General features: G+C 68.2%; 52 protein-coding genes and 2 tRNA genes (1 of these 54 cut by a window edge). 34 read left to right on the top strand and 20 right to left on the bottom strand.

Annotated elements, in window-relative coordinates; genetic code table 11:
• The 5 genes from ACSVDM_RS20695 to ACSVDM_RS20675 all read left to right on the top strand — a co-directional run.
• Positions 1-101, top strand: the 3' end of a protein-coding gene (locus ACSVDM_RS20695) for a S9 family peptidase (RefSeq protein ID WP_439267116.1). Its footprint begins 2,050 nt before the window's first position; the window shows 101 of its 2,151 coding nt (coding positions 2,051-2,151); its start codon lies beyond the left edge, outside the window; it ends in the stop codon at positions 99-101.
• A 63-nt stretch (positions 102-164) separates the two neighbouring features.
• Positions 165-866, top strand: a complete 702-nt coding sequence (locus ACSVDM_RS20690; RefSeq protein WP_067640755.1) for a DUF2334 domain-containing protein — start codon at positions 165-167, stop codon at positions 864-866.
• 197 nt (positions 867-1,063) lie between these two features.
• Entirely contained in the window at positions 1,064-2,485 is a 1,422-nt protein-coding gene (locus tag ACSVDM_RS20685) for an APC family permease (RefSeq protein WP_439267113.1), read from the top strand.
• Positions 2,485-2,922, top strand: a complete 438-nt coding sequence (locus tag ACSVDM_RS20680) for a hypothetical protein (RefSeq protein ID WP_439267112.1) — start codon at positions 2,485-2,487, stop codon at positions 2,920-2,922. The genes ACSVDM_RS20685 and ACSVDM_RS20680 overlap by 1 nt, the downstream gene beginning before the upstream one ends.
• Before the next feature lie 8 nt (positions 2,923-2,930).
• The gene (locus ACSVDM_RS20675; protein WP_439267110.1) at positions 2,931-4,283 is read left to right on the top strand and encodes a dipeptidase; all 1,353 of its coding nucleotides are present in this window, start codon (positions 2,931-2,933) and stop codon (positions 4,281-4,283) included.
• Here ACSVDM_RS20675 and ACSVDM_RS20670 read toward each other — a convergent pair.
• Entirely contained in the window at positions 4,280-4,924 is a 645-nt protein-coding gene (locus tag ACSVDM_RS20670) for an MBL fold metallo-hydrolase (RefSeq protein ID WP_067492318.1), read from the bottom strand. The genes ACSVDM_RS20675 and ACSVDM_RS20670 overlap by 4 nt on opposite strands.
• 174 nt (positions 4,925-5,098) lie before the next feature.
• Here ACSVDM_RS20670 and purS point away from each other — a divergent pair, with 174 nt between their 5' ends.
• Together purS and purQ are read left to right on the top strand one after the other, a co-directional pair.
• On the top strand, positions 5,099-5,335 hold the full coding sequence (purS, locus tag ACSVDM_RS20665; RefSeq protein WP_056818769.1) for a phosphoribosylformylglycinamidine synthase subunit PurS: 237 nt from the start codon (positions 5,099-5,101) through the stop codon (positions 5,333-5,335).
• 76 nt (positions 5,336-5,411) lie between these two features.
• On the top strand, positions 5,412-6,089 hold the full coding sequence (gene purQ / locus ACSVDM_RS20660) for a phosphoribosylformylglycinamidine synthase subunit PurQ (protein ID WP_439267107.1): 678 nt from the start codon (positions 5,412-5,414) through the stop codon (positions 6,087-6,089).
• A 1-nt stretch (position 6,090) separates the two neighbouring features.
• On the opposite strand, the gene ACSVDM_RS20655 is transcribed toward purQ, so the two are convergent.
• On the bottom strand, positions 6,091-7,155 hold the full coding sequence (locus ACSVDM_RS20655; RefSeq protein ID WP_439267105.1) for a substrate-binding domain-containing protein: 1,065 nt from the start codon (positions 7,153-7,155) through the stop codon (positions 6,091-6,093).
• A gap of 60 nt (positions 7,156-7,215) precedes the next feature.
• On the opposite strand from ACSVDM_RS20655, the gene ACSVDM_RS20650 reads away from it, so the two are divergent.
• Positions 7,216-7,647 (top strand): MarR family winged helix-turn-helix transcriptional regulator, encoded by a 432-nt coding sequence (locus ACSVDM_RS20650; protein WP_439267104.1) that lies wholly within the window; start codon positions 7,216-7,218, stop codon positions 7,645-7,647.
• A 61-nt stretch (positions 7,648-7,708) separates the two neighbouring features.
• Positions 7,709-9,001 (top strand): M18 family aminopeptidase, encoded by a 1,293-nt coding sequence (locus ACSVDM_RS20645; protein WP_439267102.1) that lies wholly within the window; start codon positions 7,709-7,711, stop codon positions 8,999-9,001.
• Here the strand turns inward: ACSVDM_RS20645 and ACSVDM_RS20640 are convergent.
• Positions 8,953-10,248 carry a glycosyltransferase 87 family protein gene (locus tag ACSVDM_RS20640; RefSeq protein ID WP_439267100.1) on the bottom strand — a complete coding sequence of 432 codons (1,296 nt, stop codon included), beginning with the start codon at positions 10,246-10,248 and terminating at the stop codon, positions 8,953-8,955. The two genes, ACSVDM_RS20645 and ACSVDM_RS20640, sit on opposite strands and share 49 nt — an antisense overlap.
• 160 nt (positions 10,249-10,408) lie before the next feature.
• Between ACSVDM_RS20640 and purL the strand changes: the two genes are divergently transcribed.
• A complete protein-coding gene (gene purL, locus ACSVDM_RS20635; protein WP_357148926.1) occupies positions 10,409-12,700 on the top strand; it encodes a phosphoribosylformylglycinamidine synthase subunit PurL in 2,292 nt (763 codons plus the stop codon).
• 17 nt (positions 12,701-12,717) lie between these two features.
• A complete protein-coding gene (locus ACSVDM_RS20630; protein WP_439267098.1) occupies positions 12,718-14,493 on the top strand; it encodes an alpha/beta hydrolase in 1,776 nt (591 codons plus the stop codon).
• A 27-nt stretch (positions 14,494-14,520) separates the two neighbouring features.
• On the opposite strand, the gene ACSVDM_RS20625 is transcribed toward ACSVDM_RS20630, so the two are convergent.
• Positions 14,521-14,811, bottom strand: coding sequence for a YiaA/YiaB family inner membrane protein (locus ACSVDM_RS20625; RefSeq protein ID WP_067640771.1), 291 nt, complete (start codon positions 14,809-14,811; stop codon positions 14,521-14,523).
• A gap of 134 nt (positions 14,812-14,945) precedes the next feature.
• On the opposite strand from ACSVDM_RS20625, the gene ACSVDM_RS20620 reads away from it, so the two are divergent.
• The 3 genes from ACSVDM_RS20620 to ACSVDM_RS20610 all read left to right on the top strand — a co-directional run bounded on the left by ACSVDM_RS20620 (position 14,946) and on the right by ACSVDM_RS20610 (position 17,921).
• On the top strand, positions 14,946-16,673 hold the full coding sequence (locus ACSVDM_RS20620) for an alpha/beta hydrolase (RefSeq protein ID WP_439267096.1): 1,728 nt from the start codon (positions 14,946-14,948) through the stop codon (positions 16,671-16,673).
• 50 nt (positions 16,674-16,723) lie between these two features.
• Positions 16,724-17,398 carry a CPBP family glutamic-type intramembrane protease gene (locus tag ACSVDM_RS20615; protein ID WP_439267094.1) on the top strand — a complete coding sequence of 225 codons (675 nt, stop codon included), beginning with the start codon at positions 16,724-16,726 and terminating at the stop codon, positions 17,396-17,398.
• A 124-nt stretch (positions 17,399-17,522) separates the two neighbouring features.
• The gene (locus ACSVDM_RS20610; RefSeq protein ID WP_067640775.1) at positions 17,523-17,921 is read left to right on the top strand and encodes a sterol carrier family protein; all 399 of its coding nucleotides are present in this window, start codon (positions 17,523-17,525) and stop codon (positions 17,919-17,921) included.
• Positions 17,922-17,994: 73 nt separating this feature from the next.
• On the opposite strand, the gene ACSVDM_RS20605 is transcribed toward ACSVDM_RS20610, so the two are convergent.
• Positions 17,995-19,302, bottom strand: a complete 1,308-nt coding sequence (locus ACSVDM_RS20605) for a YhgE/Pip domain-containing protein (RefSeq protein WP_439267092.1) — start codon at positions 19,300-19,302, stop codon at positions 17,995-17,997.
• 252 nt (positions 19,303-19,554) lie between these two features.
• On the opposite strand from ACSVDM_RS20605, the gene purF reads away from it, so the two are divergent.
• From purF to purM, 6 genes are all read left to right on the top strand, one after another.
• Positions 19,555-21,138 carry an amidophosphoribosyltransferase gene (gene purF, locus ACSVDM_RS20600; protein WP_067492328.1) on the top strand — a complete coding sequence of 528 codons (1,584 nt, stop codon included), beginning with the start codon at positions 19,555-19,557 and terminating at the stop codon, positions 21,136-21,138.
• Positions 21,139-21,386: 248 nt separating this feature from the next.
• On the top strand, positions 21,387-23,003 hold the full coding sequence (locus ACSVDM_RS20595; RefSeq protein WP_439267090.1) for an ABC transporter substrate-binding protein: 1,617 nt from the start codon (positions 21,387-21,389) through the stop codon (positions 23,001-23,003).
• Between the two features lie 53 nt (positions 23,004-23,056).
• A complete protein-coding gene (locus tag ACSVDM_RS20590; protein ID WP_067492329.1) occupies positions 23,057-24,097 on the top strand; it encodes an ABC transporter permease in 1,041 nt (346 codons plus the stop codon).
• Entirely contained in the window at positions 24,097-25,035 is a 939-nt protein-coding gene (locus ACSVDM_RS20585; RefSeq protein ID WP_067640779.1) for an ABC transporter permease, read from the top strand. Before ACSVDM_RS20590 ends, ACSVDM_RS20585 begins: the two co-directional genes overlap by 1 nt.
• Entirely contained in the window at positions 25,028-26,668 is a 1,641-nt protein-coding gene (locus ACSVDM_RS20580) for an ABC transporter ATP-binding protein (RefSeq protein ID WP_439267088.1), read from the top strand. The genes ACSVDM_RS20585 and ACSVDM_RS20580 overlap by 8 nt, the downstream gene beginning before the upstream one ends.
• Before the next feature lie 162 nt (positions 26,669-26,830).
• Positions 26,831-27,910 (top strand): phosphoribosylformylglycinamidine cyclo-ligase, encoded by a 1,080-nt coding sequence (gene purM / locus ACSVDM_RS20575; RefSeq protein ID WP_067640787.1) that lies wholly within the window; start codon positions 26,831-26,833, stop codon positions 27,908-27,910.
• A gap of 282 nt (positions 27,911-28,192) precedes the next feature.
• Here the strand turns inward: purM and ACSVDM_RS20570 are convergent, their stop codons facing one another.
• The 4 genes from ACSVDM_RS20570 to ygfZ all read right to left on the bottom strand — a co-directional run bounded on the left by ACSVDM_RS20570 (position 28,193) and on the right by ygfZ (position 31,351).
• The gene (locus ACSVDM_RS20570) at positions 28,193-28,414 is read right to left on the bottom strand and encodes a DUF3073 domain-containing protein (RefSeq protein WP_084457250.1); all 222 of its coding nucleotides are present in this window, start codon (positions 28,412-28,414) and stop codon (positions 28,193-28,195) included.
• A gap of 141 nt (positions 28,415-28,555) precedes the next feature.
• Entirely contained in the window at positions 28,556-29,506 is a 951-nt protein-coding gene (locus ACSVDM_RS20565; protein ID WP_439267086.1) for an asparaginase, read from the bottom strand.
• Positions 29,507-29,576: 70 nt separating this feature from the next.
• The gene (locus ACSVDM_RS20560) at positions 29,577-30,251 is read right to left on the bottom strand and encodes an MOSC domain-containing protein (protein ID WP_439267084.1); all 675 of its coding nucleotides are present in this window, start codon (positions 30,249-30,251) and stop codon (positions 29,577-29,579) included.
• On the bottom strand, positions 30,248-31,351 hold the full coding sequence (gene ygfZ / locus ACSVDM_RS20555; protein WP_439267082.1) for a CAF17-like 4Fe-4S cluster assembly/insertion protein YgfZ: 1,104 nt from the start codon (positions 31,349-31,351) through the stop codon (positions 30,248-30,250). Before ygfZ ends, ACSVDM_RS20560 begins: the two co-directional genes overlap by 4 nt.
• Positions 31,352-31,461: 110 nt before the next feature.
• Between ygfZ and ACSVDM_RS20550 the strand changes: the two genes are divergently transcribed.
• From ACSVDM_RS20550 to cydC, 5 genes are all read left to right on the top strand, one after another.
• Positions 31,462-32,367 carry an aminodeoxychorismate lyase gene (locus ACSVDM_RS20550; protein ID WP_067640795.1) on the top strand — a complete coding sequence of 302 codons (906 nt, stop codon included), beginning with the start codon at positions 31,462-31,464 and terminating at the stop codon, positions 32,365-32,367.
• A 121-nt stretch (positions 32,368-32,488) separates the two neighbouring features.
• Complete coding sequence (locus ACSVDM_RS20545; RefSeq protein ID WP_439267080.1) at positions 32,489-33,946, top strand: cytochrome ubiquinol oxidase subunit I; 1,458 nt, start codon at positions 32,489-32,491, stop codon at positions 33,944-33,946.
• A 10-nt stretch (positions 33,947-33,956) separates the two neighbouring features.
• Entirely contained in the window at positions 33,957-34,985 is a 1,029-nt protein-coding gene (gene cydB, locus ACSVDM_RS20540; protein ID WP_439267078.1) for a cytochrome d ubiquinol oxidase subunit II, read from the top strand.
• Positions 34,986-34,989: 4 nt separating this feature from the next.
• Entirely contained in the window at positions 34,990-36,747 is a 1,758-nt protein-coding gene (gene cydD / locus ACSVDM_RS20535; protein ID WP_439267076.1) for a thiol reductant ABC exporter subunit CydD, read from the top strand.
• Positions 36,748-36,764: 17 nt separating this feature from the next.
• On the top strand, positions 36,765-38,462 hold the full coding sequence (cydC, locus tag ACSVDM_RS20530) for a thiol reductant ABC exporter subunit CydC (RefSeq protein WP_439267212.1): 1,698 nt from the start codon (positions 36,765-36,767) through the stop codon (positions 38,460-38,462).
• Positions 38,463-38,818: 356 nt separating this feature from the next.
• Here cydC and ACSVDM_RS20525 read toward each other — a convergent pair whose 3' ends face one another.
• The 6 genes from ACSVDM_RS20525 to ACSVDM_RS20500 form a co-directional block, all read right to left on the bottom strand.
• Entirely contained in the window at positions 38,819-39,511 is a 693-nt protein-coding gene (locus ACSVDM_RS20525) for an FABP family protein (RefSeq protein ID WP_067492340.1), read from the bottom strand.
• A 181-nt stretch (positions 39,512-39,692) separates the two neighbouring features.
• The gene (locus tag ACSVDM_RS20520; protein ID WP_181701355.1) at positions 39,693-39,998 is read right to left on the bottom strand and encodes a DUF1416 domain-containing protein; all 306 of its coding nucleotides are present in this window, start codon (positions 39,996-39,998) and stop codon (positions 39,693-39,695) included.
• Positions 39,999-40,003: 5 nt separating this feature from the next.
• Entirely contained in the window at positions 40,004-40,837 is an 834-nt protein-coding gene (locus tag ACSVDM_RS20515) for a sulfurtransferase (protein ID WP_439267073.1), read from the bottom strand.
• 31 nt (positions 40,838-40,868) lie between these two features.
• Positions 40,869-41,339: a DUF4395 domain-containing protein gene (locus ACSVDM_RS20510; protein ID WP_439267071.1), complete on the bottom strand. Its 471-nt coding sequence runs from the start codon at positions 41,337-41,339 to the stop codon at positions 40,869-40,871.
• Between the two features lie 271 nt (positions 41,340-41,610).
• Positions 41,611-42,045, bottom strand: a complete 435-nt coding sequence (locus tag ACSVDM_RS20505) for a thioredoxin family protein (RefSeq protein WP_439267069.1) — start codon at positions 42,043-42,045, stop codon at positions 41,611-41,613.
• On the bottom strand, positions 42,042-42,887 hold the full coding sequence (locus ACSVDM_RS20500) for an LmeA family phospholipid-binding protein (RefSeq protein ID WP_067492559.1): 846 nt from the start codon (positions 42,885-42,887) through the stop codon (positions 42,042-42,044). The genes ACSVDM_RS20505 and ACSVDM_RS20500 overlap by 4 nt, the downstream gene beginning before the upstream one ends.
• Positions 42,888-43,075: 188 nt before the next feature.
• Here ACSVDM_RS20500 and ACSVDM_RS20495 point away from each other — a divergent pair, with 188 nt between their 5' ends.
• From ACSVDM_RS20495 to pstB, 6 genes are all read left to right on the top strand, one after another.
• Entirely contained in the window at positions 43,076-43,834 is a 759-nt protein-coding gene (locus ACSVDM_RS20495; RefSeq protein ID WP_067492345.1) for a winged helix-turn-helix transcriptional regulator, read from the top strand.
• Positions 43,835-43,880: 46 nt separating this feature from the next.
• Positions 43,881-44,789 carry a mycothiol synthase gene (gene mshD, locus ACSVDM_RS20490; protein ID WP_439267067.1) on the top strand — a complete coding sequence of 303 codons (909 nt, stop codon included), beginning with the start codon at positions 43,881-43,883 and terminating at the stop codon, positions 44,787-44,789.
• Between the two features lie 285 nt (positions 44,790-45,074).
• The gene (gene pstS / locus ACSVDM_RS20485) at positions 45,075-46,187 is read left to right on the top strand and encodes a phosphate ABC transporter substrate-binding protein PstS (protein ID WP_439267066.1); all 1,113 of its coding nucleotides are present in this window, start codon (positions 45,075-45,077) and stop codon (positions 46,185-46,187) included.
• Between the two features lie 92 nt (positions 46,188-46,279).
• A complete protein-coding gene (pstC, locus tag ACSVDM_RS20480) occupies positions 46,280-47,251 on the top strand; it encodes a phosphate ABC transporter permease subunit PstC (RefSeq protein ID WP_067640877.1) in 972 nt (323 codons plus the stop codon).
• The gene (gene pstA, locus ACSVDM_RS20475) at positions 47,251-48,156 is read left to right on the top strand and encodes a phosphate ABC transporter permease PstA (RefSeq protein ID WP_067640879.1); all 906 of its coding nucleotides are present in this window, start codon (positions 47,251-47,253) and stop codon (positions 48,154-48,156) included. The genes pstC and pstA overlap by 1 nt, the downstream gene beginning before the upstream one ends.
• 18 nt (positions 48,157-48,174) lie before the next feature.
• The gene (gene pstB / locus ACSVDM_RS20470) at positions 48,175-48,951 is read left to right on the top strand and encodes a phosphate ABC transporter ATP-binding protein PstB (RefSeq protein WP_067640881.1); all 777 of its coding nucleotides are present in this window, start codon (positions 48,175-48,177) and stop codon (positions 48,949-48,951) included.
• A 63-nt stretch (positions 48,952-49,014) separates the two neighbouring features.
• Here pstB and phoU read toward each other — a convergent pair whose 3' ends face one another.
• The 3 genes from phoU to dusB form a co-directional block, all read right to left on the bottom strand.
• Positions 49,015-49,674 (bottom strand): phosphate signaling complex protein PhoU, encoded by a 660-nt coding sequence (gene phoU / locus ACSVDM_RS20465; protein ID WP_067492349.1) that lies wholly within the window; start codon positions 49,672-49,674, stop codon positions 49,015-49,017.
• Positions 49,675-49,777: 103 nt separating this feature from the next.
• The gene (locus ACSVDM_RS20460; RefSeq protein ID WP_439267063.1) at positions 49,778-51,880 is read right to left on the bottom strand and encodes an LCP family glycopolymer transferase; all 2,103 of its coding nucleotides are present in this window, start codon (positions 51,878-51,880) and stop codon (positions 49,778-49,780) included.
• Between the two features lie 170 nt (positions 51,881-52,050).
• A complete protein-coding gene (dusB, locus tag ACSVDM_RS20455) occupies positions 52,051-53,214 on the bottom strand; it encodes a tRNA dihydrouridine synthase DusB (RefSeq protein WP_067640887.1) in 1,164 nt (387 codons plus the stop codon).
• Positions 53,215-53,399: 185 nt separating this feature from the next.
• Between dusB and ACSVDM_RS20450 the strand changes: the two genes are divergently transcribed.
• Positions 53,400-53,966 (top strand): hypothetical protein, encoded by a 567-nt coding sequence (locus ACSVDM_RS20450; protein ID WP_067492352.1) that lies wholly within the window; start codon positions 53,400-53,402, stop codon positions 53,964-53,966.
• 60 nt (positions 53,967-54,026) lie between these two features.
• Here the strand turns inward: ACSVDM_RS20450 and ACSVDM_RS20445 are convergent, their stop codons facing one another.
• Together ACSVDM_RS20445 and ACSVDM_RS20440 are read right to left on the bottom strand one after the other, a co-directional pair.
• Entirely contained in the window at positions 54,027-54,983 is a 957-nt protein-coding gene (locus ACSVDM_RS20445) for an acyl-ACP desaturase (protein WP_067492353.1), read from the bottom strand.
• 349 nt (positions 54,984-55,332) lie between these two features.
• A tRNA-Lys gene (locus tag ACSVDM_RS20440) sits at positions 55,333-55,408 on the bottom strand.
• A 744-nt stretch (positions 55,409-56,152) separates the two neighbouring features.
• Between ACSVDM_RS20440 and ACSVDM_RS20435 the strand changes: the two genes are divergently transcribed.
• Positions 56,153-56,824 (top strand): TetR/AcrR family transcriptional regulator, encoded by a 672-nt coding sequence (locus tag ACSVDM_RS20435; protein ID WP_067640889.1) that lies wholly within the window; start codon positions 56,153-56,155, stop codon positions 56,822-56,824.
• A gap of 91 nt (positions 56,825-56,915) precedes the next feature.
• Positions 56,916-56,988 (top strand) — tRNA-Glu (locus ACSVDM_RS20430).
• Positions 56,989-57,091 lie beyond the last annotated feature (103 nt).

The following is a 57,091-nucleotide window of genomic DNA, read 5'->3' as shown; positions in this document are numbered from 1 at the left end:
GCGCGGGCCACGGCGGGGTGAGCGGCCGCTACGAGAAGTGGAAGGAAGTCGCGTTCGAGTACGCCTGGGTGCTGGACACCGTGGGCCTCGCCGACAAATAGACGGACGCTAGGAGTTCATCGCGCAACCACGTGGGCGTCACCTCCGGCTGCCATCGTTGACACATGAACGGCGAGCTGATCGTTTCGGTGTCGGGAATCCGGGATACCACGCGCGATGCCGCGATCGAGTTCGCGGAGCTGATGGATCAGCGCGGGGTGCGGCTGTCGTTGCTGGTCGCGCCCCGGCTGAAGGGCAAATACCGGCTGGTCGACGACCCGGCGACGCAATCGTGGTTGCGCGGGCGACGGCTGGCCGGTGACGCCATCGTGCTGCACGGCTACGACCAGGCGGCCACCAAGTCGCGGCGGGCCGAATTCGCCACGCTGCCCCGGCACGAGGCGACGCTGCGGCTCAAAGCGGCCGACCGGGTGATGGAGCAGGTGCAGTTGCGCACCCGGCTGTTCGCGGCCCCGCGCTGGGACGCCTCGGCCGGTGCGCTCGCAGCCCTCCCCGACGTGGGTTTCCGCCTCGCTCTCGGCCTGACCACCATGCTCGACCTGGAAAACAATGTGGCGCAGCGCTCGCGGGTGTACGGCATCGGTGAGGGCTTCCGGGCCGAACCCTGGTGGTGCCGGGCGCTGGTGATGGGCGCGGCCCGCACGGCCCGGCGCGGCGGCGTCCTTCGCCTGGCGATCTCGGGGGCGCAGTTGCAGCGCTCCGGCCCGCGTCAGGCCGTGCTCGACGCGGTCGACCTCGCGCTCTACCACGGTGCCCGCAGCACCGTTTACCGCTGGGAGCCGGTCCCGGCCAGCAAGGCCGCCTGACCGGCCCCGCCGCGCGCGAATCGGCGATCACCCGCGCGCGGCGGTGGCCTATCGGCTGCCCTGCCTTCGCTGTCCGAATATTCGCGCTGCAATCGTGCCCGTTTCGAAGCCGCCGGTCGGCTGCCGCACGGTTACGATCCTCGAGCGTAATTCGAGGGTTTCCGCTAGTTGTGTGAACACAGCAGGAGGCAGCGCTGATGACGGGCACCGCGACGAAAGCCGCGACAACCACGAAATACCTGTCCTGGGTGACATTGGCGCTGATGACCACGAGTTCGGTGGCCAGTCTGCGTTCGGCACCGACAATGGCCGTCTACGGACTGGCCTGTGTTTTCCTCTACATTGTTCCCGCCGTTCTCTTCCTCATGCCTACCTCGCTGGTGGCGGCGGAATTGGCCTCGGGCTGGGACGGCGGTGTCTACAAATGGGTGGGCGACGGCCTGAGTAAACCGCTGGGTTTTCTCGCGGTGTGGTGTCAGTTCGCCATGACGATTTTCTACTACCCGAGCTTGCTGGCTTATGTGGCAAGCACTTTCGCCTACATCATTCATCCGTCGCTCGCCTCGAACGGTCCGTATGTGGCGATCGTGATCATCACCGTCTACTGGGCGGGGGTGTATGTGTCCTCGCGCGGCACCAAGACGGTCGCCGGGCTGTCCAGCATGGGGCTGATCATCGGCACGCTGATTCCCGGGACGCTGCTCGTCGTCCTCGGGCTGGTGTTCCTCAGCCAGGGCAATCCTTCGGCGGCACCGATGGACTCGGCGCATCTGCTACCGGCCTGGACCGGCCTGGCGAGCCTGGTCCTGATCGTGAACAACTTCCTGTCCTACGCGGGAATGGAGATGAACGCGGTCCACGTGTCGTCGTTGCGCAATCCCGGCAAGGAATTCCCCAAGGCCATGGCATTGGCGGCAGGGTTGGTGCTGGTCATCTTCATCCTGCCCGCCCTGGCGATCAGCTGGGTGGTGCCCTCGGCCAGCCTGAGTCTGACGGCCGGCGTGATGCAGGCGTTCGACGGATTCTTCAGTCATTTTCACATCGGATTCCTCACCCCGATCGTCGGCATCGCCCTGGTGGCCGCCGCGCTGGGCGGGATGCTCACCTGGCTGGCCGGACCCTCCAAGGGGTTGCTGCTGATCGGGCGGAGCGAGGGTTATCTGCCGCCGGTTCTCACCCGGCTCAACAAGCACGGTGTGCAGCAGAACATGCTGGTCGCCCAGGGCGTTTTCACCACGGCCATCGCCCTGCTCTACGCATTGATTCCCAATGTGTCGAGCGCGTATTGGATCCTGTCGGTGATCACCACGCAGGTGTATCTGATCATGTATGTGCTGATGTTCGCAGCGGCCGCGAAATTGCGCCGCGACGACCCGGATCATCCCCGTGGTTACCGGGCGCCCGCGTTGTACGCGCTGTGTCTGCTCGGGTCGGTGTCCTCGGTGGCGGCGTTCGCCATCGGTTTCGTTCCGCCCTCGCAATTCGGTAGCGGTAATCCGCTGATGTATTTCGCGATCGTCGGCGGTGGGATGGGCATCGTCGGGTTGCTCATTCCCTATCTGTTCTATCGGAATCGCCGGGAAAGCTGGAAGATCGCCGTTCCGCAGGAGGCTCAGTGATGAGTACCGCAGATGCCCCCGATCGCGCCAGGATCTGGATATACCTCACGGCCGCCGTGCTGCTCGTCGTCTTCGCCTTGATCGGGCTGCTCACCTTCGACGAAATCCACCGGAACAACGAGGCGACCGCGAAAGCCCAACAGCTGCACAGCAATTTGCTCGCGGCGGGCCTGCCCGCGCCCGAGCCGGATGTCATCGCCTCGGCGCTCGGTGACGACGGTGGTTCGGTGTGCCAGGACCCGGACGCCGCCCACATCAAGGCGAAATACCAAGCCGCGCTGAGCAATGGCGCATCAGGGCCCGGACAGCGCCCGGTGATCGGCTCGAAGGAGGCCGCCGAGGCGGTCGGCCAGGCGATCGCCGTCTACTGCCCGCAACACCTGGCCGACTACCGTGCACATCTCGACACCCTGCATCTCGACGACACGACGAAGTGAGGCCACCGATGACGAAGGCTCCCGATGTCGACGCGCTGCGCGCCAAGGTTTCCGGACTCATGGGCGAGGCGAAAAACGACCTCGCACAGCTGGTTTCGTTCCGGTCCGTGGCCGACCCGCGCCAGTTCCCGGCGGAAGGCTGCACGCGGGCCGCGCAGTGGGTGGCCGACGCGTTCACCGAGCTCGGGCTGACGGTCGGCCTGCACGAGACACCCGACGGCAGCCAGGCCGTGATCGGGCACCGGCCGGGTCCGCCCGGCAGCCCGACGGTGCTGCTGTACTGCCACTACGACGTGCAACCACCACTCGATGACGAGGCATGGGAAACCCCGGTCTGGACGCTCACGGAGAAGGACGGCCGCTGGTACGGTCGCGGCGCCGCCGACTGCAAGGGCAATATCGTCACCCACCTCACGGCCCTGCGCGCGATCGGCCCCGACTTCCCGGTGGGCATCAAGCTGGTGTCGGAGGGCTCGGAGGAACAGGGCACCGGCGGGCTGGAGAAATTCGTCGTGGCGAATCCCGAGCTGCTCACCGCCGACGCCATCCTGGTCGCCGACTGCGGCAATTTCGCCGTCGGCCTGCCGACCTTCACCCAGACCCTGCGCGGGCAGGTGAATGTCGTCGTCACCGTGACGACCCTCGCCGGGCCGATGCATTCGGGCATGTTCGGTGGGCCCGCACCCGACGCGCTGGCGGCGATGATCCAGCTGCTGTCGTCCCTGCGCGACGAGCACGGCAACACCACCGTCGACGGCCTCACCGCCGACCAGCAGTGGACCGGGGTGCAATATCCACCCAAGGACTTCCGGGCCGACGCGGGCGTCCTCGACGGCGTGGACCTGATCGGCGGCGGCACCGTCGCCGACATGTTGTGGGCCCGTCCGGCGCTGACCGTGCTGGGCATGGACGTGCCCGCGGTGGTCGGCTCGTCGGCGGCGATCCAGCCGAGCACGCGGGCACGGCTCAACCTGCGCATTCCGCCCGGCACCGACCCACAACACGCCTACGAACTGCTGGAAAAGCACCTGCGGGCGCATACCCCGTGGAACGCGCGGCTCGACATCGAACTGGAGGGGCTCGGCGAACCGTTCGTCGCCGCCGAACACGGCCCCGCCCGCGACGCCATGTCCGAGGCGATGGCGACCGCGTACGGCCGACCGGCCACGACGGAAGGTCAGGGCGGTTCCATCCCGCTGTGCAATGTCTTCGCCGACACCTACCCGAAGGCCGAGATCATGCTGATCGGGGTCGAGGAACCCAAATGCCTCATCCACGCGCCCAACGAGAGCGTCGATCCGAGCGAGATCGAGCACATGGCGCTGGCCGAGGCGTTGTTCCTGAGTACCTACGGGCGCTAGAACTGGTCCTGGTCCTCGGGGTCGATCACCCGGAACTCGGTACCGGCCGGCGCCATCTCGGCGAGGCGGCCGAAGTAGATGCCGTGCGCGGAGCGATCGATGATGCCGAAATGGATCGGCAGGGCGGTGCGTGGGTTGACCGCGCGCAGGTAGTCGACGGTGTCCCAGATCCGCATCCACGGGGCGACGGCCGGGATGGCGAGCACGCCGACCGGCACCGGCGGCACCCACAGCGAATCACCCGGATGCACCAGTTGGGCGGGGTCGGCGGCGGTGCCCAGCTGGAAGACCGTGTTGTCGATCACCGGGATCTCGGGGTGGATCACCGCGTGGCGGCCGCCGCCACCGGTGATCTGTAAGTCACCGATGTCGAGCACCTGACCGGCCGATACCGGCTCCCAGCCCTCGCTGCGCTGCTGGGCGGTCTGCGGGTCGGACAGCAGCCGCGCGCCCGGATTGGCGTCGATCAGGTCGGCGATCCGGTTCGGGTCGATGTGGTCGGGGTGCTGGTGGGTCACCGCGATCGCGTCCAGACCGGTGATGCCCTCGAACCCGTGCGCGAAGGTGCCGGGATCGAACAGCACTTTCGCGCCGTGCAGTTCCACGAGGATGCAGGAATGGCCGAAGTGGGCGATACGCATGACCCGATGCTAGGCCGATCCCGGCGGACCCGGAGGAGGTAGCGCAGCGTGTCCACGCAGGGTCCTCGGGGGTCGGCCTCATCGAGCACAGCGCCACCGACCCCGGAACGCGGGCACGACGGCCGGGTCAACTAGGATTTCTGCGTAACCCCCACACCACATGAGGAGCATTGCGTGGCACGAGTCGTGGTCGAGGTCATGCCGAAGGCCGAGATTCTGGACCCCCAGGGGCAGGCCGTGGTCGGCGCGCTCCCACGTCTGGGATTCGCCGGCATCTCGGATGTACGGCAGGGCAAGCGATTCGAGCTCGAGGTGGACGACAGCGTCTCCGACGCCCAGCTCGAACAGATCGCCGAGGCGCTGCTGGCCAATACGGTGATCGAGGACTGGAAGGTCGTCCGGGTCTCATGAGGGAGCGGAGCGAGCTCACAATGGGCACAGCTGCCCCAGCGCTCATGCCGGAGCCGAGCGTCAGCGAGGCGGAGGCATGAGTGCTCGCATCGGGGTCATCACGTTCCCGGGCACGCTCGACGATGTCGACGCGGCCCGCGCGGTGCGCCTGGCGGGCGCCGACGCGGTGAGCCTGTGGCACGCCGACGCCGACATCAAGGATGTCGACGCGGTGATCGTGCCCGGTGGCTTCTCCTACGGCGACTACCTGCGCTGCGGCGCCATCGCCCGGTTCGCGCCGGTGATGGGCGAAGTGGTCCGGGCCGCCGGTCAGGGCCTGCCGGTGCTCGGCATCTGCAACGGCTTCCAGGTGCTGTGCGAGGCCGGGCTGCTGCCCGGTGCGCTCACCCGCAACGAGGGCCTGCACTTCATCTGCCGGGACGAGTGGCTCACGGTCGAGGCGACCAACACCGCCTGGACCTCGCGGTACGAGCCGGGTGCGCAGATCCTCGTCCCGCTCAAATCGGGTGAGGGCCGTTTCCAGGCGTCGACGCAGGTGCTCGACGAGCTGGAGGGTGAGGGCCGCGTGGTGTTCCGCTACTCCGGTGACAACCCGAACGGTTCGCAGCGCGGAATCGCCGGCATCTCCTCGGCCAACGGCCGGGTCGTCGGCCTGATGCCGCACCCCGAGCACGCCACCGAGGCGCTCACCGGGCCGAGCGACGACGGTCTCGGGATGTTCTTCTCCGTGATCGACAGCTTCGTCAACGCCTGAATCAGTCCAACCGGTCGATGATGTCGAAATCGACCCCGTCGGCCCGCGCCAGGTGCGTGGGGCCGACGGCCTGATTGCCGAGGAAACCGCGCCGGGTGGCCGGGCCGTCGACGGCGAAACCCTCGGCCAGCCGGGCCTGCACGGTCGGCACGTCGAGCGTGCCGACGGTGTCGGCCACACCGCGTAGCAGGTGCACCGCCTCATAGGTGGAGTTGCCGAACGTCGTGAGCACCGGGGCGAACTTCCCCTGGTGGCGGCGATAGCGAGCGCGGCGGCCGTCGTTGTCGTCGAGGAAGAAGCTCGAGGCGACATACAGGTTCTTGTTGGCGCCGGGGCCCGCGCTGAGCAGCACGTTCTCGTCCACCGCCGGGCTGAGACGCGGCAGGAAATCCGACAGCCCCACCGCGGTGAACTGCCTGTTGAACCGGGCGGTGTCGGCACCGACCATCAGGATCAGGACGGCATCGGCGAACAGCAGGGTGGGTTCGTCCAGGAAGTTCGCGAAGTCCGTGGTGCCCATCGGCACATAGCGTTCCAGCACGATATCGGCCGGTGAGGGCAGCGCGCGACGCAGCGCGTGTGCGGTCTGGCGCGGCCAGACGTAGTCGTTGCCGATCACCGCCCAGCGGCGCACTCGCAGCTCCCGGCCCATCCACGCGGCGGCGGGCACGGTCTGGTGATCGGGATGTTCGCCGACCATCAGCACGCCCGCGCGCTCGTCGGGCAGGCCTTCGTGGTCGGTGGCGTACAGATACGGCACCCGGCTGTCGACGGCGGTGGCGACCGCACGGCGCACGGCCGAGGTATGCCAGCCGGTGATCGCGCCGACCATTCCGGTGGCGAGCAGCGCCTCGACTTCGGTGGCGACCACGCTCGGTGGGCGGCCGCCATCGATGGTCGTGAGCCGGATCTCACGGCCGAGAATCCCTGTGCCGCTGTTGATTTCGTCTACTGCCAGCGATATCGCCGCTGTACAGGACGGTGCGATGATGCCACCCGGGCCCTGGGTGGGCACGATCGAGAGAATCTCGATCGTCTCATCCCGGCTCTCGTCGAAGGTGGGCATTCTGTACTCTATCGCCTAGCTCGAGCAGCATTGTTCGAATGAATTTCTCGGCAGGTGGGAATGCGATCGGTGTCCATCATAAGTGGCTGTTCCACGCTGCACGGCGCGCTGCGCTCGGCAGAGCGAAATTGGGTGCGCCGATTAGACGCGGCGCTGTCGGCCGACAACCTCACCGACGACCACTGGGCGATTCTCACCCAGTTGTCCACCGAGCACGGCGTGACCATGTCGGAGCTGGCCGCGCAGGCCCGCCTCGCCCCGTCCTCGGCCACCCGGCACGCCGACAATCTCGCCGAGCGCGGCCTGATCTTCCGCGTCGCGGCGACCGATGACCGACGGCGGATTCTCATCGGGCTGAGCAGCCTCGGCGCCAAGCTCGTGGCCAGGATCCGGCGGGAAGAACAGCTGGCCGAAGAGGAGTTGAAGGCGCGGCTGGGAGCCCGGCGCTACAACGACCTCGTAGCCGCCCTCGCCGTCATCGCAGACCAGTAGCGGGTGCCGGTCCCGGCGTTCGGCCGCCGGAGCCGACGGTATTGCCCCTAGGATCGGCCCTATGCCGGTATCTCTGACTGCGGCCACGGCCAGTGGATTGTGTGCGTTCATCGATGCTTCGCCGTCGCCGTTCCATGTGTGCGCCACGGTCGCGGCGGAATTGGATGCCAATGGCTTCACGCCGTTGACCGAGGCGCGGTCCTGGGACGACGCGGGTGGGAAACACTATGTGGTCCGTGGCGGTTCGCTGATCGCCTGGGCCGATTACGACGCGGCGCCCGCCGACCCGTTTCGCGTGGTCGGGGCGCATACCGACAGCCCCAATCTGCGGGTGAAGCAGCATCCGGATCTGGCCGGGTCGGGCTGGCAGCTGGTCGGGCTCGAACCCTACGGTGGTGCCTGGCTGAATTCGTGGCTCGACCGGGAGCTGGGGATCTCGGGGCGGCTCAGTGTGCGCGACGGTGCGCGGATGCGCGACGTGCTGGTGCGCGTCGACGAACCGATTCTGCGGGTGCCGCAGCTGGCGATCCACCTGTCCGAGGACCGGCGCGGGGTGACGCTCGACCCGCAGCGTCACGTGAACGCCATCTGGGGCATCGGTGATTCGCCGGCCTCGTTCCTGGACTTCGTGGCCGAGCGTGCAGAGGTGGACGGTGACTCGGTGCTCGGCTGGGAACTGATGACCCACGATCTGGCACCGAGCACCATCGTCGGCCGCCGGCACGACCTGGTGAGCGCGCCGCGCCTGGACAATCAGGGCACCTGTTACGCCGGACTGCAGGCCTTCCTCGCCGCCGCCGACGACCCCGGCGCGGCCACGGCGGTGCTGGTGATGTTCGACCACGAGGAAGTGGGCAGTCAGTCCGATCGCGGCGCCCAATCGGATCTGCTGCCCGCCGTGCTCGAGCGGATCGTGCTCGCCCGTGGTGGCGGACGCGCGGATTACCTTGCCGCACTTGCCGGTTCGGTGGTCGCCTCCGGTGACATGGCCCATGCCACGCACCCGAACTATCCCGACCGGCACGAACCCGCGCACCGGATCGAGGTCGGCGGCGGGCCGGTGCTCAAGGTCAACCAGAACCTGCGCTACGCCACCGACGCCGCAGGTGCCGGGGCGTTCGCGCTGGCGTGCGCCCAGGCCGAGGTGCCGTTGCAGCGGTATGTGCACCGCGCCGACCTGCCGTGCGGATCGACCATCGGCCCGATGACCGCGGCCCGCACCGGCATATCCACCGTCGACGTGGGCGCACCGCAGCTGGCCATGCATTCCTGCCGCGAACTGATGGGTGCCGCCGACATCCCCGCCTACGCCTCGGCGCTGGCCGCCTTCCTCACGCCGACGCCACTGGACTGAGGCCGATAGGTGATCACCGCGTACACCAGGACCGCGAAAGTGGCCCACACGTAGGTACTTCCGATGATCTGCTGCCACCACGCCCAGTCCAGCTCGTGATCGCGGTTGTGCGGCAGCAACCATTGCGGGCCGATGATGAACACCACCGTGAACACGGCGACCAGCGTCGTGAACGCGCGCGAACGCCTGCGCACCGCCAGGTCGACGGCGACGACGAGCGCCGGCGCCACCCACACCCAGTGATGCGACCACGACACCGGCGAGACGAGCAGGATCGCGGCGGCGTTCACCAGCATGGCCGCGACGTCACGACCCGCTTCGATGAGCCGGTACATCCACACCGCCGCCAGGGTGATCGTCAACGCCGACAGCAGGATCCAGAGCGCGGTGGCCGCCGAGGAGTCGATGCCGAGCCGGTACAGGGTGCCCTTGATCGACTGGTTCCCGGCGAAATACGGTGTGCCGATGCGGCCGGTGTCGGTGACGGTGTGGAACCAGTACTGGACCGAGTCGCTCGGGAAGAGCAGGAAGCCGACGCCGATGGCACCGGCGGCCGAAACCACCAGCGTCGCCGCGGCTTTCCAATCGCGGCGCAGCAGGAAGTACAGCAGGTAACCGGCCGGGATCAGCTTGATCGACACGGCGATGCCGATCAGCATTCCGCGGGGCCAGAACGGTTTGCGCACCAGGATGTCGACCGTGACCGCGGCCATCAGGATCAGATTGATCTGCCCGAAATTGACCGTCTGCCGCACCGGTTCCAGGAACTGCGCCAAGCCGAGACCGGCGATCACCACCGCGAGCACCGTGATCCGGTCGAACTCGGGCCGCACCCGGATCAGCACGAGCCACAGCGCGATCGCCAGGCTCAGCAACGAGGTGGTGAGCACGAGCACCTCGGCCGCGACCAGCGGCAGCAGGGCGAGCGGGACGAAGAACAACGCGGCCAGCGGGGGATAGGTGAACGGCAGCCCGAGCCCGCGCACCGGCGGCATCGGTCCGTACAGGTCGCCGCCGTCGAGCCAGACGCGGGCACCGGTGCGGTACACCTGCAGGTCGATGAAGGCGGTCCACCAGTTCGCGGCGAAGGCGATCACGCCGGAGACCACGAACAACGCGATCGCGGCGACCAGCAGGCGCCGTTGCCGACCCGGCCGCGAGTTCTGTTCCCGATCCCGGGCACCCGACGCGATGCGCGCGGAAAACGGCGGCTCTACCTGCTCGGCAACCCCCGGACTTTCGTTCACGGCGCCAGCGTAACGGGTGCTCACCGCGGCGAACCGCAAGTGTGATCAGACCGGATCCGCGCACCACCGGCGGCCGGGGAGTACAGGCGGCGGGCCGCGACGGCCCTACCGATAGACTCGGAGCCAAGTTCCCCCCCGGCCGAAAGGACCCTGGTCTCCCGTGACACTGCAGGTCGACACCGTCGCCACCGCCGCAGCCACCCCGGATGCTCCGCAGCCGTACAAGGAACTCGGTCTCAAAGACGACGAGTACGCCCGCATCAAGGAGATTCTCGGCCGTCGGCCCACCGACGCCGAGCTGGCCATGTACTCGGTGATGTGGAGCGAGCACTGCTCCTACAAGTCCTCGAAGGTGCACCTGCGCTACTTCGGTGAGACCACCACCGACGAGATGAAGGCCTCGATGCTGGCCGGTATCGGCGAGAACGCCGGTGTGGTCGACATCGGCGACGGCTGGGCCGTCACCTTCAAGGTCGAAAGCCACAACCACCCGTCGTACGTGGAGCCGTACCAGGGCGCGGCCACCGGCGTCGGTGGCATCGTGCGCGACATCATGGCCATGGGCGCGCGCCCGATCGCGGTGATGGACCAGCTGCGCTTCGGCGCGGCCGACGCCCCCGACACCCGTCGCGTGGTCGACGGTGTGGTGCGCGGCATCGGCGGCTACGGCAACTCCCTCGGTCTGCCCAACGTCGGCGGCGAGACGGTGTTCGACGCCTCCTACCAGGGCAACCCCCTCGTGAACGCGCTGTGCGCGGGCGCGATGCGCGTGGAAGACCTGCATCTTGCCTTCGCCTCGGGCGCGGGCAACAAGATCATCCTGTTCGGCGCGCGCACCGGCCTCGACGGCATCGGCGGTGTGTCGGTGCTCGCCTCCGACAGCTTCTCCGGCGACGAGTCCGGCACCGGCCGCAAGAAGCTGCCCGCCGTGCAGGTGGGCGACCCGTTCACCGAGAAGGTGCTCATCGAGTGCTGTCTCGACCTGTACAAGGCCGGGCTCGTGGTCGGCATCCAGGACCTCGGCGGCGCCGGACTGTCCTGTGCCACTTCCGAACTCGCCGCGGCGGGCGACGGTGGCATGCACATCGACCTGACCAAGGTGCCGCTGCGCGCCAAGCACATGACCCCCGCCGAGATCCTGTCGAGCGAGTCGCAGGAGCGCATGTGCGCGGTGGTCACCCCCGAGAACGTCGACGCGTTCATGGCGGTGTGCAAGAAGTGGGACGTGCTGGCCACCGTCATCGGTGAGGTCACCGACGGCGACCACCTCGTCATCAGCTGGCACGGCGAGACCGTGGTCGACGTGCCGCCGCGCACCGTCGCCCACGAGGGCCCGGTGTACGAGCGCCCGGTGCAGCGCCCGGACTACCAGGACGCGCTGATCGCCGACACCACCGCGAACCTGCCCCGGCCCAAGACCGCCGACGAGCTGCGCGAAACCCTGCTGACGATGCTGGCCAGCCCGCAGCTGTGCAGCCGCAAGTGGATCACCGAGCAGTACGACCGCTATGTGCGCGGCAACACCGTGCTCGCCGAGCACGCCGACGCCGGTGTGGTTCGCATCGACGAGACGTCCGGGCGCGGCATCGCCCTTGCCACCGACGCCTCGGGCCGCTACACCAAGCTCGACCCCTACACCGGCGCCCAGCTGGCGCTGGCCGAGGCCTACCGCAATGTGGCGACCACCGGTGCGACCCCGAAGGCCGTCACCAACTGCCTGAACTTCGGCTCGCCGGAGGACCCGGGCGTGATGTGGCAGTTCCAGCAGGCCGTGCGCGGTCTCGCGGACGGTTGCGCGGCGCTCGGCATCCCGGTCACCGGCGGCAACGTGAGCTTCTACAACCAGACCGGCAAGGACGCCATCCTGCCAACCCCGGTGGTCGGCGTGCTCGGCGTGATCGACGACGTGCACCGTCGCATCCCGACCGGTCTCGGCCTCGAACCGGGCGAATCGCTGATCCTGCTCGGCGACACGCACGACGAACTCGACGGCTCCATCTGGTCGCAGGTGGTGCACGGGCACCTCGGTGGTGTGCCGCCCAAGGTCGACCTGGCCCGGGAGAAGCTGCTGTCGGAGGTGCTCGTCTCCGGTTCGCGCGACGGCATGATCTCGGCGGCCCACGACCTGTCCGAGGGTGGTCTCGCGCAGACCGTCGTCGAGGCCGCGCTGGCCGGCGAGACCGGTTGCCGCATCGTGCTTCCCGAGGGCAGCGACCCGTTCGTGCAGCTGTTCTCCGAGTCGGCCGGACGCGTGCTCGTCGCGGTGCCGCGTTCGGAGGAGACCCGGTTCACCAAGATGTGCGACGCGCGGCAGCTGCCGTGGGTGCGCATCGGCGTGGTCGACCAGGGTTCGGATTCGATCGAGGTGCAGGGCCAGTTCTCGGTGACGCTCACGGAATTGCGTGAGGTTTTCGAGGGCACGCTGCCTAAGCTGTTCGGAGCGCACACCTAGAGCAGGAGGAGCCGAGCTTGACCACATCGGAGACGAGCTCGGCCCCCACCGGCGCCACCGCTGCACCCGCCGACAACCCGTTGTTGCGCGGGGTGCACCTGGTGGAGCGGTTCTTCCACCCGAACTACACCGGGTTGCTCGTGGCGACCATGTTGTTCGGCTGGTCGCTCACACCGTCGCTGCTGCCGCGCGACTGGTTCTTCCAGGGCCTGGTCAGCGGCATCAATGCCACGATCGGGTACGGCCTCGGGTGTGGGCTGGCCTGGGCTTGGCGGCGGTGGGTGGTGCCGCGGGTGACGGTGCCGGAGCAGATCGCCGCGCGATGGGCGCAGCGGCCGCGGTGGACGCTGATGGCGGTGAAGGCGTTGATCGTGGTGGCCTGCGTGGTGTTCGCGGTGCTGATGTCGATCCAATCGGGCCGCTGGCAACGCGAGATCACCGATCTGATGGGGATGGCGCCGGTTTCGGACTCCTACGCGCGCACAGTGCTGCTCGGTGCCGCCGTGGTCGGGCTGCTGATCTGGATCGCGCGCGCAGTGCGCAAGTTGGTGCGTGCGGTGGCGCGCGGTCTCAATCAGTGGATTCGGGTGCCCGCGTCGTTCGCGCGACCGCTCGGGGTGCTGATCGTGGTGATCGGCGCGGTGCTCCTGTTCAACGGCGTGCTGGCGAAAGCCTTTTTCACCGTGGCCAATTCGGCGTTCAGCGCGCGCAACAGCCACACTTCCGCGCACGCGATCCAGCCGACGCTGCCCGAACGGTCCGGCAGCCCCGGCTCGCTGGCGGCGTGGGAAACCCTCGGTTCCGAAGGCCGCTGGTTCGTCTCGAACGCACCGACCGCGCTGGCGATCAGCCAGGTCACCGGCAAACCGGCCCGCGAACCCATCCGGGTATACGCGGGGCTGGAATCGGCCGACGGATTCGAGGCGCAAACCGACCTGGCCGTGGCCGAACTCGAACGAACCAAGGCCTTCGAACGCAAGGTGCTGGTGGTGATCAGCACCACCGGCACCGGCTGGGTCGACTCGACCAGCGCCGAATCGGTGGAGTTGATGTTCGGCGGGGACAGCGCTCTGGTCGCCACCCAGTACTCGTACCTGCCGAGTGCGCTGTCGTTCCTGTCCGACCGGGACAAGTCGATGAGCATGGGCCGCATGCTGTTCGACAAGGTCTACGAACGCTGGTCGACGCTGCCCGAGAACGCTCGGCCCAAGCTGCTCGTCTACGGAGAAAGTCTCGGTTCCCAGGGGTCGGAGGGCGCGTTCTCCGGGCTGGCCGACATCCGCAACCGCACCGACGGTGTGCTCTGGGTCGGCCCGCCCAACTCCAACCGGCTGTGGTCGGAATTCGTCGCCCGCCGTGATCCGGGGACCGACGAGATCACCCCCATCTTCGCCGACGGGCTCTCGGTGCGCTTCGCCGCCAGTGCCGATCAGCTCGCCCGGCCGTCGGACAAGTGGACCGATCCGCGCATCGTCTACCTGCAGCACGCCTCGGACCCGGTGGTGTGGTGGTCGCCCGACCTGCTGTTCAGCAGGCCCGACTGGCTCGGGGAGAAGCGTGGTCCCGATGTGTCACCGGCGATGTCGTGGTATCCGATCGTCACCTTCTGGCAGGTGGCGGCGGATCTGCCACGGGCGCAGTCGGTCTCGAACGGGCACGGCCACAACTACGGCAACCTGGTGCCCGATGCCTGGGCGGCGATCGCCCAACCACCGGACTACACACCGGAATTGGCGCAGCGGATCCGGCTGTTCCTCGAAGAATCCGCTGCCACCGAGCATCAGCTGAAGTAGCCGAACCCCTCGATCGGCTACTTCCGGCTACGAGACCGACTTGAACGGATTGTGTTCGGCGATCAGCTGTTCGATGCGTGCCTCGTCGAGGCGGCTCATCACGGTCTGGGATTCCTGCTGATCGCGCACCACCTTGGCGAGGGTGAAGCAGCTCGTCACCAGGAACAGGCCCGACATGGCGAGGAAGGCGCGCTGCCAGCCGTCCAGCGGCAGGTAGGCGATGCCCGCGCCGGTGCCGAACAGGCTGACGGCGAAGGCGATCGCGGCCTGGGCCATGTAGGCCGTGGTGTTCTTCGGCTTGGCATTGGGTGTGCTCATGGAACAAGCATGGGCGGCGGGGGTTTCGCGCGGGCGCGTGAAACTACTCACCGGCGATGGGTAGTTTGCCGAAAGTGACCGACCCACCACTCACAACGTCTGCCCCCGGCGCGCCCGCCAGCCATACTTGATCGGTGTCTGCGACCGGGTCGACCCTCGTCACGCTGCGTACGCGCGGCAAGCGGGTGGTGCGGCGCGTCGAGGACATCGTCGATCTGAACTATCCGGGGCTCGTCGTCGCCACCCTGTTCTTCGCACTGTCGGTGACGCCGTCGCTGGTGCCGCGCGACTGGTTGTTCCAGGGGCTCATCAGTGGGATCAACGCGGCCATCGGGTACGGGCTCGGGTGTGTGCTCGAGTGGGCGTTGCGGCGGTGGGTGCGGCCACGGATTCCGCTGGCCGGGCCCCCTGACCGGGTGCGATACGCCATCAAGGCCGTGGTGCTCGTGGTGTGCGCGGTCGTGGCGGCCGGGATGCTCGTGCAGTCGGCGCGCTGGCAGCGCGAGATCACCTCGCTGATGGGGATGGAAGGTACGACCACCCCCGCGTATCTGCGGACCGGGCTGCTCAGTGTGGCGGTTGGGGTGGCGGTGGTCGCGGTGTACCGGACGGTGCGCGCGCTGATCCTCGTGCTGGCCCGTCAGCTCAACCAGTGGGTGCGGGTGCCGCGCGAATTGGCGCCATCGGCCGGGGCATTGGTGCTGGTGGTGTTCGCGGTGACGGTGTTCAACGGGGTGGCCTCGCGGGCGTTCTTCGCCGTCGCCAACTCCGCGTTCAGTGTGCGCAACGACCGGACCACCGAGTACGCGGTGCAGCCGGTGGCGCCGGAGAAGTCCGGGAGCCCGGCTTCGCTCGCGCCCTGGGAGACACTCGGTTTCGAAGGGCGGTGGTTCGTCGCCAACGGTCCCGACGCGGCCGACATCGCCGCGGTGACGGGAAAGCCCGCGCGCGAACCGATCCGGGCCTATGTGGGGTTGGAATCGGTGCGCGGGGAGCAGACGGCGGCCGAGCTGGCGGTGGCCGAACTCGAGCGGACCAAGGCCTTCGAGCGGGCGGCGATGGTGGTGGTGACGACCACCGGCACCGGGTGGGTGAACGGGATGGCGGCCGGTTCGCTCGAATACCTCTACGGAGGTGACACGTCGATCGTGGCCACCCAGTACTCGTATCTGCCCAGCGTGCTGTCGTTTCTGTCCGACCGGGAGAAGGCCGCGGCGGCGAGCCGTGAGCTGTTCGACGCGGTGTACCGGCGGTGGTCGGCGCAACCGGAAGAGCTGCGGCCCAAGCTGTTCGTGTACGGCGAGAGTCTCGGGTCGCAAGGGTCGGAGGAGGCCTTCGAGGGGTTGGCCGATCTGCGGGAGAAGGTCGACGGGGCGCTGTGGGTGGGGCCGCCCAATTCCAATCGGCTGTGGCGGCAGTTCGTGGCTCGGCGCGATCCGGGGTCGCGAGAGGTGGCGCCGGTTTATGCCGATGGGCTCGTCGTCCGGTTCGCCGATGATGCAATGGATTTCGACTCGCCGGAGGTATGGCGCGAGCCCCGCATCGCCTACCTGCAGCATCCGTCCGACCCGATCGTGTGGTGGTCGGCGGACCTGATCTTCACCCGGCCGGACTGGTTGCGTGAACCGCGCGGTGACGATGTGTCGACGCAGATGCGGTGGGCGCCGTTCGTGACGTTCTGGCAGGTCACGGCAGATCTGACCAACGCGCAAGGGGTGTCGGACGGGCACGGGCATCGGTACGGGAGTCTCGTGCTGGACGGGTGGTTGGCGGTGACGGGGCTTTCGGTGAGCGCGGATGTGGTCGAGAAGGCCAGGGTGGCAGTGGAATCCGCCGAGAAGCTGGAGCGGGAGGTGAAGTGAGAGCCGGGCGCGCGTTCATGCGGCGCCGGGCACGCGCGCGGAGCACTCGAGTGCGCCGAGTGGTCGAAGTCGGTGTGGCGCTGTGTATACCGCCGGTGTGGAACAACTGGGTGCTGCCTGCCCTCGGTCTGCCTCTGCGCGGACGATCGGTGGCCAACGTGGTGTTCGCCGGCGCGTACACCGGGGTGTTCCGTGGTCGCCCGAACTGGTTGTCCGCCAGCGGTTTACGGTGGGGTCTCGGTAGTTCTGCGGTGGTTCTCGCGGGTTACGGCGTGGTCTTGGCCGTTCCGGCGCTGCGCAAGCTGCCCGCCGAAGTCGCGGTGCGCGTCCCCGAAACCTCCACCCTCGAATGGATCGCCGTCCACATTCCCGTCGGCACGGTCCTGGCCGAGGAAGCCGTCTTCCGTGCCACCCTCGACCCGCTCCTCGATTCCCGCGGCTGCCCGCCCGTCGTCGGCGCCGCCGACTTCGCCCTCTGGCACATCCACCCCGCCCGCACCGCGGGCGACTCCCTCCCCGTCACCCTGGCCGCGACCACCGTCGCCGGCCTGATCTTCAGCGCCCTGCGCCGCCGCGCCGACAGCGCCACCGCCCCAGCCCTCCTGCACCTCACGATCAACGCGGGCGGCGCCCTGTTGCCCACCCTGGCCACCTACGTCGAGACCCGACTTGCCGCCGGATCAGGTATCGGCCGACTGCGAGGCCCGATGACCATCCAGCCCTAGGGGCGGCCGCGATGTCACGGACCGCGATGCTTGGGCGGCGGTTTCGGCCTTCTCCGCGCGTCCGGTAACTCGGGACATACGGTCTGTCGATTGCTGTCGGGGGCGGTCGGTAGCGTTGCGTGTCATGGCTGGTCGGAATGTGGTCGATCCCGCTCAGGTGCGGGCGGCGGTGTTGGCGGTGGCGCAGTGGTTGGGGGACGCGGGTGTGGCGGCGCCGGGGCGGGCCGAGTTGGGGGCGGCGGTGAAGGGGACGGCGCGGGCGTTGGCGGCGAGTGCGCCGGGGCATTCGGTGGAGGTGCGGGTGCCGCCGTTCGTCGCGGTGCAGTGCATCGAGGGGCCTCGGCATACCAGGGGGAATCCGCCCAATGTGGTGGAGACCGATGCGCGGACGTGGTTGTTGCTGGCCACCGGGCTGCTGGAGTTCGACGACGCCGTGGCTTCGGGCGCGGTCTCGGCTTCCGGGACCAGGGCCGCGGAGATCGCGGGTTGGCTGCCGATCGTCCCCTTGTCCGCACCGCGCTGAACCGAGACGTGGCCGGACCTGCGCGACCGGTGCGGTCCCCGCACCGCACGGTGACTCCCCGTCGCGCGCGTCGTCAGTCGGAGTGGTTCTTGCGGTGCAGGCCCTTGTAGTCGTAGTAGCGGGTGATGATCGTGCCCGCCACGACGGCGATCGCGATGCCGAGCAGTGCCATCCAGATGCCGCGATCGAGGCCGGCCGAGTAGTTCGCGTCGAAGTACAGGATCGAGCGCACGCCGAGGAACACCTGGTGCATCGGTTCGAATTCGGCCAGCCAGGACAGGTAGGTCGGGGTCGCCTCGATGGGCACGGTGCCGCCAGAGGAGGGCAGGCCGAGGATGACGAACAACACCAGGTTCACCAGCAGGCCCGCCGTGCCGAGCGCGGCCAGCGTCATCAGCGCCGTCCAGCCGACCGCGACCATGGCGAGCACCGAGTACAGGTACAGGGCCAGCGGATTGTCGATCGGCATGCCGACGAGCTTGGCCGCCAGCAGGAACACCGCCGAAACCACCACCGCGACAACCGTCGACACGCCCCACTTGACGAGCAGGGTGTGGAACCGGGAGATCGACGACGTCGGATAGTGCACGAACCACGGCCCGTACTCGGTTGGCACGAAACCGAACTGGGCGTCGACCATGGTGTGGATGACCATCGCCCCGACCATTCCCGCCAGCAGCAGGAGCAGGGCGTAGAAGAAGGCCGTCAGGCCCTGACCGGTGCCGGGTGGCAGCGGCCGGTACTCCTGGGTGACGGTGTCGATGGGACTCTGGAGGCTCAGCATCGCCGCACCGGAGATCTGCGGTGCGGGCGCGCCCTCCGGCGTCTGCGCGAGGGTGGCCTGCACCTGGTCGACCAGCTGGACACCGACCTGCTTGTCGACCTCGGCCAGCGCCTGCTCGCCGATTCGCTGCAGAATGGCGTCACCGTAGGCGCCCATACGCGGATTGGTCTGCAGGGTGATGATGGGCTGTTCCATCTCGCCGGGCACGATCGAGCCCGCGCCGAGAATTCCCAGGCGTTTGCTGAAGTCGCCGGGGATGATGATCGCGCCGTACACCTGGCCGGTGCGCAGCAACTGCTCGGACTCCGGCTTGCCGACCACCCGCAGGTCGATCTTGTCGGCGGGCACGTTCGCGACGAGCGCGTCGGTGACCTGCTTGCCGAAGTCGACGCGGCGCTGCTCACCACCGGTGTCGAGGACATCGCCCACATCGAGGTTCACCAGCGCGACCGGGAAATCGTGCAGATTCTTCTCCGGATCGGCCACATAACCCAGGTACATCACCCCGAGCAGACCGGTGAGCACGGCGAGCACCAGTGTCGGGGCGAACACAATCTTGGCCCAGTGACGCCGAGGGCGCGTCGATGTGTCGAACATCGCTCCACGGGCGGACGTCGTGCGGGAATCACTCGGCGTCGACCTGGCGTTTTCACTGTTCGAACGCGATTCACCGGCTGCAACGTCTGCACTGTCGTCCGTCGTCACAACCGGCACGGTAACAGCTCCACGCGGCCGATCAGGGTGTTCCGCGCGGAGATTGCTGCCGGGATGCGAGCACCCGTGGTACGCACCGGCGATTCACCCGTAGACTGACGAGTGCCCCCAGCCCGCCCGAACAGGGAGCAAACGGTGACCGACGCCGATCCGACGATCGACACAACATCCGCCATTTCCGACGAGCCCGAGAACGAGCCTCGCGAGGAGTGTGGCGTCTTCGGCGTCTGGGCTCCCGACGAGGACGTGGCCAAACTCACCTACTACGGCCTGTACGCGCTGCAGCATCGCGGACAGGAGGCGGCCGGTATCGCGGTCTCCGACGGCTCCCAGATCCTGGTCTTCAAGGATCTCGGCCTGGTGTCCCAGGTCTTCGACGAGCAGACGCTCGGCGCGATGCCCGGCCATATCGCCGTTGGCCATTGCCGCTACTCCACCACCGGTGGGGTCACCTGGGAGAACGCCCAGCCCATCTTCCGCACCACCGCCGTCGGCTCCGGCCTGGCCCTGGGCCACAACGGCAACCTGGTGAACACCGCCGAATTGGCCGGGCGCGCACGCGAACTCGGCCTGATCGGTGCGGGTGTGGTGAACGGCCGCCCGCAGATGACCGGTGCCACCTCCGACTCCGACATCGTCACCGCGCTGCTCGCGCACGCCTCGGCGGACTCGAGCATCGAGCAGGCCGCGATGGAACTGCTGCCGCAACTGCGCGGCGCCTTCTGCCTGACGTTCATGGACGAGCACACCCTCTACGCCGCGCGCGACCCGCACGGTGTGCGTCCGCTGGTGCTCGGCCGCCTCGATCGCGGGTGGGTCGTCGCCTCGGAGACGGCCGCGCTCGACATCGTCGGCGCCGCGTTCGTCCGCGAGATCGAACCGGGTGAGCTGCTCGCCATCGACTCCGACGGTGTGCGCTCGCTGCGCTTCGCCAACCCCGAACCCAAGGGTTGCGTCTTCGAATACGTGTATCTCGCGCGGCCCGACACCACCATCGCGGGTCGTTCGGTGCATTCCACCCGCGTGGAGATCGGCCGCAAGCTGGCCAAGGAGAACCCGGTCGAGGCCGACCTGGTGATCCCGGTGCCCGAGTCGGGCACGCCCGCCGCGGTCGGCTACGCCCAGGGCTCCGGCATTCCGTACGGCCAGGGTCTGATGAAGAACGCCTATGTTGGCCGCACCTTCATCCAGCCGAGCCAGACCATTCGTCAGCTCGGTATCCGGCTCAAGCTCAACCCGCTGCGCGAGGTGATCCGCGGCAAGCGGCTCATCGTCGTCGACGACTCCATCGTGCGCGGCAACACCCAGCGCGCCCTGATCCGGATGCTGCGCGAGGCCGGTGCGCTCGAGATCCATGTGCGCATCGCGTCGCCGCCGGTGAAGTGGCCGTGCTTCTACGGCATCGACTTCGCCTCGCGCGCGGAGCTCATCGCCAACGGCGCGGGCGGTTCCGACGACAGCTACGAGGCGATGGTCGAGAACGTGCGCCGCTCCATCGGTGCCGACTCGCTGGGCTACATCTCCACCGAGGGCATGATCGCGGCGACCGAACAGCCCGCCTCGCGGCTGTGCACCGCCTGCTTCACCGGCGAGTACCCGATCGAGCTGCCGCAGGAGGCCGCCATCGGCAAGAACGTGCTCGAGGGGATGCTGTCGGGCCAGTCCGAGGCCGCGCTGCTCGGCGGCAATGTGAACGTCGACGCGCTCAGCCGCCCATAACCTCCGCGCACCAGGGACCGGTCAGGATAAACCTGATCGGTCCCTTTTGTGTTGTGTACCTACAATTTTCCGGCCTATCCGAATTACGTAAGATTTGTTCATAACATCCGCGTAATTTTTCGCTCGATTTGAAACTGGGCGGTAATGGTTCGCCTGTACGGTCCCTCGTTATATCGCTAGCTCACCGCGTCGTCGCCGCTCCCGTGATCCGGGTGCGGCGACATCGCGGCGTTCGAGAATGGGATCTGATGTTGAACAGTGCAAAGAGCGCTCGCAAGAATCGCGCGAAACAAGCTGCCGCAGTGGGTGTTGCGGCTGTTGTCGCCGCCTCGCTTGCGGCCTGTGGGTCGGGACGCACCGATGACGCGGGCTCCGGCGCGGGGCTGGTCGTCGGCACCACGGACAAGATCTTCGCCCTCGACCCGGCCGCGGCCTACGACAACGGGTCGCTGCTCGTGGAGAACCAGATCTATTCGTATCTGCTGAACTTCGCGCCCGGCGATACCACGCCCAAGCCGGATGCGGCGGAGAAATGCGAATTCACCGCACCGACGGTGTATACCTGCAAGATCAAATCCGGGCTGAAATTCGCCAACGGTAATCCGTTGACCGCCAAGAGCGTCAAGTTCTCCTTCGACCGCATGGTCGCGATCAACGACCCGCACGGTCCCGCCGCGCTGCTCGGCAACCTCGACAAGACCGATGTGGTCGACGATCTCACCGTCGCGTTCACGTTGAAGGTCGCCAACGATCAGACCTTCCCGACCATCCTGCCCACCCAGGCCGGACCCATCGTCGACGAGAAGGTGTTCCCGGCCGACAAGGTCGCCACCGATGAGGAAGTCGTTGCCGCCAAGGGCTATTCGGGCCCGTACACGATCAGCACCTACGACAAGAACAAGCTGGTCGAGTACAAGGCCAACGCCGACTACAACGGCATCCTCGGCAAGCCGAAGAACGAGTCGGTCTCGACCAAGTACTACGCCACCTCCGACAACTTGAAGCTCGACCTGCAGAACGGCGCCATCGACGTCGGCTACCGCTCCTTCACGCCGACCGATATCGACAGCCTCCGTGCCGATTCCAAGGTGAAGGTCACCGACGGGCCCGGCGGCGAGCTGCGCTACATCGTGTTCAACATGAACACCATGCCGGGCAGCACGCCTGAGCAGAAGCTGGCCGTGCGCAAGGCGATGGCGTCCTCGGTGGACCGCGAGGCGCTCGCCGCCGGTGTGTACAAGGGCACCTATCAGCCCGCGTACGGCTATGTGCCGCAGGGCATGATCGGCGCGGCCGAGCCGTTGAAGGACCTCTACGGCGCCAAACCCGACAAGGACAAGGCGGCGAAGTTCCTCGCCGACGCGGGCGTGGCCACCCCGGTGACGCTGAACCTGCAGTACAACCCCGACCACTACGGCTCCAGCTCCTCGGAGGAGTACGCGGCGGTCAAGTCCCAGCTCGAGGCGTCCGGCCTGTTCAAGGTGAACCTGCAGTCCACCGAATGGGTCACCTACCAGAAGGAACGCGCCTCCGACGGCTACCCGATGTACCAGTTCGGCTGGTACCCGGACTTCCCGGACGGCGACAACTACCTGGCGCCGTTCTTCGGCCCGAACAACTTCCTGCAGTCGCATTTCGAGAACCCGGGCATCAACGCCCAGCTGACCGCCGAGCTCACCGAAGCCGACCCGGTCAAGCGGGTGGAGCTGATCAAGAAGATCCAGGCCGACCTGGCGCAGAACCACCTGCCGACGCTGCCGCTGCTCTCGGGCAAGCAGGTCGCGGTGTCCAAGCCCGGTGTGACCGGTGTGGACGAAACCCTCGACGGCTCCTTCAAGTTCCGGTTCACGGTACTGAGCAAGTGAGTGACGTTCCCGTCGCGCCCGGATCACCGGTCCGGGCGCGACGTTTCGGGTGGATGCGCGGCGGGGGTTCCCGCCAGGTGGCTTTGCTGCGGTACCTGCTGATCCGGCTCCTGCTGATCGTGCCGACCGCGTGGTTGCTGGTGACAGTGGTGTTCTTCCTGATGCGGGTGATCGGTGACCCCATCAGCGCGGCCATGGGTGGCCGGCTGACCCAGGAGCAGATCGAGGAACGCAAGGACGCGGCCGGGCTGAACCGGCCGATCCTGACCCAGTACTGGGAGTACATCACCGGGTTCCTGCGCGGTGACTTCGGGCGGACCCAGGACAACGAGGCCATCGCCGATGTGGTCGTCACCTACGGTGCGGCCACCTTCGAGCTGGTGTTCTGGGGACTGCTCGTCGCCTTCGCGGTGGGTATCCCGCTGGGCAGATACGCTGCGACACACCGGGATACGCCCGCAGACGCGGTGCTGCGGTTCTCGGCGGTGCTCGCCTACGCGGCGCCGGTGTTCTTCGTCGGCATGCTGTTGAAGCTGGTGTTCTCGGTGTGGCTGGGCTGGTTCCCGGTCGGTGGCCGGGCGAGTACGGATGTGGAGCTGGCGCTGCAGCACGTGTCGCCGAAGACGAACATCCTGTTCATCGATTCGATCCTCTACGGCGAACCGTCCTATGTGCTCGACGTGCTCGAACACGCGGTGCTGCCCGCGGTGGCGCTCGGCCTGCTCACCGGCGGCATCTTCCTGCGGCTGGTCCGGGTGAACCTGATCCAGACCCTGCGCAGCGACTATGTCGAGGCGGCGCGGGCGCGCGGGTTGTCCTCGCGCGTGGTCACCGGGCGGCACGCGGTGCGCAACGCGCTCATCCCGATCATCACGGTGATGGGCATGTGCATCGCGATGATGCTCGGCGGCGCGGTGCTCACCGAGACCACGTTCGAATGGAAGGGCCTCGGCTATCAGCTGGCCGAATACCTGCGGGCCCGTGACTTCATCGCGGTGCAGGGCATCGTGGCGTTCATCGCACTGCTCGTCGCGGTGATGAGCTTCCTGGTGGATGCCGTTGTCGCACTGATCGATCCGAGGGTGAGGTTCTGATGGCAGTCACGAAACGCAGGCTGCCCGGCGCCGAGTTGTTGTCGAAAACTGTTGGGATGCAGCGGGTCACGCTCATCACCGGGTTGATTCTGGTGGCCGGGTTCGTGCTGGTCGCGGCGTTCGCGCCGCTGCTCGCGCCCTACGATCTGGCGCAGAACACCTCCGACGGTGTGGCTTTCGCGTCGCAGCAGGGACCGTCGGCCGAGCACTGGTTCGGTACCTCGGTGCGCAGCGAGGACGTGCTGTCACGGGTGCTGTTCGGCGCCCGCACCGCGCTGCTCGTCATCGCGATCGCGGTGACGCTGTCGCTGCTGATCGGGGTGCCGCTCGGGTTGCTGTCGGGTTATGTGGGCCGGTGGGTCGACCGGGTGCTGGTGATGGTGATGGACGCGATCTACGCGTTCCCGTCGCTGTTGCTCGCCATCGTCGTCTCGATCGTCATCGCGGGCGGCACGTCGAGCAGCCTGGGTGGCATGTTGTCGGCGGCGATCGCGATCACCGTTGTGTATGTGCCGCAGTACTTCCGGGTGGTGCGCAACGCGACGGTGGCGGTGAAGACGGAACCGTACGTGGACGCCGCGCGGGTGACCGGCGCGTCGACGGCGCGAATCATGTTCCGCCACATCATGTCCAATGTCACCGGGTCGCTGCCGGTGATCGTCACCATCAACGCGGCCGATGCCATCCTCACCCTCGCCGCGCTCGGCTTCCTCGGGTTCGGCATCGAACCGACCCAGGCCGCCGAATGGGGTTACGACCTGAACAAGGCGCTCAACGATGTGTCCAACGGGATCTGGTGGACCTCCATCTTCCCCGGCACCGCCATCGTGCTCGTGGTGCTCGGCATGACCCTGGTCGGGGAGAGTCTCGACGAATCGCTGAATCCGTTGCTGCGTACCAGGCGTGCGGTCACTTCGAAGGAGTCCGTCGATGAGTGAGAAGACTGCCGCACTGGCCGTTTCGGGCCTGTCGGTCACCTTCACGACCGATGCGGGCCCGGTGCACGCGGTACGCGATGTGTCCTACGAGGTGTTTCCCGGTGAGGTGCTCGCCATCGTCGGCGAGTCCGGGTCGGGCAAGTCGGTGAGTTCACGCACCGCGATCGGGCTGCTGCCGCAGTCCGCGTCGGTGCGCGGTCTGGTGACGATCGGCGATCGACCGGTCACCTCGATGACCGAGAAGCAGCTCACCGCCCTGCGCGGCGGTGCGGTGTCGATGGTGTTCCAGGAGCCTGCCCGGGCGCTCGACCCACTGTTCACCGTCGGGTTCCAGATCTGCGAAGCGCTGCGGGCGCACAGCGGGATGAGCCGGAAGGACGCCAAGGCCAAGGCCGTCGAGTTGCTGCGACTGGTCGGGCTGCCCGATCCGGAGCACCGGGTCGACTACTACCCGCACCAGCTGTCCGGCGGGCAGAAGCAGCGCGTGATGATCGCCATCGCCATCTCGTGCGAACCCAAGGTGATCATCGCCGACGAACCGACCACCGCGCTGGATGTGACGGTTCAGGCCGAGATCCTCGAACTGCTGCGTGATCTGCGCGACCGGCTCGGCAGCGCGATCGTGCTCATCACCCACAACATGGGTGTCGTCGCCGATCTGGCCGACCGGGTGGTGGTGATGCGCGCGGGCGAGGTGGTCGAACAGGCCCCGGTGCACGAACTGTTCGCCAGTCCGAAGGCCGAGTACACGCGGGCGCTGCTCGACGCGGTGCCGCACCTGGGGTCGGCGACGGCGCGACCGGAGCCGGACCGGACCGTCGAGCCGGTGCTCGACGTGCGCGACCTGGTCGTCACGTTCCCCGGACCGTTCGGCAGGCCGCCGTTCCGGGCCGTCGACAAGGTGAGCCTGCAGATCCGGCCGGGGGAGACCCTCGGCCTGGTCGGCGAATCCGGCTCGGGCAAGTCGACCATCGGGCGGTGCGTCGCCGCCCTGCAACGGCCGACCGAAGGGCACGTGCTGATCCGCGGCCAGGACATCGCGGGCCTGTCCCCGCGCAAGCTGCGGCCGATCCGGCGACGCTTCGGGTTCGTGTTCCAGGACCCGGCCGGCTCGCTCAATCCACGGATGACCGTCGGCGAATGCGTCGCCGAACCGCTGCTGGTGCACGGGGTCGGTGACAAGGCAAGCATCCGGGAACGGGTGCGCCACATGCTCGACGACGTCCACCTGCCCGCGGGCACCGAGAACCGGTACCCGCACGAACTGTCCGGCGGGCAGCGTCAGCGGGCCAGCCTGGCCCGTGCCCTCGTCCTCGACCCCGACCTGCTCGTCGCCGACGAACCGACCAGCGCCCTTGACGTGTCGGTGCAGGCCGCGGTCCTCGAGCTGTTCGCCGAACTGCAGCGCGGCTGCGGCTGGGCGTGCCTGTTCATCAGCCACGACCTCGCCGTCGTCGACCAACTGGCCGACCGGATCATGGTGCTGCGCGACGGAATCTGCGTCGAGGAAGGCGACAACGAACAGATCCTGCGCAATCCCCGGCACGACTACACCCGCCGGCTCGTCGCGGCCGTTCCCGTCCCCGACCCGGTGGAACAGCGGCGACGCCGTACCGAACTCGCCACCGGCTGAGGCCGGCCGCCGGTAACCGCACCGAGCGGCCCGCGGGTGGGGCGAGTCGACCACCCGCAGGCCCGCGTTGTACGTGCGAGGAGCCGGACGGCGGGGGGACTGGCGGATCACTTAGAGTTAACAGGCATCTATCCGCCGATTCGGTTTGGAGCTTTCCCCACAATGACTGAACAGACACCCAGCGGTGCAGGCGCTTCCTACGCCGCCGCGGGCGTGAGCATCGAAGCCGGTGACCGCGCCGTCGAATTGTTCGGACCATTGGCGAAGAAGGCCAGCCGACCCGAGGTGCAGGGTGGGATCGGCGGATTTGCCGGACTGTTCGCGCTCAAGGGTGGGTACCGGGAGCCGTTGCTCGCCGCCTCCACCGACGGCGTGGGCACCAAGATCGCCGTCGCCCAGGCGCTCGACAAGCACGACACCGTCGGGCTCGACCTGGTCGCCATGGTCGTCGACGACCTGGTGGTGTGCGGCGCCGAACCGCTGTTCCTGCAGGACTACATCGCCATCGGCAAGGTCGTCCCGGAGAAGGTCGCCGAACTGGTCTCCGGCATCGCCGAAGGCTGCATCAAGGCGGGCTGCGCGCTGCTCGGCGGCGAAACCGCCGAACACCCCGGGCTGATGGACCCCGACGACTACGACCTGTCGGCCACCGGCGTCGGCGTGGTCGAAGCCGACTCGGTGCTCGGCCCCGACCGGGTGCGCCCGGGCGACGTCGTCATCGCGATGGGCTCCTCGGGTCTGCACTCCAACGGCTACAGCCTGGCCCGCAAGGTGCTGCTCGACATCGACCGCATGTCGCTCACCGGGCACGTCGAGGAATTCGGCCGCACCCTCGGTGAGGAACTGCTCGAGCCGACCCGCATCTACGCCAAGGACTGCCTGGCGCTGATCGCCGAAACCGACGTGCGCACCTTCTCGCACGTCACCGGTGGCGGTCTGGCCGCCAACCTGGCGCGCGTGCTGCCCGCCGGCCTGGTCGCCGAACTGGATCGCGGCACCTGGAACCCGGCGCCGGTGTTCAAGATGATCGCCCAGCGCGGCCGGGTCGAACGGCTCGAGATGGAGAAGACGTTCAACATGGGCGTCGGCATGGTCGCGATCGTCGCCCCCGAGGACGCCGACCGCGCGCTCGCGGTGCTCACCGCCCGCCACATCGACTGCTGGACACTGGGTCAGGTCAAGAAGGCCGCCGACGCCGACGCGCCGCGCGCGGTGCTGCTGGGCGACCACCCCAGGTTCTGATCGTCCGACAACTCAGCCGGGTCGCGAACGCGCGGCCCGGCTTTTGTCGTGTTCAGGGGTTTGCCGACGCCCCCGCGCGGCTACCCGAAGAAGGTAGGGTCCGCCACCTCGAGGAGGTCGGGGTCTCGAGTCCGGCGAACACGACGAGCGTCCTGTGTGTGCACAGGACGCTCGTCGTGTATTCGGATGTTCGCCGTACTGCTGCTGCGAGCCTGCGACGCTGCGCGGAACAACGGCTGAAGGGGGAGGCCACCACGAGCCTCCCCCTTCACCGGCGTTCGGTCAGCGACGCCAGCTGTCGTAGTCGTCGTCCTCGTTGTTCCAACGGGACGGCGAATCATCCGCGTCGTGCTCGTCGGATAGCAAGCCGCCACTCCCTCGGGAGTGGAGTGGAGTGCTATCCGCCAGCTCGCGCTGAAGGCTCGCGAAGTCGGTCGGCGTGGAGCTGTACTTGAGCTCACGTGCGACTTTGGTCTGCTTTGCCTTAGCCCGGCCACGGCCCATGGCTGACCCCCTCGCGTCACTGCGGGGCGGCCTGGGGTTTGTTGGCGGCCCCGTTCGAATTAATACTCTTCCTGACAGACACTTTAGCGTGTGTCCGGCGGTCGCGCTCCCAGGAGTGGGTGAAGAGCTGTCGAACGGGTGTCAGAGCACTCCGGGGATCGCCCGGATCACCCCGACGCGGGCGTCGCCGCCGAGGACCGCGGTGGCCGCGAGGTCGGTGTGTTCGTCGGTCCAATCGATGCCGAGTTTGCGCAGAATTGCCAGCGTCAGGGGCATTCGGGCGCGGTCGTGACCGTCGTCGATCTTGTAGGCGAAGGCGCGTCCGTCCGGGAGCGCACCCGCGTGCACGCCGTCGGCGCCGATTTTGCAGAAGAGTCCGGGCGTGGCCGACATCGCCTGGAGATCGGGCCCGTTCGTGCCGGAAATCACTCGCGGATTGCTCCGCACGGCATCGGCGATCCGGCGTTCGGCGGTGCCGGGCTCGGCGGTGGTGAACGCCGCGAAGGCGCGCGCCAGGTTGATCAGCGAGACGGGGACGATCGGCAGGCCGCAGCCGTCGATCCCCAGGTCGGTCTCGGGTTCGCCGGTGACGTCGGCGATGGTGGCGAGAACCGCCTGCTGCAGTGGGTGTTCGAGATCGAGGTATCCGGTGCGCGGCCAGTCGTTGATCGCGCAGGTCGCCAGCATCGCGGCGTGTTTGCCGGAGCAGTTCATGTACAGCGGGCTGCGGCCCGCGCCGGTGATGGCGGCGGCGCGGGCGTTCTCCTCGAACGGCAGGTCAGGGGGGCAGGCGAGGTCTGCCGGGGTGTGGCCGAAGCGGTCGAGCAGGCGGGTGATCAGGGCGATGTGGTCGGGCTCGCCGAAATGGGAGGCGGTGGTGATGGCGAGTTCGTCGTCGTCGACGGGGTCGAAGCCGTTGCGCAGCAGGGTGAGTGCTTGCATGGGCTTGTTCGTCGAGCGCGGGAAGATCGGGCCGTGCACCTCACCGAGCTCGACGGTCGGGGTGCCGTCGGCGTCGAGCACGACGACCGAACCACGGTGCACGCACTCGCGGAACCCGGACCGCACCACCTCGACCAGTTCGACGCTCACACTGTGTCCTTTCGGCGTGATCGGGCGCCCTGCGCGGTTACGCGAGCTGCCGGCTCCGGGCGCTGACCGCTCACGCGCGGACCTCCACGGTTCGTTTCCTGTTGTGCCGGTCGATCTGCATGCGGATGTCGTCGGAGATGGTCGGCTCCTCCGTGAGCAGCCGGGTGAGCAGTGCCGGATCGGTGGCGGTGAACAGGTCGCGCACGGTGATGCCGTGGGCCGGGACGTGCACCACCCGTACCTCGTCGCCCGCGCCGATGGTCCCCTCGGTGAGCACCCGGAAGTAGGTGCCGGTGTCGGCGCGCAGGGCGAAGCGTTTCACCCACTGCTTCTCGCCGGACCACTGCTGGAAGGTCGCGCACGGAACGCGGGGAGCGCTCACCTCGAGCAGGGTGTCGCCGATCGCGAAGTGGGCACCGAACACCGCGTCGCTGAGCGGTAGGCCGGTCACCCGCAGGTTTTCGCCGAACCAGCCCGCGGGCAGGTCGCGGTCGAGTTCCTCGGCCCAGCGAAGGGCGTCTTCTTCGGCGTAGGCGTAGACGGCCTGATGCACGCCGCCGTGGTTGACGGTGTCGCACACGTGGTCGCCGTCGAGTCCGAGCGCGCGCACCCCGACGCGACCCGCGACCGGACGCTTGTCGATGGCGCTGCGGCCCACGCGGGTGCGCATCTCGAGTTCGGCGTGCACCACGCACACGGCCTCGACACGGCCGGTGTCACCGGCGCGCAATGGCGGGCGGCTCATCGACCACGCAGGCGGTCGACGGCGGCGCGCCCGGCTTGCACGCCCTCGTCCGAGGGGACCGAGTCGGGGTCGATGGCGGCGGCCATCGAACCGACCACCAGTTCGGTGCCCGCCGGGACGGAGCGTTTCACCAGGGCCAGCGCGATCGGGCCGAGCTCGTAGTGGTCGACGACGGTGCCGAGGCGACCGACGGCGCGCCCGCCCGCGGTGACGTCGTCGCCGGTGGCGGGCCGTTCGTCGGCGGAACCGTCGAGGTGCAGCAGCACCAGATTGCGCGGCGGTTTGCCCAGATTGTGCACGCGCGCAACGGTTTCCTGGCCGCGATAGCAGCCCTTGTTCAGGTGCACCGCGCCCTGCTCCTCGACACCGCCGATCCAGCGGGCCTCGTGCGGGATGGTGCGCTCGTCGGTGTCGACGCCGACGCGCGGGCGGAGGGCGGCCACGCGCAGCGCCTCGTAGGCCCACATGCCCGCCGGCCGGGCACCGGCCGAGGTGAGCTTCGTCCACCACGCGGCGAGGTCGGCGCGGGGGACGAGCAGGTCGAAGGAGTCGCCGGGCATCCGGCGCAGGAATCCGCCGCCGGGCAGCGCCGCGGCCGCGTACAGCCCGGGCAGTTCGCCGAGACCGAGGGCGGGGAGCAGCGTGTCGGTCTCCGGACCGAGCAGGCTCAGGACGGCGAAGTCGGCGGCCTCGGGCTTGGCATCGGCCCAGAACACCATCTTCTGCAGGAAGCCGAGCAGCTCGGTGCCGTGCCCGCCCTCGGTGTCGAGCCAGAGGGTGCCGTCGAGGTCGGTGAGCACGAAGTGGTGCAGCACGCGGCCGTTGAGGTCCAGGTCGAGTGATTCGGCGCTGTGGCCGTCGGGCAGGTTCGCGATGTGCTGGCTGGTGATGGTGTGCAACCAGCTCAGCCGCTCGGCGCCGGTGATGCGGGACACACTGCGATGCGACCGGTCGACGACGGCGACGCGCTGCGCGGCGGCCTTCTGCTCGCCGAACGGGTCGCCGTAGTGCCAGGCGACCGCGGCATCAGGGGAGCCCGGCGCACCCGCGACGGCGCCAGGGGTTTGGAGAACAGGACTGGGGGCGACGTCCACGGACACACCACCACTGTAGGCGTGTCCGCCCGCACGCGCCGAGGGTGGGCGGTCGCGCCGCGTCGGATCCACGGCAGCCGTAGGCATAACAGAGCTATAACGCCTACGCTCGTCACATGGGAGAACGGGTTCTTGTGACACTCGACGGTGTGGTCGCTGACGCGAACACGCCGTCGCTCTATGCCGACGACATCGGAGCACTGCGTGGCGACGGTGTGTTCGAAACGATATTGGTGCGCGGCGGCACGGCCACCGCGCTGGAATTCCACCTGGCCCGGCTGCGCCGCTCGGCCCAGGCGCTGGAACTGCCCGAGCCGGGGCTGGCGAAATGGCGCAGCGCGGTCGAGCTGGCGGTCAAGGAGTGGGGTGCCGAGGAAGAGGGTGTGCTCCGCCTGATCTACACCCGCGGCCGCGATTCCGAATTCGACGCGCCCGGCTCGGGTCTCGTGCCCGACGAGCCGACACCGACCGCGTACGTGCTCGTCTCCCCGGTGCCCGCGCGGGTCGCGCAGGCGCGTGCCGAAGGCGTGAAGGTGATGTCGCTGGCCCGTGGCATCTCCGTCGACCTGGCGCAGGCGGCGCCGTGGCAGCTGCTCGGCGCGAAGACGCTGTCGTACGCGACGAACATGGCCGCGCTGCGGTTCGCCCGGCGGATGGGCGCCGACGACGTGATCTTCCACAGCACCGAACACCGGGTGCTGGAAGGCCCGCGCTCGACCGTGGTGATCGCGCGCGACAAGCAGCTCATCACCCCGCCCGCCAAGATCGGCGTACTGCCGGGCGTCACGCAGCGGGCCCTGTTCACGGTGGCGGAGAAGAAGGGCTGGGAGTGCAAGTACCAGTCGATCTTCACCGCCGACCTGTTCGATTGCGACAGCATCTGGCTGCTGTCGAGCGTCACGCTCGCGGCCAGGGTGAATCAGCTCGACGGTGTGCGGCTGTCCGCGCCCGACAATGCTCAGGAGATCATCGACATGGTCGACGCGGGGATCGACCGGCCGGGGACCATCGGCGACTGGTGAGCGCCTGTGGGGCGCGGGTGGGCGCGCCCCTGCGCTGAGCCGTGGCGGTTGTCACCCTTCATAGGGGTATCCGTACGCGTACTCTCTACTACAGGACGTCGTAGTAGTGGATGGAGGCCGGATGGACACCTTGGACATCTCCCGGTGGCAGTTCGGAATCACCACGGTTTATCACTTCGTCTTCGTACCGCTCACCATCGGTCTGGCGCCACTGATCGCCATGATGCAGACGGCCTGGGTCGTCACCGGTGACGAGAAGTGGTACCGGCTCACCAAATTCTTCGGGAAACTGTTCCTGATCAACTTCGCCATGGGCGTCGCCACCGGCATCGTGCAGGAATTCCAGTTCGGCATGAACTGGAGCGAATACTCCCGCTTCATCGGCGACGTCTTCGGCGCGCCGCTGGCCCTGGAAGCACTGATCGCCTTCTTCATGGAGTCGACCTTCATCGGCCTGTGGATCTTCGGCTGGACGCGGCTGCCGAAACTGGTTCATCTGGCGACGATCTGGATCGTGGCGATCGGCGTCAACGCCTCGGCCTACTTCATCATCGCCGCCAACTCGTTCATGCAGCACCCGGTCGGTGCGCGCTACAACCCCGAGACCGGACGCGCTGAGCTGGAAAGCATTTGGGCGGTGCTCACCAACAACACCGCCATGGCGGCCTTCCCGCACGCGGTGGCAGGTGCGTTCCTCACCGCCGGGACCCTGGTCGCCGGCGTCGCAGGCTGGTGGATGGTGCGCAACGCGCGCAGCGGGGACGCGGCGAAACTCGCGGAAGCGCGCACCGTGTGGCGGCCCGTCGGCCGGGCCGCGCTGGTCGTTGTCGCGCTCGCCGGGATCGCCGTCGCAGTCACCGGTGATGTCCAGGGCAAGCTGATGTTCCAGCAGCAGCCGATGAAGATGGCGTCGGCGGAATCGTTGTGCCACACCGAGACCGACCCGGACTTCTCCGTCCTCACCGTCGGCACCCACAACAATTGCGACAGCGTGATCCACGTGCTGAAGATCCCGTACGTGCTGCCCTTCCTCGCCGAGGACAAATTCAGCGGCGTGACCCTCGAAGGCGTTGTCGATCTGCAGAAGACCTACAACGTGGAATTCGGTCCCGGCGACTACCGGCCGAACCTGTTTGTCACCTACTGGTCCTTCCGGGCCATGATCGGCCTGGCCGCGGGGTCGGTGTTGTTGCTGCTGGCCGGTTTCTGGCTCACCCGTGGCGGCCGCGTGCCCGATCAGCGCTGGTTCTCCTGGCTGAGTCTGCTCGCCATTCCCACCCCGTTCCTGGCCAACAGCGCGGGCTGGGTGTTCACCGAGATGGGGCGTCAGCCGTGGGTGGTCGCGCCCAATCCGACCGGCGACCCGGCCATCCGGATGACGGTGCAGCAGGCGGTTTCCGACCATTCGCCCGGCACGGTGTTGTTCTCACTGATCGTGTTCACCGCCCTCTACGCTGTGCTCGCGGTGGTGTGGTTCTACTTGATCCGCCGATACGTGGTCGCCGGGGTCGAGAAACCGGCATCGGAGAAACCGGAGAGCCGCAACGAGCCGGTCGAACAACTGTCCTTCGCGTACTAGGGAGCCGTCGATGGATCTGCAACTGTTCTGGTTCATTCTGGTCGGCGTCCTGTTCACCGGCTACTTCGTGCTCGAGGGATTCGATTTCGGGGTCGGCATGTTGATGCCGATCCTCGGGCGGGGCTCCGATCCACGGCGCCGCGTGGTGCTCAACACCATCGGGCCCGTCTGGGACGCCAACGAGGTGTGGCTGATCACCGCCGCGGGCGCCATGTTCGCGGCTTTCCCGGAGTGGTACGCGAGCCTGTTCTCGGGCTTCTATCTCGCGCTGCTCGTCCTGCTCGTCGCGCTGATCCTGCGCATCTGCGCGATCGAATACCGCGGCAAGATCAACGACCCGAAATGGCGGGCCTGGTGCGACCGCGGCATCGGCATCGGGTCGTGGGTACCCGCCCTCGCCTGGGGCTGGATTTTCGCCAATATGGTGCGCGGGGTTCCGCTGAACGAAGAACGCCAGGTCGTCGGATCGGTGTGGGATCTGCTCAGCCCCTACGCCCTGCTCGGCGGGTTGACCACGGCCGTCCTCTTCGCGTTGCACGGCGCGATCTTCCTGGCGCTCAAGACCGGCGGCGAGATCCGCGACGACGCACGGCGAATCGCTCGGGCGCTGCTGGTACCGACCACACTGGTGGTCGGCGGATTCGGGCTGTGGACCCAGCTCGCCTACGGCGCCGGCTGGACCTGGGTGCCGCTGGGCGTCGCGGTGCTCGGCCTGCTGCTGGGCGGTGCGGCCACCGTGGCGGGCCGGGACGGCTGGGCCTTCGCGGGCACCGCCGTCACGGTGATCGCGGTGACGGTGCTGATCGTCGGCTCGATGTTTCCGAACGTGCTGCCCTCGACGATCAGCCCGCTGTTCGACCTCAGCATCGACAACGCCTCCTCCTCGCCCTACACCCTGAAGGTGATGAGCTGGGCCGCCGCCTTCGCCGCACCGGTGGTGATCATCTACCAGGGCTGGACGTACTGGGTGTTCCGGCAGCGGATCCGGGTGGAGCACATTCCGCCGCCGGTCGGGCTGCCGCTGCAAGGCAAAGGCTGAGCGCGTGACCCCGGCGGCCGACCCGGGCGCGGTGGCGCGCAAGCCGCGCCGCGGACCGGTCGACCCGCGCCTGTGGCGCTACGCGCGCTCGGCGCGGCCCCACCTGGTGGTCGCGGTCCTGCTCGCGCTGGTGATCACGGCGACGATCGTGGTCATGGCGGTGATGATCGGCCGGGTGCTCGCGGGCGTCATCACCGATCCCGGCAGCCGCTCACTCGGCGCGTGGACAACGGAACTGGTCGTGCTCGCCGTGGCCGTCGCGGTGCGCGGCGCCGCGAGCTGGTGGCAGGCCAGGCTGGCACACCGGGCGGGCAGCGCGGTGGTCGCCGAACTCGAGACCGCCGTCCTGCGGGCCGGGGCCGAGCTGACGCCGAGGGAACTCGACGCGCGGCGTACCGAGATCGCCGTCGTCGTCGGCAACGGTCTCGGCGGCCTGCGCGGGTGGTACACCGGATATCTGCCCGCCCTGCTGCTGGCCTGCCTGGTCCCGCCGATCGTGTTGGTTGTCATCGCCTTCCACGATCCGACCTCGGCGGTGATCGCGGTGATCACCCTCCCGCTGATCCCGATCTTCATGGTGCTCATCGGTCTGCTCACCCAGGGGCGGGCGGAGGCGACGCTCGCCGCGACCACCCGGCTTTCGGATCAGCTCCTCGACCTGTTCGCGGGCATGCCGACACTGCGGGCACTCGGGCGCGAAAACGAGTCGTCGAGCATGGCGGGACAGGTGCGGGCGCTCGGTGACGCGCTGCGCAGGCGGACGATGCAGGCGCTGCGGATGGCCTTCCTGTCCTCGATGGTGCTCGAGGGTCTGGCGACGCTGAGCGTCGCGCTGATCGCCGTGGCCATCGGCTTGCGCCTGGTGTACGGCGAGATGAGCCTGTACGCGGGGCTGGTCGCGTTGATCCTCGCCCCGGAGGTGTACTGGCCGCTGCGCCAGGTGGGGGAGAAGTTCCACGCGGCCCAGGACGGAATGGCGGCGGCCGACAGGGCGTTCGCCGTGCTCGACCGCGCAGACCCGGCCAGCCCGTCGGAGGCGGCCCACGCACCGGCTCCCGGCGCGGCGGGCGCGGTCGTCGAACTGCGCGAGCTGACGGTCGCCGCGCGCGAGGGCAACGCCCCCGATCACCTGACCGCCGAGCTGCGACCCGGCGTGGTGACCGCGCTGACCGGACCGAACGGGTGCGGCAAATCGACCACGCTGCAGGCGATTCTCGGATTGATCGAGCCCGATCGCGGTGCGGTGCTCGTCGACGGACGCGATGTCCGCGACATGGCTCCGGAAAGCTGGTGGGCGCGCATCGCCTGGTTGCCCCAACGGCCGGTGCTGGTGCCGGGCACACTGCGCGAGAACGTCGACCTGCTCAGCGCCGGCGACAGCGGGGGCGCCGCCCTCGACCGGGCAAGCGCGGCAACGGGATTCGACGAGGTGCTCGACGGTCTGCCGCAACGCTGGGAAACCGTCGTCGGCCAGGGCGGCACCGGTCTCTCGCTGGGGCAGCGGCAGCGCCTCGCCCTCACCCGGGTGCTTGCCGCCCACCGGCCGATCCTGCTGCTCGACGAACCGACCGCCCACCTCGACGCGGAGAGCGAGCGGCGCGTTCTGGCTGCGCTGCGCGACATCGCCGCGGCGGGAGCCACCGTGGTGGTCGTCGGTCATCGGCCGACCGTGCTCGCCGCCGCGGACGTGGTGATCGAAGTCGCCGCCGGGCCTGGCGCGGACTGTGTGCGCGCTGATCGCAGCGCGGAGGCGGCGCCGTGATCACGGATCTGCGGGACATGTGGCGGCTGCTCGGGCTGTCCCCGTGGCGGGTCGCGGTGGCGATCGCGTGGGGCGTCCTCGCGCTCGGCAGTGGTTTGGCGTTGGCTGCGCTGGCGGCGTGGTTGATCGCACGGTCCTGGCAGATGCCGCCGGTGCTGCACATCGGCGTCGCGGTGACCGCCGTTCGGGCGCTTGGCATCTCGCGTGGCGTGTGCCGGTATCTGGAGCGGCTGGCCACCCACGACGTGGCGTTGCGGGCGATGACGACGGCGCGCACCGAGGTGTATCGCACCTTCGCCCGGTCCGACATCTGGTGGTGGCGGGAACGACGCGGGACCGAACTCGCGCGCACCGACGACGCCCGCGCGGCCGCACGGAAACTGCGCCGGGGAGACCTGCTGGTGCGCGTGGGCGCCGATATCGACGATCTCGGCGCGGTGGTGGTCCGGGTATTCGTTCCGGTGGCCGTCGCGGTGGTGTTGTCGGTGGCGGCGGTCGGCTTGATCGCCGTCATCTCGGTACCGGCGGCGGTGATTCTCGCTGTGGCCCTTGCCGTCTCGGGCATTCTCGCGCCGTGGCTGTCGGCCGTGGCCGCTCGCGACGAGGAACGCGCGGTGCGCCACGACCGCGCCGAATTCACCGCCGAGGCACTCACCGTGCTCGATCACGCGGCCGAATTGCGGGTGGCGGGTCGCCTGGATGCCGCGCTCACCCACGCCGACGAGACGGCGGGCCGCGCGGTGGTCGCCGAGGACAGCGCGGCCGCGCGCAGCGCCTGGGCCGCGGCGGCGACCCCGCTGTCGATCGGAGTCAGCGCGCTGGGTGCCCTGCTTGTCGGCATCGTCGCCTACGGCGCCACCGGTGGGACGCCCGGCGGGATGAGTCCGATGGCGCTGACCGTCCTCGTGCTCGTCCCGCTGTCGGCCTTCGAGGCCGTCGGCGCGCTCCCGGCCGCCGCGACCACCCTCACCACCTCCCGGGCGGCTCTGCACCGCCTGCGCGCTCTCTCACCCACACCGCTAGGCGCGCCCTCCCCGCGCACGGACGAGCGGACCGCGCGCACGACGGCCCGCGCGGCCCTGCACCGGCTGCGCGCACCGTCCGCCGGCTCGCTCGGCGTCACCGAAGCTGTCATCGACCCGATGCCCGGGCGCATCCCGATGCCGGAGGGGCGCCGGGTTGCCGTCGTCGGACCGAGCGGCGCCGGGAAGACGACCCTGTTGATGGCGTGGGCCGGGCTGTTCGACACACCTTTGGACGGTGTCACGTTCTTCGCCGAGGACGCGCACCTGTTCGACACGTCGATTCTGGAGAACCTGCGGGTCGCGCGCGGCGACCTGACCGAGGAGGAAGCCGAAAGCGCCGTGCGCGCAGTCGGGCTCGGCCCCTGGCTCGACACCCTGCCGGACGGGATCCGCACCGGCCTCACCGCGGGTGCGGCGGCCGTCTCCGGCGGTCAGCGCAGGCGCTTGCTGCTCGCCCGCGCGCTCGTCTCGTCCGCGGGCACACTCCTGCTCGACGAACCGACCGAACATCTCGCCGCCGCCGAGGGCGAGCAGTTGCTGCGCGACCTGCTCGACCGCGACAGCGGCCTGGTCGACCCGGAGCGGTGGGTCGTGGTCGTCACCCATCAGCTCCCCGAAGGCCATCGCGCCGACACCGTGGTCACCGTCGACCCGAACGGCGCCTGCCACGTCGACCGCGAGCCTTCCTGAGCGCGTGCCGAGCGGCCTGCCGCCAATGAATATCCGCAGCTCAGAGCCCCTCGGAAAATCAATTGCCGACCTCGCGACAGCCCGATAGATTCATCGGTACACAAGAGAGGAGGTGGTCTGAAGAATGTATGTTCAACGGATGCGTGAGGTGGCTGCCCGCTAGCAGCACCCCTGCGGGAGATTCCCCAGCGGTGCGCTGAGCGAATCCCAGGCAGACACCCGGCCCCCGAGCCCCCGGACTATCCACCCGGGACCGCCACGTTCCCCGGAACGGACGGTATGGCTCGGGGGTCGCTCCATTTCTGGCGCACAAACGACGAAAGCCCCGCGAAACCGCGGGGCGTCCGATCGGGATCTCAGCCGATGTAGCGCTGCAAGCGCGCCGAGAGGCGGGGGATGAGCGCGCCGTCGGGATCGACTCGTTCTTCCACGTAGGCCAGGTCGCCGCCTTCGACGATGCCGTAGAGGCGTTTCGCGCCGCCGACGACAGCGCCGGACTGGCTGCGGATCACCACGTCGGTGGCCAGTTCCCAGGACGACTGGGTGCGGGCGGTGCCGTAGAACAGTTCGACGATACCGGAGCTGTGGGTGAGCAGCAGTTCGAGCATCTCGGTGTCGGCATCGGTGCCGACTCGCCAGTACCCGCTCTCGCGCAGGTCGGGGCTGTCGTAGCCGCCCTCGGCGTCGAGCTTCCAGGTCTGCGATTCCCAGACCAGGTAGTCGCCACCGTCGTGGGACACGATGATCTGCTGACCGAAGCGGTAGTCGCCGTCGGCGGGGTGGTGGCCTTCGCCCTCGCCGCGCCACACACCGACCAGCGGCAGCAACGCCAGCATGGCGTGGTTCAGATCGGGACCCTCGCGCAGATTCGCGGTGTCCTCGGGAATGGGGAGACCGCCGAGGACCGAAATGTTTCGGACCCCGGTTTCCTTCGCACGCTCGGCGGCGACATTCACCGCCTCGTCGCCACTGCGACGCTGTGCCGAAGCGTCTTGCACGTCACTCGCTCGCTCGGCCGGATCGGAACCTTCGCTCGCGAGCCCGCTCATGACTCGGTGAACAGCCGGTAGAAGACGTACAGGCCGAACCAGCCGATGAGGATCGACACGGCGATGAGGAGAATCTCGAAGAAGAGGACCACGTTTCGGAGTCTAGCGAGTCCGAAACGAAGATACGAAAACGGCCCCGGCAGTTCCCGCACAGGAACTACCAGGGCCGTTGTGAGGTTTCTTACTTGGCGACCGCGACGTCCACTGCGTGGATGCCCGCGCCCTCGGGGCTGATCTCGGCCGAGCCGTTGCCCGACGCCGACAGCGCGCGCAGGGTCCACGAACCCGGCGCGGCGAAGAAGCGGAAATCACCGGTGCCGGAGGCGACGACCTCGGCGGTGAAGTCACCGTTGCCGTCGAGCAGACGCACGAACGCGCCGCCGACCGGCTGACCGTCGGTGCTCAGGACACGGCCGGTGATGACCGTTTCCTTCTCCACATCGACACCGGCCGGGATGGCCTGACCCTGGGTAGGTGCTGCACACATATTGATTACGCTCCCAACTCGATAGGTGCACCGACGAGCGAACCGTATTCGGTCCAGCTGCCGTCGTAGTTCTTGACGTTCTGGTGGCCGAGCAGCTCCTGCAGCACGAACCAGGTGTGCGAGGAACGCTCGCCGATGCGGCAGTAGGCGATGGTCTCCTTCTCGCCGTCCAGGCCCGCATCCTTGTAGAGCTCGGCGAGCTCTTCGTCGGAACGGAAGGTGCCGTCCTCGTTGGCCGCCTTGCTCCACGGCACGTTGATCGCGCCCGGGATATGGCCGGGACGCTGGCTCTGCTCCTGCGGCAGGTGCGCGGGAGCCAGGATCTTGCCGGAGAACTCGTCGGGGCTGCGCACGTCGACCAGGTTCTTGGTGCCGATGGCGGCGATGACCTCGTCGCGGAAGGCGCGGATGCTCAGGTCGGGAGCCGAGGCCTTGTACTGGGTGGCCGGGCGGACGACCGCGTCACGCGAGAGCGGACGACCGTCGAGCTCCCACTTCTTGCGGCCGCCGTCGAGCAGCTTGACGTCGTTGTGGCCGTACAGCTTGAAGTACCAGTAGGCGTAGGCGGCGAACCAGTTGTTGTTGCCGCCGTACAGCACCACGGTGTCGTCGTTGGCGATGCCGCGCGCCGAGAGCAGGTCGGAGAACTGCTCCTGGTTCACGAAGTCGCGACGAACCTGATCCTGCAGGTCGTTCTTCCAGTCCAGGCGAACGGCGCCTTCGATGTGGCCACCCTCGTAGGCGGAGGTGTCCTCGTCGACCTCGACGAAGACGACGCCGGGGGCGTTGAGGTTCTCTTCGGCCCAGTCAACGGAGACCAGGACATCGGAGCGAGCCATGTTGTTCCTTTCAACAGACGTGCAGGGTGGGTCAGTTCGGTGCCGGGGCAGGTGACCGGCGGAAGCGGGCTACCAGGGGATAGATCTGGCAGCCCAGGCAGACCCCGAACGCCGCGTTCAAGAACGCCGCGAACAGGGCGAAGCCGGCGAACACCGCGCCGACGATCGGGGAGCCGAGCGCGAAGCCCAGCAGGGAGACACCGGCGAACACGAAGCCGAGCGCCTGCGCGAAACGCAGCGGCGGCACGGGTTCGGTCTCGGTGGGCGGGCCGAGTCGCGGCGCGAGGAACGCCGCGTAGATCCGGCCGTAAGGGTGCTTGGCGGGACCGGCCGTCGCGCCGATCGCGAACACCACGGCCTGCAGGCCGATCAGGATCGCGGCGGCGACGGGGGAAACGGTCGCGACCAGCAGCACCGCGACGAGCACCCCGGTCGTCACCCAGGCCACGAAACGCGGCCCGCGGACATCGACGCGAGGTGGGGAATCAGAAAACGAGGTCATGGTGCGAACTCCTGCGCTGAGACGATTCAGTGGGATCTGCCAGTTCGCCGGGGGATCGAAACGATCACTCGCGCGGCGAACAGAGGTCGGCGTCAGGAATCTCGGGAGAGAAGCCGACCGGTCAGCGGCACAGGCAGCAACAACCACCGAGGCGACACAGGTCAACTGTGCGGCGTCGGGTGAGCATCAGCTCGTGGTCGGTTTGCACGATGAAGAGTTTACCCGGTCTTCCCGGGAAATGGGCAGGCCCCCCTCGAAACCGGGGACAACGTCACACTGTGAGCGGCTCGAGGGCGGTGCGCAGGTCGCCCGCCTTCGGTACGCCGGAGATGCGGAAACGCTCCTTGCCCTCGGCGTCGAAGACGAAGGTCGTCGGCAGGGAGAGCACGTTGAGTTCGCGGGCCAGCGCGGGTTCGGCGTCGATGTCGATCTCGATGTCGCGCGGTGCGTTCGGCGAATCGGCCAGTTCCGCGGTGACGCCCGCGACGACCCGGCGCACGGCGTCGCACGGCCCGCACCAGTCGGCCGAGAAGTGCAGCACCGCGGGCACCGAACCGGACACACCGGCCGCGTCGAGCAGGCGGGCGCGCTGTTCGGTGTCGGGGTCGAGGGTGGCGGGCCGGACCCGGCCCTGGTTGCGGCGCAGCAGCAGGCCGACCGCGACGGCGGCCAGCACGACGGCGGCGAGTACGGCGAGTTCGATCATGGTTGCTGCAATCGGTCCAGGTCGATGGTGACGTTGCGGCCGACGCCCTCGACGACGATGTGCCCACCCAGCGCCTCGACCTCGGTGGGCCGGACCCCGAACGGCAACTCCTTGGTATCGATCGTACGGCTGAAGCGCTCGAGCACCGCGCCGCGATCGGCCTCGAGGATCTCCGATTCGCTGGTCTTGGCGGTGTCGGCCGGGCCGCTGTTCTTGTCGTGATAGAAGCCGGTGGCCTGGATGCGGACCAGGTCGCCGTCGAGCAGCAGGTCGGCCTGGATCTGCACCGGCACGCGCTTGGCCGAACTCGACGGGGTGACACCCGCGCCGAGGATGCGCCCGTTGGGCGCGGTGGGCAGCGTGCCGGTGAGCACGAGCGCGCCGCCGGTGGTCATGCCGGAACCGCCCGAACCGCCCGTGCCGTCGGACTTGTCGGCCGGCCGGGTGTGGACCTGCAGGTCGGGGATGCCGAAGAGCCTGCCGAGCTCGGTGGGTTCGATGCGCATGCGGGCGTCGACCCGGTCGACCTGCACCGAGCGCGCCGCACCGTCGAGCAGCTCACCAGCCGGTGCGTGCAGACCGTTCAGCGTGGCCTCGATGCCGATCTCGCCGGGGATGTCCGGGCGCATGCTTCGGGCCCGGATCGCCACGTTGTCGTAGCGCCCGGCCAGGGCCTGGGCGGTGAAGGGGAAACCGTGGAAGGTCACTTCGGGATCGGCCGACAGGTCGGCGCCCGCCCGCAGCTGCCGCGACACGTGGTACTCGGTGTAGGCGGCGGCGCCGAAATCGATCACCACCGCCAACCCGGCCAGGCACAGCAGCCCGATGATCAGCTTGCGCATGAGGTGAGAGTAGCGCCCACGCACGTGGGTGCCGGGTGCCCGGGTATCGGCCGAACACTCGTAAGTGTGCCCGTGTTGCGAGGTCATGGCCTGTGACGCGCTAATGTTGCACCGACTAACCCTGTGTTTCGGCGACGTAGCTGTGCGGCTGCTCTCGTCGCGCAGACACGAGATAGGAGGAGAGCCCGGTGGAGCTGCTCCTACTGACTTCCGACCCCAACCCGGATGCGGTGCTGCCCTCGTTGACGCTGCTGGCGCACAACGTCCGCCCCGCACCGACCGAGGTGTCGTCCCTGCTGGAGGCCGGTAGCGCCGACGTCGCGCTGGTCGACGCCCGGACCGACCTGGCCGCCGCGCGCGGGCTGTGCAGGCTGCTCGGCAGCACCGGTTCGTCGGTGCCCGTAGTCGCCGTGCTCACCGAGGGCGGACTCGTCGCGGTGAACGCCGACTGGGGCCTCGACGACATCCTGCTGCCCGGCACCGGCCCCGCCGAACTCGACGCGCGCCTGCGCCTGCTCGTCGGCCGCAACGGCGGCGTGGCCAGCCCCGAGAACACGGGCAAGATCACCCTCGGTGAACTGGTGATCGACGAGGGCACCTACACCGCCCGTCTGCGCGGCCGCCCGCTCGACCTCACCTACAAGGAATTCGAGCTGCTCAAGTACCTCGCCCAGCACGCAGGCCGGGTCTTCACCCGCGCCCAACTGCTGCAAGAGGTGTGGGGCTACGACTTCTTCGGCGGCACCCGAACCGTCGACGTGCACGTCCGCCGCCTGCGCGCCAAACTCGGCAGCGAATACGAATCCCTCATCGGCACCGTCCGCAATGTCGGCTACAAGGCCGTCCGCCCCGCCCGCTCGACCGCCGCCAAGGGCGAACCACCCGCCTTCACCGACGAAGACGTCGACGGCGAGGACCTGACACCGGTCAACGGCAGCACGCAGTAACCTCGGTTCGATCGTGTCGGCGATCGCCCGCGAGGAGGAGGCCCCCATGCCCGAGACAGCAACCTTGACGTGGACCGAACGGGTCGACCCGACCACCGCCGATCACATCCGCTCCCTGCTCGACCGCGCGAAGTCCGCCGACGGCGTAGCCCCCGTCTCCGAGCAAGCGGTCCTGTCGCTCACCGAAACCGATCCCGGCACAAGGCATCTGCTCGCCGAACGAAACGGTGAACTCGTCGGGTACGCGAATCTCGTTGCGGCACATGGTGAACACCCCGCAATGGCCGAAGTGGCCGTCGACCCCGACGTGCGTCGCAACGGCATCGGCACCGATCTCGTCCGCACGGCTCTCTCCGAAGGCGGCACGGGCGCCCGCGTCTGGGCACACGGCGATCTGCCCGCCGCCAAAGCCCTCGCCGCGGCCCTGAAACTGACGACAGCACGCGAACTCTGGCAGATGCGCCGCAGCCTGGCAACCCCTGAGCTACCGCCACTCGAGGTCCCCGAAGGCCTCGTCCTGCGCACCTACGAAGGCCCCGCCGACGACGCCGAACTGTTGCGGGTCAACAACGCCGCCTTCGCCTGGCACCCCGAACAGGGCGGCTGGACCGAGCGCGACATCGCCGCCCGCCGCGCCGAATCCTGGTTCGATCCGGCCGGGCTCTTCCTGGCCTTCGACGCCGCCGATCCGGACCGTCTGCTCGGGTTCCACTGGACCAAGGCGCACCCCGACGCCGCCCCGGCGGGCGAGGTCTACGTCGTCGGCATCGACCCCGCCGCGCAGGGCCGTGGCCTGGGCCGACTGCTCACCCTGGCCGGACTGCACCACCTGCGCGACACCGGCCTGACCGAGGTGCTGCTCTACACCGAGGCCGACAACCACGCCGCCGTGCGGACCTACACCAAACTGGGCTTCGCACCCGCCCATATCGACGTCGCCTACGCGCTGAGCTGACCGGCTGCGAGACAGCTCACAGTTCCTCGGCAACCCTGAATATTGTGAGGATGACCGGGTACCGACGAGTAAAACTGGGGCAAACATCACACGCTCGGTCTAATCGCGCCGGGCTGTTCATTCTCCGTTAACCCACCTCGGGCCAACTGTCAACCGGGCGAACCTACGTTACTTCTGGGCGGCACAGTCGTCGCCTGGTGCTCGCGTTCCCCCGCGATCCGCACCACCCAACTCGCCCGGGCCGGTGAGGGACCGAGCGAGTTCGTCAGCAATGTCGGAGGAAAAGTGAACTTCAAGCGCACCAGCGCCCTGGTCGGCGTCTTCGCCGCGGGTGCCATGTCTCTGGCCGCCTGTGGCAGCGACGACAACACCGGTGGCGACACCAGCAACAACGCCAACACCAGTGTCGAGTGCGGCGGCAAGAAGGCGCTCAAGGCGTCCGGTGCCTCGTCGCAGAAGAACGCGATGGAGCGCTTCGTCGCCGCCTACGAGACCAACTGCGACGGCTACACCCTGAACTACACCTCCAGCGGCTCCGGCGCGGGCGTCAACGAGTTCATCGGCGGCCAGACCGACTTCGGTGGCTCCGACTCCCCGCTGAGCTCCAAGAAGGACGAGCCTGCCAAGGCCCAGGAGCGTTGCGCCAGCCCGGCGTGGAACCTGCCGACCGTCTTCGGCCCGATCGCCATCACCTACAACGTCGACGGCGTCACCGACCTCGTGCTCGACGGCCCGACCGCCGCCAAGGTGTTCAACGGCGCCATCACCACCTGGGATGCCCCCGAGATCAAGGCGCTCAACCCGAACGCCAAGCTGCCCTCGGAGAAGATCGCCGTGATCTTCCGCTCCGACGAGTCGGGCACCACCGACAACTTCCAGCTCTACCTCGACGCCGCGTCCGACGGTGCCTGGGGCAAGGGCGGCGGCAAGTCGTTCAACGGCGGTGTCGGCGAGGGTGCCAAGGGCAACGAGGGCACCTCGGCCGCCATCAAGAACACCAAGAACTCGATCACCTACAACGAGTGGTCCTTCGCCAAGGCGCAGAGCCTGTCGATCGCCCAGATCATCACCTCGGCGAGCAAGGACCCGGTCGCGCTGTCGGCCGAGTCGGCGGGCAAGTCCATCGACGGCGTGAAGATCAAGGGCGAGGGCAACGACCTGGTGCTCGACACCAGCTCGTTCTACAAGCCCACCGCCGCGGGCGCGTACCCGATCATGATGGCCACCTACGAGATCGTGTGCTCCAAGTACGCCGACGCCGAGACCAGCAAGGCCGTCAAGGCGTTCCTGACCTCGGTCGTCACCAACGGCCAGAACGGTCTGTCCGATGCCGGCTACGTGCCGCTGCCGGATGCCTTCAAGACCAAGCTGACCACCGCGATCAACGCCATCTCCTGATCGCTGCGTAGGCCATGACCATGCACCCTGAGGTGACCGCACCGGGCTCGTCGGATTCGACGGGCCCGCGGGCGGCCGGAGATACTTCGCATATGCCGACCGAACCGAAATTCGACAAGGCCCCGGAGAAGGGTCGTTCCGGGCGCCTGAACGCCGAGACGATCTTTCGGTGGCTGGCCACCGCGGCGGGCGCGACCATTGTCGCGGCCATCGCGTTGATCGCGTTGTTCCTGCTGATCCGCGCGGTCCCCTCGCTCATGGCCGACAACGCCAACTTCTTCACCAGCACGGAATTCTCCACCGGTGACGCGAACAACCTGCGCTTCGGCATCCGTGACCTGTTCATGGTCACGGTGCTGAGCTCGGTGTTCGCGCTCATCGTCGCGGTGCCGATCGGCGTCGGCATCGCGCTGTTCCTCACCCAGTACGCGCCGTCGCGGTTGGGCAAGCCGTTCACCATGCTGATCGACCTGCTCGCCGCGGTGCCGTCCATCGTGTTCGGTCTGTGGGGCTTCCTCGTGCTCGCCCCGCAGATCGCGCCGGTGCAGGAGTTCCTCAACTCCAACCTCGGCTGGTTCTTCCTGTTCTCCGACGGCAACGTCTCGATCGCCGGTGGCGGCACCATCTTCACCGCCGGTGTCGTGCTCGCCGTGATGATCCTGCCGATCATCACCTCGGTGGCCCGCGAGGTGTTCGCGCTCACCCCGCGTGCCCACATCGAGGCCGCCCAGGCGCTCGGCGCCACGAAGTGGGAAGTCGTGCGGATGACGGTGCTGCCCTACGGCCGCAGCGGTGTGATCGCCGGTTCCATGCTCGGTCTCGGCCGCGCGCTCGGTGAGACCATCGCCGTGCTCGTCGTGCTCCGTACCGCGAGCAACGCGGGCACCTGGTCGCTGTTCGACGGTGGTTACACCTTCGCCTCCAAGATCGCCTCGGCCGCCTCGGAATTCAGTTCCCCGCTGCCGACCGGCGCTTACATCGCCGCCGGCTTCGTCCTCTTCGCGCTGACCTTCGTCGTCAACGCACTGGCCCGCCTGGCCTCCGGTGGAAAGGTGAACGGCTGATGACCACCACATCGACCCTCGACAAGCCGGTCAAGGCGCCGACGTTCCGCCACGTCTCCAACGGCAGGCGGATCAAGAACAACATCGCCACCGGTCTGGTCACCCTCTGCTTCGTGATCGCGCTGATCCCGCTGGTGTGGGTGCTCGGCCTGGTCCTGGTGAAGGGCATCGGCTCGATCGTCACCGCCGACTGGTGGTTCAACTCGCAGAAGGGCATCCTGCCGGACCAGTCCGGCGGCGGTGTGTACCACGCGATCTACGGCACGATCGTGCAGGCGCTGATCGCGACCGTCATCGCGGTGCCGCTCGGCGTGATGGCCGCTGTGTACCTGGTGGAATACGGTCGTGGCAAGCTGGCCAAGGTCACCACCTTCATGGTCGACATCCTCGCCGGTGTGCCCTCGATCGTCGCGGCGCTGTTCATCTTCGCGCTGTGGATCGCCACGCTCGGCATGCCGCAGAGTTCGTTCGCGGTGTCGCTGGCACTGGTGCTGCTGATGCTTCCGGTGGTGGTGCGCAACACCGAGGAGATGCTGAAGCTGGTGCCCGACGAGCTGCGCGAGGCCTCCTACGCGCTCGGCGTGCCCAAGTGGAAGACCATCCTGCGCATCGTCATCCCCACCGCCGCGCCGGGCATGATCTCGGGCATCCTGCTCGCCCTTGCCCGCGTGATGGGTGAGACCGCGCCCGTGCTGGTGCTGGTCGGTTACTCGAAGTCGATCAACCAGAACATCTTCGACGGCAACATGGCCTCGCTGCCGCTGCTGATCTACCAGGAGCTGGCCAACCCGGAGCCGGCCGGTCGCGCGCGTGTCTGGGGTGCGGCGCTCACGCTGATCCTGCTCATCGCGCTGCTGTACCTGGCTGCCGCCGCGGTCAACAAGCTGCTCACCCGGAACCGATAGAAGCGAACGGAAACTCCCATGGCCAAGCGGATCGACGTCAAAGATCTCAACATCTACTACGGCAGCTTCCACGCCGTGTCGAACGTGGACCTGACCGTGCTGCCGCGCAGCGTCACCGCCTTCATCGGTCCCTCCGGTTGTGGCAAGTCCACCGTGCTGCGCTCGCTCAACCGCATGCACGAGGTGACCCCGAACGCCCGCGTCGAAGGTGCCGTGCTGCTCGACGGCGAGGACATCTACGGTTCGGCGATCGACCCGGTGGGTGTGCGCCGCACCATCGGCATGGTGTTCCAGCGCCCGAACCCGTTCCCCACCATGTCGATTCGCGACAACGTGGTGGCCGGGCTGAAGCTGCAGGGTGTGCGCAACAAGAAGGAACTCGACGAGGTCGCCGAGCGCTCGCTGCGCGGTGCGAACCTGTGGAACGAGGTCAAGGACCGCCTCGACAAGCCCGGTGGTGGTCTGTCGGGTGGTCAGCAGCAGCGTCTGTGCATCGCCCGCGCCATCGCGGTCTCGCCCGACGTGCTGCTGATGGACGAGCCCTGCTCGGCCCTCGACCCCATCTCCACCCTCGCGATCGAGGACCTGATCACCGAACTCAAGAAGGAGTTCACGATCGTCATCGTCACGCACAACATGCAGCAGGCCGCCCGCGTGAGCGACCAGACCGGTTTCTTCAACCTCGAGGCCCAGGGCAAGCCCGGCAAGCTCATCGAGATCGACGACACCGAGAAGATCTTCTCCAACCCCACCCAGCGCGCCACCGAGGACTACATCTCGGGCCGTTTCGGATAAGGGATCCGACGAGAAAGCCCCCGCACTCCTTCGGGAGGGCGGGGGCTTTCTCGTTGTACTGCTTCAGCTTTCGATTTCGCCGTCCGGGAGCACACCGGTGACCAGGAAGATCACGCGGCGGCCGATCTCGACGGCGTGGTCGGCGAAGCGCTCGTAGTAGCGGCCCAGGAGGGTGACGTCGACGGCGGCGGCGACGCCGTACTTCCACTCCCGGTCCATCAGCAGGGTGAACAGGTGGCGGTGGAGGTCGTCCATCGCCTCGTCGTCCTGGTTGAGCTGGGCGGCGCGCTCGGGATCGCGGGTCTCGAGCACCTCCTTGGCGCCGGCGCCCATGTTCACCGCGATGCGGCCCATCTCGGCGAAGTAGCCGTTCACCGATTCGGGCAGGGCGTGGTTGGGGTGGCGGCGGCGGGTCACCTTGGCGACGTGCAGGGCCAGCGCGCCCATGCGGTTCACATCGCCGACGATCTGGATGGCACTGACCACCTGACGCAGGTCGCCCGCGACGGGGGCCTGCAGCGCGAGGAGCGCGAACGCCTTCTCCTCGGCCTCGGCGATCATCACCGAGATCCGATCCTGCTCACCGATGACCTGCTCGGCCAGCGCGAGGTCGGCCTGCAGCAGCGACTGGGTGGCTTGCTCCATGGCCTGGCCGGCGAGACCGGCCATTTCGCCGAGCAGATTGGCGAGCTCGGCCATTTGCTCGTTGTAGATGACACGCATAATGGCTGACCCTAGTGGGTACCGGTACCCCTGTCACCCAACACCGGGTTAATGCCGTGTGGCACAGTCGTGCCAGCTCAGCGCACGTCGTGAATCGGGCAGCTCAGTCGCAGCTGGTGTCGGCGGCGTTCATGTGCTCGAGATCCGACGGCAGACGCACCGGCGCGGCCGAGACCGGCTCGCCGAGCGACACCGCGGGCAGCTCGGCGCCGACCGTCGTCGGGGTACGCACCTGGCCCGTGTAGTCCGAGCCGACGACCACCTCGATGATGCCGCTGAGGTCGTCGTCGCGTTGCAGGACGGCACCGGGGATGGCACTGGCCACGGTCGCGGCGGCCGCCTCGTTGCCCTCGGCGTAGCGCACCTCGGTGGTGTCGGTGTACTCGGTGGCATTGGCGACGTTGTAGATGCCGAAACCGAAGTTCGACAGCTTGTTGGCCGCCTGCCGAGCCATGCCCGCGGTCTGGGTGCCGTTGGTCACCAGCAGCGACACCGACGCCGGGCTCACCGCGTACATCTTGGGCGCCTGGGTGGGGGCCGCGGGTGTGCTGGGGTTGGTGATCGGCGGGGCGGTCTGCTCGCCGGGCAGCGGCTGGTCGTCGATGATCGCGCGGAAGATCGCCTTGATGTCGGCTTCGCGCGGAATCTCGTTGCCGTAGGACGTGGTTCCCGCGGTCGGGGCGGTGATGAAGGTGACCGCGCCCGCGTTGACCTTCTGCAGCGACCGGCCGAGCAGGATCAGGTCCTTGGTCTCGACACCGTCGACGAAGGTGTGCTGACGGAACGCCTCGACGAAACCCTGCAGCTTGGCCGGGTCGAGCAGCACCTGACCCGACAGCGCGCCGCGCAGCAGCGCCGCGAGGAAGGTCTGCTGCCGGTGGATGCGGTCGTAGTCGCTGCGCTCCTCGCCGACCACGTGCCGGGCCCGCACATAGTTGAGGGCCGTCTCGCCGTTCACGCGCTGCTTGCCCGAGCTCTCGAGCACGGTGCCGAGCACACCGTCGATGATCGGCTTGGTCGAGCACACCTCCACGCCACCGATCTGGTCGACCATCGCCTCGAACCCGGCGAAGTCGATGCCGATGAAGTGGCCGATGCTCAGACCCGACATCTTGCGCACCACGTCGGTCAAGCAGCGCGGGCCACCGAGTGCGTAGACGGCGTTGAGCTTGTCGCCCATGGCCGACGGGAACTTCTGGTCGGTGTACTTGCCCTTGTCGTTGTCCCAGCCCGCGCACTGCGGCCGGGTGACGTCGAGGTCGCGCGGGAAGGAGACGACCACCACGCGGGAGCGGTCCTTGGGGATGTGCACGAGCATCGCGGTGTCGGCGCGCGCGCCTTCGGCGTCGACGGTGGAGCCCGCGCCCATGTCGGCGTTCAGGCCCGCGCGGGTGTCGGTGCCGACGATGAGGTAGTTCTCGTCGCCGAGCTGCATGTCACCGTCGAGCACGTCCTCGGTGGCACCGTCGAGGGCCGACACCTGGGTGAAGCCGTTGTTGGTGGCCCGCAGGTAACTCCAGCCACCGCCGGTGACCACCAGCGCCAGCACGGCGAAGAAGGTGACCGCGACCCGTCCCGCGAGGCGTGCCTGTTTCGCGCGGCGCCGTTCGGGTGTCCGGGCGGCGGCGGTCTTGGTTTCGACCCGCTTGGGCTCGACGCGCTTCGGCGGGGCCGCCGGGGTCTCGGTGACGGCGGGCAGGATATCGGTGACCTGCTCGTCGACCCGACGAGCGGGCGGTGCCGTGCGGACCGTCTTGCCCTTCGCCGGGGCGGTCTTGCCCTGGGCGGCGGTCTTGCCCGGCGTGGGAAAAGTCTTGCCCTGCGCGGGGATCGCGGTCGTCGCGATGCGGTCGGCGGGGGAGTCGACGCGATGCGGTGCGGCGGGGGCGTCGCCGGGCGAACCGTCGGCGCGTGCGGCGATATCGGGGCGGGGGGTCGGGCGGGGTGCCTGGTCGCGGGCGCGGCGGCCGGCGCGGGAAGTACCCGATGGATCGGCGGGGGCGCGGCGGCTGCGTTTGGTTCGTTCGCTGTCGACCCGGTCGACGAGGTCCTGGACGGTGAGCGGGGCCGCGTCGGGATCGGCGTCGGCGTGCCGTGATCGGCGGGAACCGCTGTCTTTCTGTGCTGGCGGTTCGGCAGCCGGATAGCGCTCCCACGGGGCGCGACCTCCGGGCCGGGGCGTACGCCCGCGCCGATCGTCACCCACCAGCGAACCTCACTTCTCTATCTGCCGCATACGCGTCATCGTTCGGCTGCTCGGTCGAACCGGAGCCGAACGATGTCCGCAATGATAACGATTCCGCCACGAGTAGCCACTCCAGTGCACAACAGATTCGCACGGAATCCGGTTGCGACGCGCTGACCAGCGCCGAAGCTTTACCCCCCGCTGTGCATCACATCGGCGGCGGTGGGCACGGTGTCGTCCTCGGGGTCGTCGAGCCACCCGTCGGGCAGCACGACCTTGGTCTGCGGCGAGCCCTGACGACCGCGGGGGCCGAGGGCGTCGGTGGGGAAGGGCACGTCCGGATCGAGCTGCGCGACGAGGTCCTCGATCTGGCTCAGCGCCGACACGGTGGCGAAGCTGCGGCGCAGCTGCGAGCCGACCGGGAAGCCCATCAGGTACCAGGCCATGTGCTTGCGGATATCGCGCATCGCCTTGTCCTCGCCGTCGTGTTCGGCGAGCAGGGTGGCGTGGCGGATCAGGATCTCGCCGACGCGGCCCAGCGTCGGGCCCTCGGGGACCGGTTCGCCGCGCAGGGCGGCACTGAGCTCGGCGAACAGCCACGGCCTGCCGAGGCACCCACGGCCGACGACCACGCCGTCGCACCCGGTCTCGTTCATCATGCGCAGCGCGTCGTCGGCGGTGAAGATGTCGCCGTTGCCGAGCACGGGAATGGTGGTGACGGCTTCCTTGAGCCGGGCGATGGCCGACCAGTCGGCCGTGCCGGAGTACAGCTGCGATGCGGTGCGCGCGTGCAGTGCGACGGCGGCGGCGCCCTCGGCCTCGGCGATGCGGCCGGTGTCGAGGTAGGTGTGGTGCTCGTCGTCGATGCCGATGCGGAACTTGAACGTCACCGGCACGCCCGCCGGTTCGGCGGCCTTCACCATCTCCTTGACGATATTGGCGAACAGCCTGCGCTTGTAGGGCAGCGCGGAACCGCCGCCGAGCCGGGTGACCTTGCGCACCGGGCAGCCGAGATTCAGGTCGATGTGGTCGGCCCAGCCCTCACCGACGACGATGCGAACGGCCTCGCCGAGCGTTTTCGGGTCGACACCGTAGAGCTGCATCGAGCGCGGATGCTCGTCGGCGTCGAACGACATCATGTGCAGCGTCTTCTCGTTGCGCTCGACCACCGCGCGGGCGGTGATCATCTCGCACACGTAGATGGCGGTCTTGCTGCCGAATTCGCGGCACAGCTTGCGGAAGGCCAGGTTGGTGATGCCCGCCATGGGTGCGAGCACGACGGGCGGATCGACCGGGTAGGGCCCGATCCGCAGCGTGGTCGGTGCCTGGGGCATCGTGATAGTCACGTCTGCCATTCTCGCATCCACCCGGATGTGATCGATCTCGCGTACCGGCGACTTCGGCCGGGTCACGGCCCGATCGGGACGCACGCGACAGCATTTATGTGGTACTCGACGTTCGGGATATGTCCGTCGGCTCAGTAGCCTGAGCTTGCCGCTTCCGGCGGCGCGCTGTCCCCACATCATCGGAGAAGACCCCCATGGCCGAAGACGCCACGACCACCACCCCCGCCGCGCCCGGTAAGGCGACCGTGGCGATCAGTGTCTCGTCGCTTGTCGGCGGTGCCGCCATCGCCGTGCTCGCCGTCGCCGCCGTCGTGCTCGGCATGCTGTACGGCTCGGCGCGCTCGGATGTCTCGGACCTGCGTGCCGAGGCCGCCGACGACGCGAAGGCCGAACAGATCGCCCTCGACTACTCCGTCGGCTCGGCGACCCTGAACTACCAGGACGTCGACGCCTGGGTGGCCAAGCTCAAGGCGGGCACGTCCACCGAGCTCGCGGGCAAGTTCGACGTCACCGGCGACAAGCTGGAAGACATCGTCGTCCCGCTGCGCTGGGCCTCCACCGCCACCCCGATCACCGCGAAGGTGCTCGAGCGCGAGGGCCAGGTGTACAAGGTCGCCGCGTTCGTCGACGTGAGCACCACCAACGCGCAGAACCCCGACGGCCTGCGCAACACCGTCACCTACAACATCACCGTCGATGCCGGGCAGGACTGGAAGATCACCGATGTCGGCAGCGCCGACGGTGCCCTGCCGATGAAGTAACCGGCTGTACGAAAAAGCGCCGCCCACCGGAATCCCGGCGGCGGCGCTTTTTCGTGAGTTCTAGACGCTGGCCATCTCGCGCTTCTTGGCTTCGCGAGCGAGCATGCGGTCGCGCTGCTCCTCGAACTTGACGACGTCCTGGCTCAGCTTCTCCAGGAAGTCGCCGAGGCGCTCGCGGGTGGCCTCGCCACGGGCGGTGAAGTCGGTGCGCTCGAAGATGTTCCACTTCTTGAGCACCGGCTGCACGACCTCTTCGAGGTGCTGACGCAGGTCGTAGATGCCGTGCTTGGCCATCAGCACACCGTTGCGCCGGAAGTTGGGCATCCCGGCGCCGGGCATCTGGAAGTTCTCCACGATCAGCGAGATCGCCTCGATCGCCTGGTCGGGCGACAGGTCGAGCGCCGCGCCGCAGAGGTTGCGGTAGAAGATCATGTGCAGGTTCTCGTCGGCGGCGACGCGCTGCAGCATGCGGTCCGCGATCGGGTCGTCGCACACCTTGCCGGTGTTGCGGTGACTCACGCGGGTGGCCAGTTCCTGGAAGGTCACGTAGGCGACCGAGTGCAGGAAGCCGGCGTCCACCTCGGTGGGGGAGGCGAACCCGTTGGTCATGTGGATCATGCGGGCGTTCTCGAGGGCCACCGGATCCACGCCACGGGTGACCACCAGGTAGTCACGCATCACGATGCCGTGGCGGTTCTCCTCGGCGGTCCAGCGACCGACCCAGGTGCCCCAGGCGCCGTCCTGGGAGAAGTTCTCGGCGATCTCACGGTGGTAGGACGGCAGGTTGTCCTCGGTGAGCAGGTTGGTGATCATGGCGGCCTTGGCCACCTCGCTGAGCTTGGACTGCTCAGGATCCCAGTCGATGCCGCCCATGGCGGCGAAGTTGCGGCCCTCGTCCCACGGGACGTAGTCGTGCGGATGCCATTCCTTGGCCAGCGACAGGTGCCGGTTGACGTTTTCCTCGGCAACCGGCTCCAACTCCGTGAGCAGTTCGAGTTGAGTCAGATCCCTTGCCATGTAAAAACCCTTCGCTGTCGTGCTTGCGGTCGAACGTCGCGATGCGGCCATACCTTACGGCACCGTAGGTGTGATGCGAAACGCAACTGAGCGTAAAGCCGATGAAGTTGAACAACGCCACAACATCGGCAGCTGCCGGTAGGACGTACTGACGAGTCTAGGTCTTCGGTCCGCAGCGTAGGGACTATCGCTGTAGTGGCGGCGGCGTTAGCGCCTACCGGGTGAACACTCGGTGTCGCGGCGGCGGGAAGTGCTGTCGGCGAGGTCGTTCGCCTGTTCAGGGGCCATGACGGCCGGCTCTTCCGGCGCGGCCGGGAAGTGCCACGTGACAGTGGTCACGGTGAAGTGATGGTGCCCCCTGTAGGACTCGAACCTACGACCTAGTGATTAAAAGTCACCAGCTCTACCAACTGAGCTAAAGGGGCGCGCAGCGGAGTCTAACCGACACCGCGCCGCGACGCCGAATAGTGTCCCCCATCAGCCGGGCTTCCGGCGCACATGGTCCGGTCGGCCCCGGTAACGGCGGCGCGCCCCGGCGCGATGCCCGGCTGACGGGCTGGAGCACATCGCCGTTCCCACTTCCCGTCGCGACGTGTCATCGAATAGTGTTGTGGGTCAACAGCTTTCGAACAACAGGAGTGTGTGGGTGATACCGGGGTCCGCGAGTGCGCCGCAGGGGGGCGCTGGACAGGCCAACAATGCTGTGCGAGTGCGGTTTTCGCATTCGGCGCCACGGCTCACGGTTGCGCCCGGTTTGCCTGTCCGGAAAAACGGACCGGGTGTCCCATTCGCATGTTGCCGTTCGGGGAATGCGGGTACGGTGATTACCTGGTGAATTTCGAAACAATCACCGGGGCCGCACTTTCCGGCGCCCGGTGGTGGGTGCGGTGTCGCGGAATTCATCGGGGGTTCGATGTGCCGGGGTGAACGCGAAGGCGCGCGAACTCCTCGCAAAGGGGCAGTCGCTACCGCAGGAGGAGGCGGTTCTCACAGGTATTGAGCCCGAGTGTGCACCCCCTGTGGCGCACCCGGGCCGGCGAACTATACCAGCCGGAGGGGTACCGGCATTCGGCGAGTTTACATACCAAAAGTATGAAAAATAACCACAATTCGCGCCGCGGGTCTGTCATTGATCGGCGGCGACGAGAAGGTTCGGAGGCGTTTCGAGCATGGCACGGCAGCAAGAGCGGGCGCGCCGCACACGCGCCGCGATAATCAAGTCAGCGGCCGTCGAGTTCGGGAAGAGCGGGTATGCCGCGGCATCGCTCAACCGCATTCTGGAAGGTTCGCGCGCGACAAAGGGCGCGATGTACTTCCACTTCGACTCCAAGGAAGACCTCGCACGCGCGGTGCTCGACACCGCGGTCGAGCGGTACCGGCTGTGCGCGGAGCGCTGGCTGGCCCGCACCGACCTCGGCCCGCTCGACGTGCTGCACGGCATGGTCGACGAGGTCGCGTTGCGGCTCGAGCACGACACCATCGTGCAGGCCGAGTACCGCCTGGTGATCGAACCCGACTTCCATCGCGACGCGGGCAACGGCGGTGGCCGCATCCTCGGCCGGGCCACCCGGGTGCTCGCGGTGCGCGCGATCGACGACGGTCAGCTGCGCGCCGACGCCGACCCCGACCGGTTCACCAGAACCCTCGCCGCGGCGCTCGCGGGCCAGCGGTATCTCGTCGACCCGATCGGCACCGGTTCGGCCGCCGATCTGCGTGCCCGCTTCGCCGAGGTGCTCGAGGTGATCGTCGAGGCCATGGCGACGCCGCTGTGGATACAGCACTTCCGCACCGACGGCTGGCGCGCCCAAGCCCGCCTCGACGACCTCGGTTTGGGCGCCTGACCAGGCGATTTGGAAGAGTGCACCGAGGTGTCATAAGCTATGCGAGCTCCCAACGGAAACGTTGAAGCCGCCCCGGAGAGATTCGGAACGAGCCCCCTTCGTCTAGCGGCCTAGGACGCCGCCCTTTCAAGGCGGTAGCGCGGGTTCGAATCCCGTAGGGGGTACAGTCTTCGGACTGTAGTGTAGGAAAAGCAAGGCCCTGTGGCGCAGTTGGTTAGCGCGCCGCCCTGTCACGGCGGAGGTCGCGGGTTCGAGTCCCGTCAGGGT

The organism is Nocardia sp. JW2 (assembly GCF_051843015.1).
Lineage (GTDB): Bacteria > Actinomycetota > Actinomycetes > Mycobacteriales > Mycobacteriaceae > Nocardia > Nocardia coubleae.
This window is presented reverse-complemented; position numbering and strand designations above follow the sequence as displayed.

Coding starts and splice junctions, on each gene's coding strand:
- ACSVDM_RS20570 (WP_084457250.1), bottom strand. CDS start 28,414: ATGGGCCGTGGCCGGGCTAAGGCAAAGCAGACCAAAGTCGCACGTGAG.
- ACSVDM_RS20625 (WP_067640771.1), bottom strand. CDS start 14,811: ATGAGCACACCCAATGCCAAGCCGAAGAACACCACGGCCTACATGGCC.
- ACSVDM_RS20505 (WP_439267069.1), bottom strand. CDS start 42,045: ATGATCGAACTCGCCGTACTCGCCGCCGTCGTGCTGGCCGCCGTCGCG.
- phoU (WP_067492349.1), bottom strand. CDS start 49,674: ATGCGTGTCATCTACAACGAGCAAATGGCCGAGCTCGCCAATCTGCTC.
- purM (WP_067640787.1), top strand. CDS start 26,831: ATGACTGAACAGACACCCAGCGGTGCAGGCGCTTCCTACGCCGCCGCG.
- cydC (WP_439267212.1), top strand. CDS start 36,765: ATGTGGCGGCTGCTCGGGCTGTCCCCGTGGCGGGTCGCGGTGGCGATC.
- ACSVDM_RS20680 (WP_439267112.1), top strand. CDS start 2,485: ATGAGTACCGCAGATGCCCCCGATCGCGCCAGGATCTGGATATACCTC.
- ACSVDM_RS20655 (WP_439267105.1), bottom strand. CDS start 7,155: ATGCCCACCTTCGACGAGAGCCGGGATGAGACGATCGAGATTCTCTCG.
- ACSVDM_RS20645 (WP_439267102.1), top strand. CDS start 7,709: ATGCCGGTATCTCTGACTGCGGCCACGGCCAGTGGATTGTGTGCGTTC.
- pstA (WP_067640879.1), top strand. CDS start 47,251: ATGACCACCACATCGACCCTCGACAAGCCGGTCAAGGCGCCGACGTTC.
- ACSVDM_RS20525 (WP_067492340.1), bottom strand. CDS start 39,511: ATGAGCGGGCTCGCGAGCGAAGGTTCCGATCCGGCCGAGCGAGCGAGT.
- ACSVDM_RS20670 (WP_067492318.1), bottom strand. CDS start 4,924: ATGCGTATCGCCCACTTCGGCCATTCCTGCATCCTCGTGGAACTGCAC.
- ACSVDM_RS20685 (WP_439267113.1), top strand. CDS start 1,064: ATGACGGGCACCGCGACGAAAGCCGCGACAACCACGAAATACCTGTCC.
- dusB (WP_067640887.1), bottom strand. CDS start 53,214: ATGGCAGACGTGACTATCACGATGCCCCAGGCACCGACCACGCTGCGG.
- ACSVDM_RS20610 (WP_067640775.1), top strand. CDS start 17,523: ATGGCTGGTCGGAATGTGGTCGATCCCGCTCAGGTGCGGGCGGCGGTG.
- ACSVDM_RS20550 (WP_067640795.1), top strand. CDS start 31,462: ATGGGAGAACGGGTTCTTGTGACACTCGACGGTGTGGTCGCTGACGCG.
- ACSVDM_RS20690 (WP_067640755.1), top strand. CDS start 165: ATGAACGGCGAGCTGATCGTTTCGGTGTCGGGAATCCGGGATACCACG.
- ACSVDM_RS20675 (WP_439267110.1), top strand. CDS start 2,931: ATGACGAAGGCTCCCGATGTCGACGCGCTGCGCGCCAAGGTTTCCGGA.
- ACSVDM_RS20595 (WP_439267090.1), top strand. CDS start 21,387: ATGTTGAACAGTGCAAAGAGCGCTCGCAAGAATCGCGCGAAACAAGCT.
- ACSVDM_RS20450 (WP_067492352.1), top strand. CDS start 53,400: ATGGCCGAAGACGCCACGACCACCACCCCCGCCGCGCCCGGTAAGGCG.
- ACSVDM_RS20545 (WP_439267080.1), top strand. CDS start 32,489: ATGGACACCTTGGACATCTCCCGGTGGCAGTTCGGAATCACCACGGTT.
- ACSVDM_RS20435 (WP_067640889.1), top strand. CDS start 56,153: ATGGCACGGCAGCAAGAGCGGGCGCGCCGCACACGCGCCGCGATAATC.
- purQ (WP_439267107.1), top strand. CDS start 5,412: ATGAGTGCTCGCATCGGGGTCATCACGTTCCCGGGCACGCTCGACGAT.
- ACSVDM_RS20520 (WP_181701355.1), bottom strand. CDS start 39,998: ATGTGTGCAGCACCTACCCAGGGTCAGGCCATCCCGGCCGGTGTCGAT.
- ACSVDM_RS20500 (WP_067492559.1), bottom strand. CDS start 42,887: ATGCGCAAGCTGATCATCGGGCTGCTGTGCCTGGCCGGGTTGGCGGTG.
- pstC (WP_067640877.1), top strand. CDS start 46,280: ATGCCGACCGAACCGAAATTCGACAAGGCCCCGGAGAAGGGTCGTTCC.
- ACSVDM_RS20585 (WP_067640779.1), top strand. CDS start 24,097: ATGGCAGTCACGAAACGCAGGCTGCCCGGCGCCGAGTTGTTGTCGAAA.
- ACSVDM_RS20560 (WP_439267084.1), bottom strand. CDS start 30,251: ATGAGCCGCCCGCCATTGCGCGCCGGTGACACCGGCCGTGTCGAGGCC.
- ACSVDM_RS20510 (WP_439267071.1), bottom strand. CDS start 41,339: ATGACCTCGTTTTCTGATTCCCCACCTCGCGTCGATGTCCGCGGGCCG.
- ACSVDM_RS20515 (WP_439267073.1), bottom strand. CDS start 40,837: ATGGCTCGCTCCGATGTCCTGGTCTCCGTTGACTGGGCCGAAGAGAAC.
- mshD (WP_439267067.1), top strand. CDS start 43,881: ATGCCCGAGACAGCAACCTTGACGTGGACCGAACGGGTCGACCCGACC.
- pstB (WP_067640881.1), top strand. CDS start 48,175: ATGGCCAAGCGGATCGACGTCAAAGATCTCAACATCTACTACGGCAGC.
- ACSVDM_RS20580 (WP_439267088.1), top strand. CDS start 25,028: ATGAGTGAGAAGACTGCCGCACTGGCCGTTTCGGGCCTGTCGGTCACC.
- ACSVDM_RS20590 (WP_067492329.1), top strand. CDS start 23,057: ATGCGCGGCGGGGGTTCCCGCCAGGTGGCTTTGCTGCGGTACCTGCTG.
- ACSVDM_RS20445 (WP_067492353.1), bottom strand. CDS start 54,983: ATGGCAAGGGATCTGACTCAACTCGAACTGCTCACGGAGTTGGAGCCG.
- ACSVDM_RS20605 (WP_439267092.1), bottom strand. CDS start 19,302: ATGTTCGACACATCGACGCGCCCTCGGCGTCACTGGGCCAAGATTGTG.
- ACSVDM_RS20650 (WP_439267104.1), top strand. CDS start 7,216: ATGCGATCGGTGTCCATCATAAGTGGCTGTTCCACGCTGCACGGCGCG.
- cydB (WP_439267078.1), top strand. CDS start 33,957: ATGGATCTGCAACTGTTCTGGTTCATTCTGGTCGGCGTCCTGTTCACC.